Source organism: Acidimicrobiales bacterium, assembly GCA_036378675.1.
Classification (GTDB): Bacteria; Actinomycetota; Acidimicrobiia; order Acidimicrobiales; family Palsa-688; genus DASUWA01.
Map to the genome: position 1 here is coordinate 1 of DASUWA010000055.1, position 56,451 is coordinate 56,451.

The window sequence follows — 56,451 nt, forward strand, 5'->3', positions numbered from 1 at the left end:
GAAAGCTGCCGGTACGCCTCGGCTTGCTTCGACAGGTCGTCATAGACGATAAGGGCGTGCTCGCCGTTGTCCATCCAGTGCTGGCCGATCGCGCACCCGGCGTAGGGGGCGAGGTACTTGAACACGGCCTCGTCGGCGGCGGGCGCGTTCACGACCACCGTGTAGTCCATCGCGCCGTGCTCCTCGAGCGTGGCGACGGTCTGCGCGACGGTGGAGCCCTTCTGGCCGATCGCGACGTAGATGCACTTCACGCCCTGGCCCTTCTGGGCGAGGATCGTGTCGATCGCGACGGTGGTCTTGCCGGTCTTGCGGTCTCCGATGATTAGCTCGCGCTGGCCCCTGCCAATCGGGGTCATGGCGTCGATCGCCTTGATGCCGGTCTGTAGCGGCTCCTTCACCGGTTGGCGGTCGATCACTCCAGGGGCCTGAACCTCCAGGCGGCGGGTGAACTCTGTCGCGATAGGACCAAGACCGTCGAGCGGTTCCGCTAGCGGGTTGATGACTCGACCGAGCATCGCGTCGCCGACGGGAATAGAGAGAATCCGACCAGTTGCGCGTACCGTCTGGCCTTCCTCGAGATCGTCGACCTCGCCGAGAACTACTGCGCCGATCGAATCCTCATCGAGGTTAAGGGCAAGCCCGAGCTCCCCGCCCTCGAACTCGAGAAGCTCGTTCACCGCCGCGTTCGGCAGCCCGGATACCCGTGCGATCCCGTCGTAGACCTCGAGGATCCGGCCCACCTGCTCCGTCGACACGCCGGCGGTAAATCCTTCGACGTTGCGACGGAGTGCGGCGCTGATTTCGGCGGGATCGATTGCGAGTTCAGCCATCAGCTGTCTCCTGTGTTGCCATCAGCTGTCTCCTGTATTGACGGTGGCCTCGGGGGTTAGGAGGCGCTCTTTCAAGATCTCGAGGCGATGCCGTGCGCTGCCATCAACGACGGTGTCGCCAATGGTCGCGACGAACCCGGCCAGTACCGACGGGTCGATCGTCACCCTTATGTCGACGCCGCGGCCGACCACCCGGGACAATGCGTCGGCCAGCTGCTGACGTTGTGATTCGTCTAGGTCGACCGCGGCGCGGACCTCCGCGAGCCGGCGGTTGCTCTCGGCGGCGACCCGGTCGACGAGAAAGCCGAGAAGCGCCTGGTAGTCGCGGGGCCTGCCGACCTGAGTCGCGTAGGCCGCCAAGTGAAGCGTAATCGGTTCCGTCTTCGTACGAAGGAGGTCCTCGACCAGGGACCGGCGGCGCTCGGCAGGTACATCACGGTCGGTGAGCGCCACGGTGAGTTCTGTCGAGCCGTCGACGACGCGCATGAACCGGAACAGCTCGTCGGCGACTCGCGTCAGCTCCGCGTCGCCTCGAAGCTGGCCGAGTACCGCAGTGGCGTATCCGTCGAGACGCTCTTCCGCGGCGTGATGTCCGAGAACGGGCTCCGATACGGGACGCGCGCCTCTTGCGGCGGCCTCCACGCGAGCAACCAGCCAAGTGAGGTTGGAGAGAAATTCGCCGGCGCGGTCCGCGTCCACCGCGAAGTTGACCAGCTCCAACGAGCGATCACTGACCCTGCTTTGAAACAGCTCCGTCACCACGGCGCGCCGGGCCGAGGCGGTCACCCCGGCGTCGGCAAGAACGCGACGCAGATCCTCGGAAGCGTCGACTACCTGCTTGATCGCAGATAGTTCGGTCGCGATTGACGCGAGGCTCGATGTATCGCCGGCAAGCTCGATGACCCCGTCGGTGTAGCCGCGGATGCTTTGCCGCACCTAGCCGGTCACCCCAGCACTGGCACTCGAGTCGACCTCTGCAATTGTTCTGTCGATCAGGGCCTTCTGCGCCGAGGTGTCGAGACCCTCGCCGATGACCTTCTCCACGACGGTCACCGCTAGATCGGCGGCGCTCCGCCGGAGTTCCTCGGTGGCGCGCCTCGTCTGGGCATCGATGTCTTCTCGCGCCCGCGCAAGGATTCGCTCGTACTCCTCCTCGGCCTGCTGGCGTCGATCCGCTCGCACTCGCTCGCCCAGCTTGCTCGCCTCGTCAACAACAGAGCGCGCCTCTGAGCGTGCCTCGGCGATCACCCGCTTGTACTCCTCTTCGGCCTCGGCGGCGCGGCGCTTCGCCTCTTCCGCGTCGGCCAGAGCCTGGCGGATCGTCGCTTGGCGTTCCTCCATCGGCTTGGTGATGTACGGGAGGATGTATCTGCCGATCACGAACACGACGATCAGGAACGCAATCAGCTCGACGATGAACGTCGCGTTCGGTACTAGGAAGTTGGACGAGCCGACCATCGACGATTAGCCCTTGGCGAGTACGAAAACGAACAGCGCGGCGAAAGCCAAGTTGATGAAGTACATGCCTTCGACCAGACCGACGATCAGGAACATCGTCGTGTAGAGACGACCCTGGACCTCAGGCTGGCGTGCGATGCCGGCGATGGTCTGGCTACCGGCGAGACCGTCACCTACTGCCGCGCCGATCGCGCCGCCGCCGAGAGCGAGGCCTCCTCCAGTGAAGGCACCGGCCAGCTCGATGGCCTTCTGCGTGGTTGCTGCCATTTTGTTGGGCTTCTCCTATCTGGGCCTCGGCGACCCATTTGATTGGTCAAGGGTGGTCACTTCAGTGCCCACCCTCTTCGACGGCAAACTGGTAATAGAGGATCGTCAGCAGGGCGAAGATGAACGCCTGGATGACGCCGATGAACATGTCGAAGAGCTTCCAGATCGGCGTGAAGATGATGCTGAAGAAATAGAACTTCGGGATGAAACTGATCAGCAACGCGATCATGATCCCGCCGGAGAAAAGGTTCCCGAAGAGCCGCAGCGCCAGGGTCAGAGGTTTGGTGATCTCCTCCACGATGTGGATCGGGAACATCCACCTCGGGGCGCGGAAGAAGTTCGTGATGTAGCCCCAGAGACCTTTCTTCCTGATCGAAGCCGCAGTGAACAGAACGAAGACCGTGATCCCCATCGCGTAAGTCAGGTTCACATCGGCTGTCGGAGAGGGCGCGTAGTCCGTGTTGTGGAACAAGCCTGGGAGGATCTCGATCCAGTCTGCGATCAGGATCAGCAGGAAGATGGTCACGCCGAGAGGAACGACGTTGCGGTAACGGGGGCCCAGGCTGCTTTCCACCTGGTCCTGCACCGTGCCAACTACCGTCTCCCATACCAACTGGAGCCGACCGGGGACCTCCGCAGTCGCGTTGCGGCGGAGGTAGAAGCCCATGCCCAGCACGATCGCCGCCGCAGCAACGGTCGTCCAGATGGTGTCGAGGTTGAAGCTGAGACCGCCGATCTTTCGGGTGATGTGATCCCCGACCGGGATGTTTACGGCGAGGATGCCGGACAGATCCCTCATGCGGGACCTCCGCCGCGCCGATCACCGGAAAGCTCGTCACTCATCCGCGCCCTCCGGCACCGCCAAGGAGCCGATCTCGCGCCGTTGATAGCGCGCCAGCGAGACCAGGGCGTTGAGGAGCATCATGAACTGGAAGACCGCCAGACCGGCCACGACCCCCCATCCCATCGGCCTTGCGACGATCAACAGACCGATGGCCACCGCGGTGCACGCACCGAGCCGCAGCGCGACGCTCCCGGCGAACGGCTTGCGGCTGAGCATTCCCTCGGGGGTGGTGAAGCGCATGGCCGACGACTGGAACACGCGGTGGTTGGCGATGGCCAGGGCGATGCCGAGAGCCAGCCCGGGGGCCACCAACGGCTGACCGAGCAGGATGGCAAGCGCCGCGCCGGCTATGCCGGCGCCGATGGTCGAGTAAGCCGTCCTTCGGACGATCCGGTCGACTTCGGTAAGGGGAAAGGCGGTGAGCACAGGCTTGAAGGTTAGGTGGGTGATGGGAGTTTTCGTTGGTCCTGGGTCTGTATTTTCGGTCGGGAAAAAATGTAGTCGCGGACGACTAGAAGTATCTCTTAAACTCCGACCTGGTCGCCAATACGCCGACTAGGACACCGGCGACGAGGCCGATCATCAGGAAGAGCGGCAAGGTGCCAGCAGCCTTGTCGGCGAACCAACCGCCGACGAGCCCGGCTCCGACGCACAAGGCGTTCATCAGCCCGAGGCCGGCGAATGCCATGATCCCTGGTCGCTCTTTGTCCATGATTGCCCTGCCGGGAAACTACATGGTTGCCGCTGGCGAAACCTGAAGCCGCTCTCCGGCAGGCGAACAAGCCCCCTGCTACTGGGCGGGACATCAGCACGTGCTGCATCGTCCCATGCCAGGCTTTATAGGGGCAAGTTGACGCGATTTCGCTCTGAGCGTCTCTTTCGGTGTCTTCCAGCGGTTGGCCGCTCAGAGGCGGTGGCGTCGCTACGCGGTGGCGACGGCGAGGATCTGCTCCCAGGGAATCGCGCCCTCCCGCAGAAGTCGCGGGCTCTCACCGGTCGCGTCGACAACGGTCGACGCAGGGCCGTCGCACTTCCCGCCGTCGACGACGATCGCCATGCCGCTCAAGGACTCGGCCAGCTCCGCCGCGGTCGTCAGCGGGGATGCCCCGTGACGGTTGGCGCTGGTCGTGGCCACGGGGCCGATCTCCCGGCATACGGCCAGCGGAACCGGGTGGGCGGGGCAACGAACCCCGATCGTGGCGTCCTCGTCGCCGAGGTCTGCCGTGACGTCGGGGCGGCGCGGCATCACCAGGGTGAGGGCTCCCGGCCAGAACGCCTTCATGAGCCTCAACGCCGCGTCGGGAAGGCCCGTCACCAGGCTCAGCGCCTGTTCGGCATCTGAGACGAGCACCGGCAGCTCGATGCTCCTCGGTCGGCGCTTGACCCGGAACAGCCTGTCGGCGGCGCCCGAATGCCAGGGATCGGCGGCCAGTCCGTAGACAGTGTCGGTCGGCAGCCCGACGATGTCCCCGTCGCGTAGCGCCTCGACCGCCGCCGCGATGGCATCTCGAGGAGGGGGGTCTCCTAGCGCCGGAATGATGCGCACCGGTGAGATCACTGGTCCACTACCCCGGCCCTCATCTTGGGCTCATCCTCGCAACCAGCGCCCGGTCGCGGCCGGCGAGATCCTGGACGATATGTGCGTGCTCGAATCCGAGCCCGCGCGCTGATTCGATCGCACGTTCACATTGATGAGGAGCGATCTCGATCACGGCGGATCCCCGAGGGCTCAGCCAGCCGGCAGCACCTGCGAGTATCGACTCGATCCCTTCCAGACCGGTCGGCCCCGACGCGAGTGCTGTGGTCGGCTCCCAATCGCGGATGACCGGGTCGAGCAGTCCCATCTCGGCGGTGGACACGTACGGCGGGTTCGAGATCACCAGATCGACCCGACCTCTCAGCTCCTCCGGCAACGCGGACCACCACTCTCCATGAGCAAATCGAACGCGCGTTGCCCTGAGGCCCCCTAGCCCAGCCAGGTTCGCCGAGGCGACGTCGAGGGCTTCGCGCGACTGATCTGTCGCCCATACCTCTACTCCGTGCCGCTCCGCCGCGATCGACAGCGCGATAGCGCCCGAACCGGTCCCGAGGTCGACCGCCAACAGGGAGCGTTTCGGGTCGCTGGCTCGGGTCAGATCGAGCTCGACGAGACCCGCCTCGACCACTTGCTCCGTTTCGGGCCTCGGAATCAACACCCTTCGGTCCACCATCAGGTCCAGGGTCCGGAAACTCCAGTGCCCCAATACGTACTGGAGGGGCTCCCCCGCCGCGCGCCGCTCGAGCATCGAGGTGAAGCGCGCCCTTGCCGCGTCCGCAACACTCGGCCCTTCTCTGGACAGCTCCGGCCAGGAGAAGCCCGAGGCCTCCTCGACCAGCCAGCGCGCCTCGACATCGTTGGCCAGTCGCCGGCGCGCCTCCTCGTAGAGGACCCGCCACGTCTCCCGGGGCGGCTCGCTCAGCGGCGTCGTAGGGGTCCGGCCCGCCGGTGCGATCGGGCTCGGAACGCTGGTCATCCTGCGGCGAACGCGGGGTCTTCGCCCGCCCCGGCGAGCTGTGCGGCCCTCTCGTCCGCCATGAGCGCGTCGACGATCTCGTCGAGCTCGCCCATCATGATCTTGTCGAGCTTGTACAAGGTCAGGCCGATGCGGTGATCGGTGACCCGGTTCTCCTTGTAGTTGTAGGTGCGGATCTTCTCGGACCGGCCGCCCCCTCCGATCTGGCTGCGTCTGGCGCTGGACAGCTCGGCGGACTGCCGGTCCTGCTCGGCCTTGAGCAAACGGGCTCGCAGCACCTGCATCGCCTTCGCCCGGTTCTGGATCTGGCTCTTCTCGTCCTGCATCGCCACCACGATCCCGGTCGGAAGGTGGGTGATCCGCACGGCCGAGTCGGTGGTGTTCACCGACTGGCCCCCTGGCCCGGTCGAGCGGTAGACGTCGATCTTCAGGTCCTTCTCTTCGATCTGCACGTCGACTTCCTCTGCCTCGGGCAACACGGTGACCGTCGCCGAAGACGTGTGTACCCGGCCTTGCGACTCGGTCACCGGGACACGCTGCACCCGATGCGGGCCCCCTTCGTATTTCAGATGCGACCAGGCCGTGTCGCCCTTGACCACGAACGTCACCTGATTGAACCCACCCATGTCCGACGGGTCGGTCGAGAGGACCTCCAGTCCGAGCCCTTTCCGCTCGGCGTACCGCGTGTACATCTCGTAGAGATCCCGGGCGAACAGGTTGGCCTCCTCGCCACCCTCGGCCCCCCTGATCTCCACGATCACGTTCTTGCCGTCGTTCGGGTCCTTCGGAAGCAGCAACAACTTGAGCCGCTCCTCCAGGTCCGCGATCCGAGACTCGGACTCGGCGATCTCCGCCCGCAGCATGTCGCGGTCAGCCCCGTCGGCTTCGGCGAGCATCTCCCTCGCCGCGTCGAGATCGCCGGCCGCGGAGCGATAGTCCCTGAGCGCCTCCACGATCGGTTCCAGCTCCTTGTGCCGCCTCGAGACGTCCCTCAGCCGGCGCTGGTCCGAGATGACGGCCGGATCCGAGAGCTGCGCGAGCACGACTTCGTACTCACGTTCCAGGTTCTCGAGACGATCCAGCACGATCCACCAGCGTACCGGTGGGTCGCGCGGCGCCCGTCGTAGGACACCTTGGGATAGGAGGCCATGGAACCGGCCGGAGGTCACGCCGGCCTGACGCAGCTGCGCCCTGCTGATGACACCGCCCTGGCCCGAGGCAACGGTTACCCACTGTTGATGCATTTCATGATATTACAGCCGGACCACCTCCTCCGCATACACTCACCGCAGTGGCCTCGGACAACGCCCAAGACGCCGAGAAGGGGATGGATCTCAACCGCCGGATGTGGGACGAACGGGTGCCAATCCACGTCCGCTCCGAGTTCTACGACGTCGACGGCTTCAAGGCCGGCCGACCAAAACTGGAGCCGTTCGAGATCGAAGAGCTCGGGCCGCTCGGAGGTTTACGGCTGGCGCATCTGCAATGCCACTTCGGTCTCGACACCCTCGATCTGGCGAGGCTCCACCCGACGCTCACCGCTGTGGGGCTCGACTTCTCTCAGCCCGCGATCGAAACCGCCCGCGGCCTCGCCGCCGAGCTCGATCTCGCCGACCGAGCCACGTTCGTCCAGGCCAACGTGTACGACGCGCCCGAGGTTCTCGGCGCCGGCGAGTTCGACGTCATCTACACCGGTAAAGGCGCGCTCAACTGGCTTCCCTACATAGACCGTTGGGCTGCGATCTGCGCCAGGCTCCTGAAGCCGGGTGGATGGCTCTACGTGTGCGAGTACCACCCGGTCGCATGGGTCTTCGACGACAAGGAACCGGTAGTCAAGTACGACTACTTTTCGGTCGCTCCGTTTGTCGACGACAGCCCAGGTACCTACGCGGACAGGAACGCCGCCACCGAACACAACACTTGCTACGAATGGCAGCACCCGATCTCGCAAGTGATCAACGAAGTGCTCAACGCCGGGTTCGACTTGAGGTTCGTAAACGAATGGGACTGGTGCCACTCGGATCTCGGCGGATGGTTGATCAGGGGAAAGGACGGGCGCTACCGGTGGCCGCCCCCCGGGCGGCTGCCCCTGATGTACTCGCTCAAGGCACGCCGTCGGGCAGAGCCTCCCAATCCCGCGGAACGGTGACGACTTCCGCGGGCCGGGCAAGGGCCGCGGCCAGCCGTCGGTTGACCGGCGCATCGTCTCCGTGGGGCACAGCGAGGATCAGACGACCGGCCGGGCGATAGAGGACCCTGCAGTCTGCAGCCGTCGGTACCAGGTCGAGGTCGATCCCGACCGAGCACACAACTACGACGGGGTCCCCGCCGGCCAGAACACCGACGCAGGGAGCCGCACCGGCCTCGGGCAGGTCGAACCACGGCATGGGGGGAGCTACGACCGTCAAAACATCGGCCCCGACGAGCGAGGGGCGGGCACAGACCACTGCCCGCAACCACCGCGATCGGGCGAGCGTGTTGGCAGGGTGTCGTGTGACGCCGGGCCGGCGCCGGGCGCGAACTGCTGCGGCGGCTTCGTCAAGCGCCGCACCGATGTCTTCGCCCGGCCGCATTTCCAGCCGGGCGTTGCGGTCGTGCCTGCCGACCCCAACCACCAGGTCTCCGCCGATCACCCGGGCCACCTCTAGCCCGAGCACCTCACCCCGGAGCACCCCGTGCTCGAATACCGGTTCGATTCCGTGCGCCGCCAGGAGCCCGACGTATTCCGCGTCGCCGCTGTCGCCGGCGACCTCGGAAATGTCGGGCACCCCCGCCGGCGCCGACCGCTCGATCTCACGCCCGGACAACGTCCACACCCCCGGCGGAGAGGCCATCTCCTCCGCACGCCGGGCGATCACGCCTGCAGCGCCGGGCACGGCCTCCTCTACGAGCACATCCAGAGACGCCGCGCCCCGGCTGTCCGCCAACGCCAGCGCCGGTCCGAATCGTGCCACCTCGCCGTCATCGATGAGCACCCACATCGCGCAACGCTCGCCCGGCGAGACCAGCGCGGCGCCCCCTACGAACGCCACGTGTTCACCGAGACGAGCGGTGTCTTTGTCCCAGTGCTGACCGACGAGAGCGCGAAGCTTCGCCGCCCGCAGCTGGCTCAGCTGATCAGCCGCGCCGGCGGTCCCGCCGGCACCCGGAGAAGCTACGACTTCTTGCCCCTCCGGCCGTAACGGCGTTCGAAGCGCTCGACCCGGCCACCGGTATCGACCAGCTTCTGCTTGCCGGTGTAGAACGGGTGGCACTCGTTGCAGAGCTCGGTGTGAAGCTCGCCCTTGGTCGAGCGGGTCGTGAAAGTGTTGCCGCACGAGCAGGTCACCTTGGCGGTCACGTACTCGGGATGGGTTTCGGTCTTCATGAAGACTCCTTCCTAAATCTTCTAAATCTCATGTAACCGGCTCACATCGCCGGTGTCGGGTTCTTCGCCACCTCGGCGAGGAACTCGTCATTGGTCTTGGTGGCCTTGAGCCGGTCCAACAGCAACTCGAGCCCGGCGGCGCTGCTGCCTTCGCTCCCAAGCGCGTTGAGAACACGGCGCAGCTTCCACACCTGCTGGAGCTGCACCCGGTCGAACAGCAACTCCTCGTGACGTGTGGACGAACCGTTCACGTCGATCGCCGGATAGATGCGCCTCTCGGCAAGCCTCCGGTCCAGCCGCAACTCCATGTTTCCTGTTCCCTTGAACTCCTCGAAGATCACCTCGTCCATTCGGCTCCCGGTCTCGACCAGCGCGGTAGCCAGGATCGTCAACGATCCGCCCTCCTCGATATTCCGCGCTGCCCCGAAGAACTTCTTCGGCGGGTACAGGGCGCCGGTGTCGATGCCACCCGACATGATCCGGCCGGTCGCGGGCTGGGCGAGGTTGTAGGCACGCGCTAGGCGGGTGATCCCGTCCAGGACGATGACGACGTCGCGCCCGACCTCGACCATCCGCTTGGCCCGCTCGATGGCGAGCTCAACGACCTGGGTGTGCTCCTCGGCAGGACGGTCGAACGTCGACGCGATGACCTCGCCCTTGACCGACCGCCGCATGTCCGTGACTTCTTCGGGCCGCTCGTCGACGAGGAGCACCATCAGGTGAACGTCGGGATTGTTGGCCTCGATCGAGTGGGCGATCTGCTTGAGGATCGTGGTCTTCCCAGCCTTCGGTGGGGAGACGATCATGCCGCGCTGGCCTTTGCCGATCGGCGATATCAGATCGACGATCCGGGCGGTCACGTTCGCGGGGTCGCCGGGAATCTCGAGGCGCAGCTTCTGATCGGGAAAGAGCGGGGTGAGGTTTTCGAAGCGAGGCCGCTCCCTGGCTTCGTCCGGCGTCAGGCCCGAAACCTTGTCGATCCGGAGCAGCGCCGGATACTTCTCGTTCCCGCCGGCGGGACGGGCGGCGCCTTCGAGGTAGTCACCCTTGCGCAAAGCGAAGCGCCGCACCTGGCTGATCGACACATAAACATCTCCCGGCCCGGACAGAAAGCCGTCCGTCCGGAGAAACCCGTAACCCTCGTCACGGGTGTCGAGGTAGCCGCTCACCGGGATCGGTTCCCCGCTGAACTGCGACTCGGCGTTCTGGCCGGGAAGATCACGCTCCCCTCTGTCGAAACGGTCTCGCCCGCGCCGCCGGCGGTTTCGCCGGTTGCCGGGTTCCGCGTCGAATTGGCGTTGGCCGGGTCCATGGCTCGGGCCGTCCTGGGTTGTCCGGCCGCCCGCCCCGCGCTCGGTGACCGTGTTTTGTGCATCCCCGTGGTCCTGCCCGGCGCCACCGCCGTTCGAAGCGTTGGAAACGTTCGCAGCGGCCGGACCGTCGAGAGCCCCGTTTACCGGCGCGACACCGACCGATTCAGCACCCGATCGACTCCGATCGCGACCTTCCACGTCTGCGCCGGCCTCGATCGCTCGTGATTGCCGGGGCGGCCGGGACGGCCCAACTTCCCCCTCCTCGCCCGACGGCACCCCGGAGTCGGGCACCGGCTGCTGGCCCGTCTCTTGGTTGCCCGCCTGGTCGGAAGCCGCCTCGGTCGACGTTTTGCGAGCGCGCGTCCGCCGCGGCTTGGCGCCTTCGCCGGCGGCGTCGGCCTCAACACCGGTCGCGCGCAGTATTTGGTTGACCAGGTCCGACTTCTTCGCGCGCGCCGTCGGCTTGGTTCCAAGGGCGTCGGCGATGGCGAAGAGCTCCTCGCGCTCCTTGGCCTCGAGGACCGAGCGCTCGAGCTGCGTTCCGCTCATATGTGAAACCTCGTTTGTGGTCTTCTTAGGGTTCGAAAGGGAAAAAGGAGAGGATGTCGGCCACCGGCTCGCTGGATACCACGGCGTCGGTGTGTCAATCGGCTGGTGCACGCCGCGAGTTCAGGCCTGAAAGGGGCGCACCATCGCCCGGCAGGCACTCCGGCGCGGACGACGACCGGTCCATGGTAGTTAGCCGGAGGCCCTAGCGGCAACCACCAAGCCGGCGATCAGAGACCCAGTTCGGCCCGCACCGCACCAATCTCTGGATCGACCGGAGTCGGAACCGCGATCTGCCCGATAGCAATGTCGGGATCCTTCAGCCCGTGGCCGGTCAGGACGCAGACAACCGTCGACCCCGACGGAACCTCCGACTTCAACAGACCGGCCACCGACGCAGCCGACGCCGGTTCACAGAACACCGACTCCTCCTGCGCCAGCAACCTGTACGCCTCGAGGATCTCGTCGTCGGTCACCGCCGCAATCGACCCCCCCGACTCGGTAGCCGCAGCCGTGGCCCCGTACCACGAGGCGGGCTTGCCGATCCGGATTGCTGTGGCGACAGTCTCGGGCTCCTCGATCGGGTGCCCCGCGACCAGCGGTGCGGCACCCGCGGCCTGAAACCCGAGCATTCGAGGCAGCTTGGATAGCCGTCCCGCGTCCTGGTACTCGCGGTATCCCTTCCAGTACGCGGTGATGTTCCCCGCGTTGCCGACGGGGATGCAATGGAAGTCGGGCGCGTCGCCGAGGACGTCGACGATCTCGAAGGCTCCTGTTTTCTGGCCTTCGATCCGGTACGGGTTGATCGAGTTCACAACGGTCACCGGTGCGGTGTCGCCGAGCTGGCGGACAATCTCGAGGGCGGCGTCGAAGTTGGCTCGAATCTGGAGAACTCGGGCTCCGTGGATCAGAGCCTGGGCCAGCTTGCCAAGGGCTATGTATCCCTCCGGGATGAGGACAGCGCACGTCATGCCCGCGCGCGATGCGTATGCCGCCGCGGATGCCGACGTGTTGCCGGTCGAACCGCAAACGACGGCCTTGGCGCCTTCCTCGAGCGCCTTCGATATGGCGACGGTCATTCCGCGGTCCTTGAATGATCCGGTCGGATTCGCCCCTTCAACCTTCAGGAACACCGTCGCCCCCACCCTCTCCGAGATGCGAGGCGCCGGCAGAAGAGGGGTGCCCCCTTCTTGGAGTGTCACCACCGGAGTCGACGCGCCCACCGGCAGGAACTGGCGGTATTCCTCTATAACGCCTTTCCAGCCGGACGCCACTCGAGTCACGATCCAATGACGCGCAGGAGTCCGCCGATGCTGTCGACTACGTCCAGGTGGCGCAGGTCGTGCAGACACGCCTGGACGTCCCGCTCGTATGCAGGGTGGGTGACGAACACCAGCCGGGCGACCGGCTCGCCTCCCGCAACGGCAGAAGGTCCGGCCATGGTTGCCGGCGACGATGGTTCGGCGGTCGATCCGGGCCTGGGAGCCTCGTCGATCGCGGCGATGGCTGGAAGCGCTTCCTGCTCCATCAACCTGATCGATACCTGATGTCGCCCCAGCACCCCGGACACCGCGTGCAGAACCCCGGGCCTGTCGAGCACCTGGAGGGTCAGGTAGTAAGGAGAACGAAGATCATCGATGGGGCAGATCTCGACTTTCCTCAGCGCGACGCTACGGCCCGCCCCGCCGGTGGTGAGGTTGTGCGCAGCGTCGAGCAGGTCGCCGAGCACCGCGCTGGCGGTAGGCATCCCTCCCGCTCCGCGTCCGAGCAGCATGAGCTGGCCGACCGCGTCGCCTTCGACGAACACTGCGTTGTACGAGTCCCTGACCGCGGCCAGAGGGTGGGTAGTCGGGATCATCGCCGGGTGGACCCTTACCGCGACGGATTCAGTGACGGATTCGGCGGCGTCGTTGTGTTCGACCACAGCGAGGAGCTTCACCGCGAAGCCCAACTGTTTGGCCGTGGATATATCCGCCGTGGTGATTGCGCTAATGCCCTCTCGGTAAACGTCGCCGGCAACGACGCGCGCTCCGAACGCAACGTTGGCGAGGATCGCAGCCTTGGCCGCGGCGTCGTATCCCTCGACGTCGGCGGTCGGGTCCCTTTCGGCGTACCCGAGGCTCTGGGCTTCGGCGAGGGCGTCGTGATAGCTGGTTCCGGACTCGCTCATCTTGGTGAGGATGAAGTTCGTCGTTCCGTTGACGATGCCCATGACCCGTCGGATCCGTTCGCCTGCGAGCGACTCCCGGAGCGGCCGGATCAGAGGAATGCCACCGGCAACCGCAGCCTCGAACAGAAGGTCCACGCCCGCGGTCGAGGCCGCCTCGAACAGTTCAGCCCCGCAGTTGGCCAGGAGCTCCTTGTTGGCCGTTACCACTGGCTTCCCAGCCTTGAGAGCGGCCAGGATCAGGGTTCTCGCCGGTTCGATTCCCCCGATTACCTCGACGACAACGTCGACATCGGGATCGAAAACAACTGACTGGGCATCCGCCGTCAACAGACCGGCCGGCACCGGCGCGTCACGCTCTCGCGATTGGCTGCGAACCGCTACACCAGCAAGAGAGACCTGCAAACCGGTACGCGCCGCGATGCGCTCAGAGTCGTCGACCAGAAGGCGGACGAGCGCGCCTCCGACGTTGCCGCATCCGAGCAGCCCGACCTTGAGCGGTGTTGCCATCTCTTCGACAGTAGTTCGCTAGACGTCGAAGGCCACGAGGTCGTCGTACGTCTCGCGCCTGACGACCATCCTGGCTTCGCCGTCTCGGACGAAGACGACAGGCGGGCGGGGAACCTTGTTGTAGGTCGAGGCCATCGAGTGGCCGTACGCTCCGGTTACCGGGGTGGCCAGCACGTCGCCGACGGACAGATCCTCCGGGACCTGCGCATCGCGGACGATCACGTCGCCGGACTCGCAATGTTTCCCGACCACGGTGACGACCCGTGGTCGCGCTGCGGTGACGGCACGAGGCAGGAAGGCTTCGTAGCCGCTTCCGTAGAGAACGGGCCTGGGGTTGTCGCTCATCCCGCCGTCGACGCTCACGTAGGTCCGGATGCCGGGGACCCTCTTGATCGTGCCGACCGTGTAACAGGTCACAGCAGCTGCGGCCACGATCGCCCTCCCCGGTTCGGCGGTCACTCGCACCTCGGGTGGTATCCCCGCCGAAAGGGCGGCTCGCTTCACGGCGTCAGCCCAGCCAGTGATGCTCGGGGCTGCCTCGCCGACGACGTACGGAACGCCAAGCCCTCCACCGAGGCAGAGCTCCGAGAGACCGAGAGGGACAAAGAAGTCCGCCAGCGCGGACACCTCCCTCTCGAAGGATTCGAGCGAGAAGATCTGAGATCCGATGTGGGCGTGGAGGCCAACGAGTTCAACTGGAAAGCCGGGCTTGCGAAGCCTCGCCACCGCCCCGGCCGCGTCGCCTGATGAAAGCCCGAAGCCGAACTTCGAATCCTCTTGCCCGGTCATGACGAACTCGTGGGTGTGAGCCTCGATCCCGGGGGTTACGCGGACGAGCGCCCTGGGCCGCTTTCCGAGATCGCCGGCGATCCGCTCCAGCCGGTCGATTTCGTCGAACGAGTCGACAACGATCCGTCCGACTCCGGCGCGAACGGCAGTGCCAATTTCTGTCTCCGACTTGTTGTTGCCATGAAGAACAAGACGCTCGGCAGGGACTCCCGCATTCAACCCCACGTGCATTTCGCCTCCGGTGGACACGTCGATGCACATGCCCTCCTCGTAAGCGAGGCTCGCCATCGCCCGGCACAGAAACGCCTTCGATGCGTAGGCGACGCCGTCGCCCCACGCCGCGACTGCCTCATTGCACCTCCTTCGGAGGTGGTCCTCGTCGTACAAGAACACCGGGGTCCCGAACTCTCGGGCAAGTTCCACAACTGAGACCCCGCCGATCGAAAGGGCACCGGTGCCGTCGACAGACGCTCCATCCGGAAGGAGCGCGAGCGGGACCGGCGCGTCGGCCGGTGGGCCGTGGGGGTGTTCGATCCCCGGCGCGGCCTCAGTCTCGGGATCGGGGAGCAACGTCAGTCGGCTGGCCGGTCGGCGGCGGAGGATCGCGCGACGAGGCCGCCGACGCGTTCTAGCAACTCCAGGGGCTCGAACGGCTTGGTGACGTACTCATCCGCGACCTGCAGCCCGGCCTGGATATCCGCGGCCTGGGCCTTGGCGGACAGCAAAACGATGGGAATAGATGCCGTGTCGCGATCCTGGCGCAAGCGCCGAGCAACCTCGATCCCGTCGATGCCGGGCATCATCACGTCGAGGACGATCGCGTCCGGCCGGTTCGCCTTCGCCTGGGCCAGACCCGCTTCGCCGCCGAGCGCGGTCAGCACGTCATAGCCCTCGATCTCGAAGTTGACCTGCAGCAGGTTGATTATGACTGGATCGTCGTCGACTACCAGGACGGTGCCCTTCGGCATCCTCTCATGGTAGGACAGCCCCGCCCGAGGGCTATGCTCGTCCCTCCCGGCGCGGATTCCCGCTCGCCGCCAGCGCCCTCGTAGCTCAGGGGATAGAGCACCGGCCTCCGGAGCCGGGTGCGCAGGTTCGAATCCTGCCGAGGGCACCCGGGAGCACCGGGCTCTGACACTTCCGGGGTGCCAGGGAGCACAGCCGGTAAGAACCGGTTTGGATCTACCTTGGCAACGTTCGATTGACGTTTTAGAGGGAAACTGTCAGAGAGGAGGCTCGGTGAGCACCCCGCGTGACGCTCTGGCCTCCTTGATCGGCGGTGCCGAGCCATCCAGCCAGGTGAGGCGATCGATTTCTGAATCCTGGCGGCGCTCTGCAGACGCCGGCCTCGTTCCCCGCCAGTTCGACGTGCCCTACGAAGATGGCGCTGAAGAAGACAGCCAACTCCAAAGAGCAGCCCGGCCGGTGCTCGAACGTGTGGCAGACGACCTGGCAACGGCGAAAGTCAGCGTCTTGATGACCGACGCCAAGGGCCACGTCAGGGATCGGTACGTGTCGGACCGTTCGTTGCGCGACCGTCTCGACCGGATCTACTTGGCCCCTGGCTTCGTGTACGCCGAGGATCAAATCGGCACGAACGCCATCGGCACGGCTCTCGCTGAAGGGGCGACATCGGTCGTGGATGGTGAGGAGCACTTTGCGGAAGCCCTCGTCGGGATGGCATGCGCTGCGGCGCCGATACGCGAGCCGTCGAGCGGGCAGGTGCTCGGGGTCGTCGACTTGACGTCGTTCGCTGAGGACGCCAGCGAACTGATGCTCCCGCTGGCAAGGCAAGCGGCGCGCCAACTCGAGTCGAGGTTGGCGGACGCGATGCCGGCGATCGAGAGACGATGGGCCGAGCTAACCAGCACCGAGCGAAACATCGCCGACTTCGTCGCCCAAGGTTTCACAAATCGCCAGACAGCGGATCAACTGTTCATGTCCCGGTTCACAGTCGACTTCCACTTGAGAGCCATCTTCAGAAAGCTCGGGATCAACTCTCGTGTGGACTTGGCAAGGCTCGTCGGCGAGCGACGAATGAAAACTGTTCGACGAAACTGAAGCTACGCGGCCGCGTAGCCAAAGTCGCCTTCTGAACGAGGCGCGTAGGCGAAATGACCATGTACCCGCGCGGTGACTAGACGATGTGTCTTTTTACGCGGGCGCGGGAAGCATCGACCGGTGACGTAGGTGATAATGCCCCACTCAAACCGAGGACTTGACCGGTCTAGCGGTGGAGTGAGGTATTGGCCGAAGTCGAGGAGAAAACTAGCCCGACGCCCAGCAGTCTTGAAGATCTTGTGGCGCGCATCGACCGCCTCGAGGTGGACGTGGCCCGCATCGCGGCCGAGGTTGAGAGAAGAGGCGCCGAGATCAGTGAAGTTCGCCGGCTGGCGGACATGGCCCATCTGACCCCACGCCAGAGCGAGGTGCTGATTCGGATATTGAGCGGCCAGCGAGTGGGGAGGATAGCGGCCGATCTCTACGTGAGCCGCTCGACCGTACGGAATCACCTTTCCGGGATATATCAAAAGCTCGGTGTTGGTTCTCAGTCTGAGCTGATCGAGTTCGTTCGGTCGAAGGCGTCCTGGAAGTCTTAGGGAGAAGATCACTGGATCCCGACGAGGTCATCTCTCATTCGGACCGATCAGCGGTGGCAAGTGCACTCGTCACCGCGCTTACTGTCAACGACGGCGGGCCGCGGGTGGCTGTGGTTCAAATCGATGTCGGCGGCCTAGATGAACTCAGCGAAGTACTCGGCGAACGTGGCACACGCGAGGTGTTACGGGCGATTGCCGTTCGGATCGTCAGGAGCATCCCCAACTCCGCGGGTCTGTTCCGCGTAGCTCACGCCCGTTTCGTGTTGTTGCTCCACAACGTTCGGGATACCCGAGAGGCGATGACCATAGCCGCCGACATCGGCGCACGGTTCTCACTTCCGATCAAGTTTGGAAGCCGTGAATATGTCATGCGCGTCGCCATCGGTGTTGCCGCCTCCGGGCAGGACGGGACGGTGGAGTTTCCCGAAGACGTGATGCGAAACGCTGAATTGGCTACGGCGGAAGCAAGGGGTGGAGCATCCGGGAGGGTTGCGGCGTTTCAGGAGCGAATGCTTCGTGACGCCGCCCGACGAGAGCAACTCGGCAAAGACCTGGATTCCGCCGTCGCTCGCGGGGAGTTGGTCCTGCACTACCAGCCGATCGTGGATCTCCATCAGCAGCGGATCGTCGGGGCCGAAGCGCTGGCTCGCTGGCAGCATCCTCTTCATGGATTGATCCCGCCGGACGAGTTCATCCCGATTGCTGAGCGCACGGGCCAGATTGCTGGGATCGGGCGATGGGTCCTGGGCGAAGCTGTGACTCAAGTCGCCAAGTGGGGTTGGGGATCGGACGCACCGACGCCGCGCTCGATTTCGGTCAACGTTTCCGGCCAGCAGCTCACGAATCCGGGATTCGTCGATTTCATCGCGTCGCTCCTGACTCGTTCCGCTCTGGTGCCGTTTACTCTCGTGCTCGAGATCACCGAGACGGTTCTGATGGAAGACGGAACTCGGGTGCTCGAGCACCTTCACGCTCTGCGCGACCTCGGGGTGAGGATCGCCCTGGATGATTTTGGAACCGGCTACTCGTCCATGTCACGTCTCGCCACTTTCCCTGTGGACGTGCTCAAAATCGACGGGAGCTTCGTGACGCAGTCCGCGCGTGGTGACCGTACTGCGAGAGCGCTCATGCGGAGCATGGCCTCGTTGTGCTCCGAGCTCGAGATAATTGCGGTAGCAGAGCGGATTGAATCCGAACCGGAACTCGAAGTCGCCACGGAAACCGGATGCCGTTTCGGACAGGGATTCCTGCTCGGTCGTCCGCTTCCGGCTGGACAGTTTGCGCAAGCGCACGCGTTTCGCGCCTGACTATCAGAGAATGCCGGTCCACCTGGGAATATGGCAGCTCGGCAAACCGCTGAACCGTTAGATACGTATTGCAGGACGTGACAAGTGAACGTTCACGGCTCCGAGTTCGGTCTCGGCTAGCGTCCCGCTTCGGAAAAGAACCACTAGGGAGTTCGCTCGATGAAACGATTCCGTCCGCTGCTCGCAACGCTCGTGCTGGCAGTCGGCGTGGCGTTCGCCGGATGCGGCAGCTCGGGTGCGACGAACACGCCTTCTGGTCCGACGACACCCAACGCCACGGTTTCGCCGGGGTCGACTCCTGGGTCGACCACGCCTTGCACCATTCCGCAGCACAACGGCGGGGACCACGACTCGGACAACAACGGTGGGCCGAGCGACGGCGATGGATGCGACACGTGACCAGACGTGTAGAACCGTGACTACCGGTGTCACTTTGAGAGGCAAGCACGACGCAGCCGGATTCGTGGGCCGACTCGTCGACGCCCTCCTCGGTCGAGGGTTTGGCGGGGCAACGCCCAAGTGGGTGAAGTGGCTCGGGACGGCCGCCGTCCTGTCCGGAGCTGCCTTGATCATCACCACAGCAGCCATACATCTGCATCTTTGGCTGTCGGGCTACAGGCATGTTCACCGGCTCGGTCCGCTCTTCTTGGCCCAAGCCATCACCGGCTTCCTGCTCGGTCCGATCCTCGCCCTCGGCAGGCAAACGGCCCTAGTGGTCGTCGGCGCAGGTTTCATGGCGGCGAGCGCCGTCGGACTGCTGCTCAGCGCGACCGTCGGATTCGTGGGAATCCACGACGGTCTGGATGTGCCGTGGGCGACGCCGTCGCTCTCCGTCGAGCTCGCCGGATTCTTGTTGCTGTCGGCTTCCAGCGCGATCGCGCTGGTCCCGACCCTGCGGAGCGCTGACTGACGTCGCTCCGGCTCGCAGCGACGATTTGTTCGGTTGCAATTTCATCTGCTGCTGCTTCATCTGCTGCTGCCGGGTGCGGAGGCAGAATCGGCGGAGCCGGGCGGTCGGCAGGGGTCACCGATGTATCAGGCCTTCCGGTCGACCGTCCCGTGACCCGTTCGGAGCTCATGCGCCTGCCGGAGGCTGCGCTTCGATTTCCACATTCGAAGCTAGAGAAGATCGTAGGCATGGACCAGAGTCCGACCCACCCCGGTGAGGAGCCCAATCCGGCCTTCACCGGGGCGATCCTGACCGCATCGACCACGCCGGCAGCGCTTTACAGCTGGTACGAATCGGCTCTCGACCGACTCGGTTTCGCTCCCACCCTGGATTTTCGGCCGGGTGATCAAACATCGGGTCACGCGTGGCAACTGCACCACCGCTTACAGGTTCAGGTCGGGGTGTTCGACCCCAAGCTTCTTCGCGATGATGCTCGCATCAGCATCACGCTTCCCCCCGGGCAGCTTGCGTACGAAGCCGTCGTGGTCGGCTACCCACCAGGATTACCCAGGTACTGAATAAACAAAACCCCTCGGTTGGCAATGGCAAAGTGCCGGGTATAGCCGTGGTATGACCATCGGGAGCCGAGATGGGTAAGCGCGATGCCTCGGCGATGCGAGAAGTGGCGGCCTCCGCCGACGCCACCGCACGGGAGCAGCGGAGAGTCGCGTCTCTTGCCCGCCGGATAGCCGACCAGCGCGAACGCGACGTTCCGTGGGCGACGATCACCGAAAGGGGAACCGTGAGTTCGGTGATCGAGTTGCTCGGGCGGGGCGCCCAACGCCTCCGGTCCGGGTCGTCGAAGACACGCCGCTTGGCCGCGCGAGGGCTCTTGAACGAGGGGCTTACCACTCGGCAGGTCGGCCGCCGCTTTGGAGTAAGCCACCAGCGGATCTCGGCCCTCGTGTCAACAGATCGTGGGGACGACCGCTAAGGGGGATCAGGCTTGGGCCGGACGCTTCGCACCAACAGTGACCCCAAGTGGGTAGGGGCAAACCGGACGGGTCTAAAGATGTCGCTGTCGCTCGAGCTTCCTCGCGAGCGCGAGAGTGTCCCGCTGGCGCGGCACCTCGCATCTCGATCGCTTTTGGAGTTGGGCGTGTTGGACGAAATCGTCGACGACATGGAGATCGCCCTGTCGGAAGTCTGCACGAACGTGATCGATCACGCCGAGGTGGGGGACTCGTACGACGTCGAGATATTCGTCAAGGGTCACGATTGCGAGATTCGGGTGGTCGACAGCGGGTTAGGGTTCGACGCCATCGCGCTCGCGGACAGCGGTCCCGAGACCGACTTCGAACGCGGGCGTGGTCTGGCGATCGTGCGCGCGGTTATGGATCACGTTGACCTGCAATCACACACCGACCGCGGCACGCTTGTCACCCTCGAAAAGCACCTAGAGTTCAAGTTCGAAATCAGCGCCTGGTAGCCGTTGGAATTAGGAATGGATGGAGCCCAGAAACCGGGTGAGAAGCCGGTTGACATCGTCCGGCTTCTCCATCTGAACCAGATGCCCGGCGCCGGGCACCATGGCGACCTCGCGAAGATCGGGCACGCGCGATTTCATGGTCCCGATCGGATCCGAACCGCTGAAGCCCTCCATATCGCAGTCTCGCTCGCCGTACAGGAAGAACACCGGGACTTCAACGTTCGCGTCGTTGAACGGCTCGGTCAGCTCCCAGTTGAGGTCTAGCGCCCGGTACCAGTTCAAGCCGCCCGTGAAGCCGGTTCTGGTGAACTCCTCGGCGAAGACGTCGAACTCGTCCTGGGCCATCCAGCGCCAGGGAAGGGGAGGCCCCTTGGGGAGGACGTCCAAGTATCCGTTGCCGCTGGTCGGGTGGGACCAGATGTCAAGGTAGTGATAGTCGCCGCTCAACGCGTAGTAAATGCTGGAGAGGAAGTCTCGAGGCCGCTCGTTGAGTTCGGAGTCAGCCGGCCCCAGCTCTTGGAAGTAGTGCAGATGGAGGAAGTGTTTCTCTGCGATACGCGCCCATAGTTCGCTGGGCCGACGCTTGCCGCGCCCGACAAAGGGATTGTTGAAGACGACCGCGGCGCGCACCCGGTCGGGATGGCGAAGGCAGAGTTCCCAGACCAACGCTGCACCGAAATCCAGACCTACGAAGACCGCCTCGCCCTCGTCCATGTCGTCGAGAAGGCCGATCAGATCAAGGGCCGCCTTCTCGTTGGTGTAGGAGGCAACTCCCGTCGGGGCGTCGCTTCGTCCGTATCCTCGCATGTCGGGCGCAACGGCCCTGTATCCCAGCTGGGCGACCACCGGGAGCTGGTGGTGCCACACGTACCAGACGTGCGGGAAACCATGGCAGAACACGACGGGAGGACCTTCCCCTTGCTCCGCGACGTGAAGGGTGATGCCGTTCGTGCGAACCTGCCGGTGGGTTGGGCTTGGCACCCGCGAAACGGTACCAGGAGACACCGAGCGCCGGTTGGTGCAAGTCTTATCCAATGGGAACTATTGATGACCACCCCCTGGCCGACCGTGTCGCGGTTGTGACCGGCGCCAGCAGGGGAATCGGCAAGGGCATCGCCCTCGAGCTCGGTGCGGCCGGTGCGACGGTGTATGTCACCGGGAGGACGTCCGAGGCTGGTCGACTGCCGGGCACAGTGAGCGAAACGGCGGACGAGGTCAACCGGCTCGGTGGAACGGGTGTCGCGGTGGTCTGCGATCACAGCGACGACGCGGCCGTCGCTGCACTGTTCGATCAGGTCTCAACCGAGACCGGCCGGCTCGACGTGCTGGTCAACAACGTCTACAACTCTCCTGCGGCGGCACGGTGGCTGGGGAAACCGTTCTGGGAGGTCCCCGCTCGCGCATGGGACGAAACGTTCATCATCGGGGTGCGCTCCCATTACGTCGCGTCGGTGCTGGCGGCCCCGATGCTTCTTGAAAGCGACGGCGGCCTCATCGCCAACGTGTCATCCCCCGGGTCGGTTCATTACATGCACAACACCGTTTACGGGGTTGGGAAGGCAGCTGTCGACCGGATGACCAAGGACATGTCCCATGAGCTCGATGGTCGACGTGTCGCAGTGGTCTCTATATGGCCCGGAATCGTCAACACCGAGTTGCTGCAGATGGTCCCAGCCGGGCCCGACGGGAGGCGGATCCTCAGCCTCCCCGGTGAGGGCGAATTCGACCTTGCCGGAGCCGAGACGCCTCGATTCGCCGGTCGGGCTGTCGTCGCGCTTGCTGCGGACGCCAAAAGGGAGAGGTGGTCAGGTCAGGCACTTTACGTCGCCGATCTCGCCGATCATTACGGGTTCACCGACCTCGATGGGCGGGTCCCGAGACCGCCGGTCCTTTAGCCGGACGGCACGCCGGCGAGAAGTCCCGGCGCTACGAGGAGGGCCACGACCCGGCGAAGCTCGGACGCCGCGTCCATGTCGCCGAGCACGGCATGCGCTCGCAGGATGACAGCGCCCGACGCAGAGACGGGATCTTCTGGAATCGGTGGCAAAAGTGAAGGGTCCGCTTTGACTTCTGCTTGGATCGCCTTGGCCATGACCAACACCGGCTTTGCGCCCATCTGCGCAGCGACTGCTTCGGCTCGCTCGGCGGGCTGAAGTGCCTCGGAGTGCCGCCCGGTCAGCAAGAGCATCAGCGCCCTGAGGACGCCGGACGTGTCGGCGACCGGCCCCCGCTCGAGCAGGCCGGTGGCGCAGTGGCCGAGGGCTTCCTCGACCCGGCCGCAGAAGGCGAGCTCGGCTTGGATGACCTCCGCCGCCACTGCACCCACCGGGTTGGTGTAATCGGCGGGAGGAAACGGAGCAGCCGCCGAGGCCGCGCCTCTCGCCACGGTCACCGAGAATCCGACTGCCCAGGGGAGCCACGGGTCCCTTCCGCCGAGCCGATCGACGAGCTTGTTGACCGACTCGGCATGTCTCACCGCCTCCTCGAGGCGGCCGCTGGATCTGGCGAGGATCGACAGTAGGGAGTGCCCATGAATCGCCGATTCGTTCTGACCCAACTCCTCGGCGACGGCAGCGAGCCGGGCGGCGAAGTTCTCGGCGTCGGCCGTTTCGGCAGCCGGCCCCCAGATCGCCCTCAGCCCGTGGTGCCATGCCAGAGGAATCAGCGCGCTCATCTGGCGCATCCGATCGCCGGTGACTTCCGCGAAGCTGAGCGCGTTGGCCAGCCACGTCCCGACCCGCGGGTCGGTGGGCCTCACCAGGCTCAGGAACGATGTCGTGGCTGACTCGCCGCCCTGGTCGCCCAGCCCTTCGAATATCTGCAGGGCGCCTTCGAGGTCGCTGGATGCCTCCTCCATCTGGCTGAGGTTGAAAGCGGCGACACCCGCGTTTGCCAGCGCCCACGCTTGTTTGAGGGGATCGCCGGCTTGCCGCCAGCGGTCCGCCACATCATGCAACCGCGGTCGGGCCTCCGCCGAGTTGGTGAACATCTCGACCCGGCCCATCGCGTGGTCGCGTTCAATGCCTACCAACGGATCGGTCGGGTCGTCCCCGATCAGCGCCAGCGTTTGCATTGCAGCGTCGCTGTCACCGTCAAGCGACTGAACGTCGGCCAGGGTCAGTAGAGCGGCGGCCTCGCGCCACCCCAAGGACACGGCGCGTTCGAGCAGCCGGCGGGCCTCGGGGAAGCGGGCTGACTCCCGGAACTCCAACCCGACCCGGACCAACGCCTCGGCGGCTTCGGCGGCAACAGCCTCATCGTCCTCGAGGTAGCGAGCCGCTGCCTCCAGGTGCCTGCCCCTGTCCTCCGGCCGGGAAGCGGTCTCCGCCGCCAGTTTGTGAAGATCACCGCGGGTGGTTCGGGGCAGCGACTCGTAAGCCACTTCGCTCAGCAGAGGATCGGCCGCCGAGTAAGACCCGTCGGGTTCGAGCCTGATCAGACCCAGATCGAGCAAGCCCCGCAGCGCGTTGGTGCATGCAGTACCCCCGAGGGCAGAAAGCTGCGCCTCGGAAGCTCCATGGCCGATGACCGCGAGGTGCTGGAAGGCCTGTTTCTGGGCCTGTCCGGCTGCGTCGAGGCGGGCGGCGAGCAGCGCGTGAAGTGTGACCGGCACCGGGGCCGCGCCAAGGCGATAGTGGTCACCGGCGTCGACTAGCGAACCTGTCTCGCGGGCCACTCGGACCAGCTCTCGCAAGTACAGCGGGTTCCCCCCGGAGCGGCCGATCAGCCAGTCCGCCGCCTCCTCCGACAAGGGCTTCTCGCCGACGAGCTCGGCGGCGAGGCAGGCCGAGTCGCCCCGGCCGAGCGGTGGGACTTGGACCTTGGTCGCCGCCGGAAACCGGGCGAGCCATTCTCCCGGATCAGTCCTCCCCACCAGCACCAGGAAGATCGGCACGCCGGCCAGGCGGTTGGGGATCTCGCCGACGATCTGCAGAGTCGTCTCTGTCGCGTGGTGGAAGTCGTCGACGATCAGGAGCAGCGGACCGGCCGAGCCTTTTTCCTCGAGAAGCCTGCCAAGCGCCCAAAGCTGCTCTTTCTGGAGGCCGGCGGGATCCATCGATCGAAGAGACACGTCCACCGGACCCGCCAGTGAGCGCACCCGGGCGGTCACCTCCGTGTCGTCGGCAGGACCGAGCTGGTTGAGAAGGTCACGGGCCAGCCGGACCCCGCCCACCGGGCCGTAGGCCGGATAGCTGGTTCGAACCACTTGCCCGTCTCGGGCGGCTGCGTTCGCCAACTCGTCGACCAGGCGGCTCTTGCCCAGCCCGGCATCGCCGCAAACAAGAGCCATCTGGTAGCGAGAGTCGCGCACCACGCGCTGCCACTGGGCGAGGAGATATGCGAGCTCGTCGTCGCGCCCGATGAGCGGGACGTCAGGCGTCGTCGTCGCACCGCTCAGCGGCCCGATCGAAACGGCCTCCCAGACGTGCAACGGTTGGCTCTTGCCTTTCAGAAGCAGCGGCTGTTTGGGTCTGAACACTGCTCTTCCGCCTACCAACTCGACGGTCAGAGGCCCGCAGAGCACCTCTCCTGGCCCGGCCGCTTTTTCCAGCCGGGCTGCGACGTTGACGGTGTCGCCTATGACAGTCGTCCCGGCGGACCGGACGAGCGGGGTCACCATCACCTCTCCCGAGTTGACTCCGATCGAGAAGACCAGATCGCCGCCGATATGTCGCATCGCGAGAGCGGCGGCGACGGCTCGCTCGGCATCATCGTCGTGTGCCGTGGGCACGCCGAACACCGCCATGAGGGAGTCGCCCATGTACTTGTCGATCGTGCCGCCGTGCTCGGAGACGACCTGCCCGAGCTCCGTGAACGCCGCGTCCACCATCCGGGCGACGACCTCCGGGTCGGTTCGCTCTGCGAGAGACGTGAACCCGACCACGTCGGCGAACAGGACGGTGGCGAGCTTCCGCTCGGGGACCGGGTCCGTCACCGCAGCACCAGCGTTGACTTCCTGCAGAACGGCCCCGCACTGGCCGCAGAACTTCTGATCAGGCGTGTGAGAGGCGCCGCACACCGGGCAACCGGCGGGCTCCAGCATCGCGCCGCACTGACCGCAGAACCGGAAGCCCTCGGGATTTTCCATCCCGCACTGGTGGCATGGCGGCACGGAGGCCATTGTGCCTCGTCAGACGGAAGATTGGCGATAGATAGGCTGCCGGGACGCATGATCGACACCCGGCTACTGATCGACGACTTCGACGAGACCGCAAGAAGGCTTTCGCGCAAAGGGGTCGACCCGTCCCTGGTCAGCTCCGCACGCAACCTCGCCGAGCGGCGCAGGGAGCAGATCCGCAGGGTCGACGAGGCCAGGGCGGAGAGCAACGCTGCGTCAAAAGAGGTCGGCGCCTTGATGAGAGAGGGCCGGAGCGCGGAGGCCGACGAGCTGCGAAGCCGGCTCGCCGCCTCGAAGACGGACCTCGAGAAACTCGACGCCGAGCTTCGCGCGATCGAAGACGAGCTGGACGACACCGTCTCCCGCATTCCGAACCTGCCGGCCGACGACGTGCCTGACGGGTCGGGCGAGGAGAGCAACAGAATCCTGCGGACACATGGTTACGACCCATCCGACTATGAGGGCAGGGAGTGGCTGCCGCACTGGGAGGTCGGTGAACGGCTTGGGATATTCGACGGGGAGCGTGCGGCGAAGCTGAGCGGGGCGATGTTTTCGCTGCTTCGTCGCGAAGGGGCGAGGCTATTGCGCGGGCTGGTTGACCTCGCCCTGGACCTCCACCGTGACGCCTACGAGGAAATCGTCCCGCCACACCTCGTTCGCACCGAGGTGATCACGAAGACCGGACACCTGACCAAGTTCGATACCCAGGCCTACCGGGTCCGTGACGACGAACTGTGGCTGATTCCCACCGGCGAGGTGTCGTTGATGGGGATGGACCAGGGCGAGATCCTTGCCGAAGCCGAGCTCCCCAAGCGGTACATGGCGTACACCGTGTGCTGGCGCCGGGAGGCCGGCGCCGCAGGCAAGGACACCCGGGGGCTCCAGAGGGTTCATGAGTTCCACAAAGTCGAGCTGGTCAAGCTGTGCAGGCCGGAGGAAGGCAACCGCGAGTTCGAATCACTGGTTGCCGACGCGGAGAAGGCCTTGCAGGTGCTCGGCCTCCCCTATCGGGTCGTCGAACTCTGCGCCGGCGACCTGACCTTCTCGGCCGCCAAGGTCTACGACCTCGAGGTCTACTCGCCGGGCGTCGACAAGTGGCTCGAGGTGTCGTCAGTGAGCCTGGTGACCGATTTTCAAGCCCGGCGTGGCCAGATCCGTTTTCGAAGGGAGGGCGGTTCGGTCGAGTTCGTCCACTCGTTGAACGGTTCGGGCCTGGCGACTCCTCGGGTGTGGGCGGCGATCGTCGAGCATGGCCAGCAGCCGGACGGGACCGTCGTCGTCCCCGAAACGCTTGTGCCCTACGTCGGCACTAACGTCATCCGCTGACCCGTGACATCCTGACGGTGGCGAACTCCGAGAGAGCCCAGGGAGCTGTCCGGGAGGTTCCCGGCGCAGCTGCCCTCGCGGATCGAGCGGCGAGTGACTTCGTCGAGGAATACCACCATCGTCCCGGCGCGCCGATCGCGGTTGTCATCCCCGCGCTCAATGAGGCCGAGACTGTCGCCGACGTCATCGAGTCGGTGCCGGAATCGATCTGCGGCCTCAAGACCGAGACGATCCTCGTCGACGACGGATCCACCGACGGGACCGGCGACATCGCCCGCCGCGCCGGAGCGCTCGTATGCAGCCTTCCCGTCAACCTCGGCCAGGGGCAGGCGTTCCGCCTTGGCTACCGCCTCGCCAGGGAGCGAGGGTCTCGGATCATCTGCACCGCGGACGCCGACGGACAGTTCGATCCGCGCGAGCTTCCGCGTTTGGTCGAGCCGATCGTTTCGGGAGATGCCGACTTCGTGAACGGGTCGCGGCGACTCGGCCGAACAGAGACGACCGACCCCGTCCGAAAGGCCGGGGTCATCCTCTACGGCGCGTTGGTCAGCATGTTGACTGGCGTGCGTATAACCGATCCCGCCAACGGCCTGCGTGCATTCCGTGCCCAGGTAACCGATCGGGTGCCCCTGCGACAGACCCAGTACCAGACATCAGAGCTCTTGATCGGTGCCATAGCCCACGGATTCAAGGTGATCGAGGCGCCGGCGACCATGTACAAACGCAGTGCGGGGACGTCCAAGAAGGGGGGAAACCTTGTCTACGGACTGCGGTTCGGGCGGGTCGTCGTCACGACCTGGTGGGCTCAGAGAGCGAGCGCGCGGGCTTCGACGACCGGTCGGGGATGAACACCAGCCACTCGTAGAGAACGAACTTCAGAACAAAGAACACCCCGGATACGCCGAGAAACGCGAGCCCGGTGAGCAAGACCGTCCAGCCGTGGTCGCCGGTCAGACTTCGCGCTCCTTGCTGTGCCCAGTGAGTGGCCACCGCGGATGCTGCAAAGCTCGACAAAGCGACCGCCATGTAGAGAACGACCTCGGTGGTCCGCTCATGCCCGCGCCGCTCCGACCACACCCAACGCCGGTTCAGTATGTAGTTGGGTACGGCCCCGCCGACGAATCCCGCCGCGGAAGCCCACGTCGTGCCTCCGTGCAGCCAGCCAAGCGTCCCGAGAAACGCAAGCTCACTGGTCACCGTCGCTATCGCGGAGCCGGCGCTGTAGCCGGCAACCCGGCGCACCAGCGGCCACCGGCCCACGATCGCGGTCCATCGGCTTCTCATCCGCCTGCTCCGGCGGACGTTCCCAAAGCGTGCAGGTCCACGACCGCGGCGGGACCCGTGCCGGCTACGACGGCCCGCAGCCCCGTCGCTACCGTCCCGTCCGGCAGGCTGGCCACCAGGATCGGCGCGAAACCTCGACCGTCGCCGACGCCGCTGTTGGCGCGCGCCACCGGGACCCATCCACCGGTGCCCGTTCGGATCTCGAGGGTCACGGATCTGGTGTGCCCCGCGGAGAGAGCGGCCTCACCCACGCTGACCTGACTGACCACCGAAGGAGTCTTCCATTCCAGGGTGACCGCTGTCGTACCGCCCGACGTCGACTGCAACGGAGTTATCGCGGCGCCGAGATCGACGTCGGACGGATGGGCGGTACCGGGGCCGATCAGCTCATACACGGAGGCATCGTCTCGGGATGTATGCAACAAACGCACCGACCACGGCGAGCTGTCGGCAACTCCGAGCAGGCACGGGTTGTCCATGATCCCGGGCTTGTTAACATCACCGAGCAGGAGGAAGCCCGCCTGGTCCTTGGCGACCGCCTGCTGGATCGAAGGGGTGTAACAAATGCTCGACGTGGCATCGAATGCCGAGCGCGCGGTGAGATGGCCGCTGAACAGCGCGGTGGAGTAGAGGTAATCGGTCTCGACAACCGTGGACGCCGGGCGTTCTGCAGAAAGGACCGCCATGTACCTCGACCCGCCGAAATGCGAGCTCGACTGGCCGAGGTTGAACAGGTAGTCACGGGGCAACTGCACAACCAGCGGAACCCCGACCGCGGCAACCGCCAGAGTCACCGAAGCCGCTCGCGCCCTGCCGAGCCACTCCGCCCTGCGAGCCTCGATACGGGTCCGCAGGGCGTGCCAGACAGCAAGAGCTCCCATCACGTACCACACCGCGATCAGCGGCAGGACCAGCATCACCCGCCGCTCATTCACATACGGCCAAAGCAGGGTCTCGGCCAGGTAGATCGGAACGATCGCGATCGCTGCGTCGCGGTGGCGCCGAAACCAGACGACCGCACCCACGATCACGAAGACAATCACGTGCCACGAGAACACCTTCCAAACGTCTGGAATGTGACCGCTCGTGGGCAGCGGGCTCAGATACGGAACCAACGTCACCGCCGCAGCAGTAGAGAAGATCTGCCACACGCCGTGAGGGAGCACATGGAGCAAACGATTCGCCAACCCGCCCTGGTAGTAGCCACCAAGTTCCTGTGAGTAACGGGTACCTGCGATCGGGACGCCAGCCATCACGCGCGCGACGACCACAGGAAGAAGCAGTGCGACCGTCGCCCCGATGATGCCGCCTCCCCGTAGCAGGCTGCTCCAGCCCGGCTTGCGCCGGCGGGACCATAACTCCCAGACGATCAGGCCGGCGAGGATGCCGACCGCCGCCTCTTTCAACCAGACCAGGGCCGCACCGGCGAGGAAAACGGCGACGGCCGTCGGGGTGAAGTCTTTTTCCTGGTGGTCCCACCTGTCCACGAGGAGAAGAAAGACGAGGAACACGATCAGGAACGGCGCTTCGGCCATCACCATGCTCCCGAACGTCGCGAACGGCGGGCTGAGAGCGAGCGCGAGCAGGGCCATACCGATCACCCCGGGCGACACGTCACGGCGGCGCAGGTACGTCCATGTCAGCGGGAAGACCCCCGCGTAAGAAGCGACCGAGAGGAGACGCAGCGGCGCGAAGCTGTGTCCCCAGATCCAAACGAGCGGGGCGAGCAGCGCAGGGTATCCCGGCGGGTAGGCGCCGACCACGACCGACCCGTTGACGAGGTGACCGGTCAGCCCCTGACCGTGCAGCAGCGCTCTCGCAGTGAGGATGTAGCTCGAGTCGTCGTCGAACGATCCGACGAAGTAGTGCGGCGCGACCAGCGCAACGTGTATGAGTCCGAGCAGCATCGGCCCGCCGACGAGCAACCAACGTCGCTTCCACCAGTTCGCAGCAGCGTCGCGGACTTCGTCGCGACCGGTTTGGCGGCGGCCGGCCGCGGTTTCGTCGAGAGTCGTCAGCGCCGCTGGCAGGTGGGCCTCAGGCAGTGCCGGCGAGCTCGCTGGCGGTCGTTCGCCACTTGACGGTCGGCCGGATGGCTTCGATGTTCACCCGATCCTTGTGCCGCTCGACTATCGAAAACATCGAGTCGATGAGTGTCTCACTCAGAAGGTGAGGAACCAGCCCGAGGTCGAGAAGCTTGGTGTGAGCCGCGCGGTAGTAGTGAGACTCCAGCTCGACTCGCGGGTTCTCGACCTCCTCGATCGTGCAGCGTCCCGGATAGGCGCGAGCGACGGTCTCGGCGATATCGCGCACCGATAGCTGCTCGGTGAACTGGTTGAACACACGGAACTCACCGGAATTGGCCGGGTTCTCGGTAGCGAGGCGGATGCACTCGACGGTGTCAACCAGGTTGATAATGCCCCGCGTCTGACCGCCGGAGCCGTAGACGGTCAGCGGATGGCCGAGAACCGCCTGGATGACGAACCGGTTGAGGACCGTTCCGAATACGTGGTCGTAGTCGAATCGCGTCTCGAGTGCAGGGTCAAGCGCCGTCTCTTCGGTCCTCTGGCCGTAGACGACACCCTGGTTGAGATCGGTGGCCCTGAGTCCCCAAACCCGGCAGGCGAACTCGATGTTGTGGCTGTCGTGCACCTTGGACAGGTGGTAGAAGGAACCGGGGCGTTTGGGGAACAGAACGGTGTCAGTCCGTCCCCGGTGGGTCAGGGTCAGCCAACCCTCTTCTATGTCGATGTTCGGGGTGCCGTACTCACCCATCGTGCCGAGCTTGACCAGATGGATGTCGCGGTCGCTCTCGGCGATCGCGTAAAGAACATTCAGGGTGCCGACGACATTGTTGGTCTGGGTGTAGACGGCGTGGCCCTGATCGATCATCGAATACGGCGCAGAACGCTGCTCTGCGAAGTGCACGATCGTGTCGGGTTCGAAGTCGCGAACCATGCGGTGCACGAACTCGGCGTCACAAAGGTCGCCGTCGTACCGATCGATCACCCGACCCGTCAGGTCCGCCCAGCGCTCGACGCGGACGCCGAGGCTCCTGATCGGGACGAGGCTCGCCACGCCGAGTTCGTCGTCGTACTGGCGGCGCACGAAGTTGTCCACCACCCCGACGTCGTGGCCCGCTGCTGAAAGGTGCAATGCAGTGGGCCAGCCGAGGTAACCGTCGCCACCCAGAACCAGTACGCGCACACTTCTCTCCTGTGTAGAAGGTTTGGTAACGGGTAGGTGTTCTACCCCGTTTTCCTGAGAGTTCGCTGAGGCACAGCATAGAGGCGGCGCAAACCGCGCGCGAACACCCGCACAAGTGCGGTGATAAGCACGCATTTAGCTAGTCCTTAGGTTATTTCGATCTCTGTCTCACCTCGCGAGTGTCTACTCGCGAGGTGCCAAAACTCGCCGCAAGCAACTCGAAAAAGATCCTGGCCCCGGTGGCCGTCGGACTTTCGTGCGCCATAGGACTCGCTGCATGCGGTGGAGGCAGCTCGTCCGCCGCGGGATCGTCGTCGACCACCACCGTGCCGGGGGCCGGGGCGGAGACGTTCCCCCGGTACACACAGTGTCTGGAGAGCCACGGGGTTCCCTCCAGCGTCGCCGGCGCATTCGCGCAGCGTCGCGGATTGACGCAGAACCCGACCAGCCCACCGTCGGGTGGCTTCACCCGTCCGACGATTCCTGCCGAGTACCAAGCGGCGTTCCAGGCGTGCCGGACCCTGAGGCCGAACTTCGGCGCTGGTTTGAACAGCGCGGCCTTCGCCGCCTACCGCAACTGCCTTCAGTTACACGGGGTGAGCATCCCGACCCCGACCACCGCACCGGGCCAGACTTCCGGTCAAGAGCCGTCCGGCGGCGGGCCGCGCGGCGCGTTCAGCCAGCTCCAAAACAGCCCGACTTTCAAGGCAGCCCAGCAGGCTTGCGCCGCGTTGCTTCCCAATCGCGGGTCCACGACGACTACTACGACGCCGGCGGCTTCGTGATGATTGGACTAAGGGGTACTCGGCGCCTTCTCGTGGGGAACCTGGTGATCGCGGCGGTGCTCACCGGTCTGGTCGTGGCGGGGGTGACGTCGGTGTTCAGCTCGGCTTCGGCCAACACAGCCCCGCGAACCGTCAGGGCCCAGCTCGGTGACGTTTCCGCGTCGGTGTCGGCGACGGGCAACGTTTCGCCGGCGCAGGCCCAGAACGTCGACTTCTCAACGGGAGGAACCGTCACCGAAATCGACGTGACAGCCGGCCAGTCGGTCACCACCGGCCAGGTGCTCGCCAAGCTCGATCCCGGCCCGGCGCAGGCCTCCCTCACCGCAGCCGAGGACAGCCTTCAAGCGGCGCAGGACAACCTTGCGCTCGTCCAGTCCGGAGGGGAGACACCTCCCCAGAAGGCGCAGGATCAGGCGACTCTCTCGGCGGCCGAAAGCCAGGTCTCTACCGCGCAGTCGAACCTCACCGCGGCCCAGGACCAGCTGGGGTCCGACAGGGCACAGTGCGCCAAATCGGGCGCTTCAGCCGGTACCACAGCCTGCTCGGCCGTCGGCAGCGACCAACAGTCGGTCAACCAAGCACAAAACTCACTGACCCAGGCGCAGAACACGCTGACCCAGGAACAGCTGTCGATTCAGGCAAAGCAGTACGTCAACCCGGCCGCAGTTCTGCAAGACGAAGCGGCGGTCACCCAGGCCCAAGCAGTAGTCGCCCAGGATCAGAAAACACTCTCGGAAACGACCCTGACCGCGCCCTTCTCCGGAACTATCACTGCACTCAACGGAACAGTCGGCGAAACTGTTACCGGAGGCGGCTCATCCAACGCCAACGCGAACTCGGGTTCGTCGGGGACAGGATCGGGAACCGGCTCCGGGTCCGGAGCGGGGTCCTCGAGTGCCGGATCGTCGTCGAGCGGCAGCTCGGGATCGTCCTCGTCTGTGTTCCTCACGCTTACCAACATGTCCCAACTGCAGGTCATTGCCGGTTTCGCCGAAGCCGACGCGACCCGGGTGGCTATAGGGCAGCCCGCGACGGTTACGTTCAGTGCGCTGACCAGCACGACCGTCCCCGGACGGGTCACCGCGGTGAGCGCCACCTCGACGGTCGTGAGCAACGTCGTCACTTACAACGTCACGGTCGCGTTGCAGAACCCGCCCACAACCGTGAAGCCCGGGATGACCACGACCGTCAGCGTCGTAGTCGCGTCCGCGGGCAACGTCCTCGAGCTGCCTACGTCCGCGATAAGCACGGCCGGCCGTGCGTCGACCGTGACAGTTCTTCAGAACGGGAAGCAGACCGTCCAACCGGTGGCCGTCGGGCTGGTCGGCGACACAAGCACGCAGATACTGTCGGGACTTTCGGCCGGCGACGTGGTCGTGATCCCGACTGCGACGGTGAGCTCCGGAGGTTCGGGTACGGGCTCGTCCCGTAACGGAACGGTCGGCGGTTTCGGCGGCCTGGGTGGCGGCCTTGGGGGCGGCGGTCTCGGTGGCGGCGGAGCAGTGAGAATCGGGGGCGGAGGCTGATGCCGGACGAGCCCCAAGTCTCCCTTCCTGCGGTCATCGCACTCCGAAACGTCGAGAAGGTCTACCGAATGGGCGAGACTGAGGTGCGGGCCCTGAACGGCGTCACTCTCGTCGTAGATAGCGGCGAGTTCGTCGCCGTCATGGGAGCATCAGGGTCGGGGAAGTCGACGATGATGAACATCATCGGCTGCCTCGATGTGCCGACCCGGGGGCGTTACTGGCTCGACGGGATCGACATCCGCCGACTTGATGACTCGGCACTGTCCCGTATCCGCAATCGGAAGATCGGGTTCGTCTTCCAGAGCTTCAACCTGATTCCGAGGACATCGGCGCTTGCCAACGTTGAGATGCCCCTGATCTACGCGGGTGTCAGAGCCAAGGAGAGGCGTGACCGCGCGTTGGCCGCGCTTGACATGGTCGGGATGTCGGACCGCGTCGAGCATCTCCCGAGCCAGATGTCGGGCGGTCAGCAACAACGCGTTGCCGTTGCCCGGGCGATCGTCACCAACCCTTCGCTGATCCTTGCGGATGAGCCGACCGGCAACCTCGACACGCATTCGAGCGCCGAAGTGATGGGGATCTTCCAACGCCTGAACCAGCAAGGAAGAACCGTGGTGATCATCACTCACGAAGCCGACATCGGCGCCTACGCCCGTCGGACCGTCCGGGTGCGCGACGGTTTGATAGTCGATGACGAAAGCAGGGGCGAAACAATGTCGAACCCCGTCCTGACAGGCCGCTGAAGTGATCGGGGAGGGCGAGTGAACTGGGCAGACAACTTCCGGGGCGCCTTCCGGGGTCTTTCAGCGAACAAACTCCGATCTGCCCTGACGGTGTTCGGGATCCTCATCGGAGTCGGCGCTGTAATCATCCTGGTCGCGGTCGGCAACGGCTCGTCTCAAGCCGTGCAGAACCGCATCAAGGCGCTCGGCACCAACACCATCACGATCATCAACCGCGGCAGGTTCGGAAGAGGCCCGGCAACGGGAGGAACGCAAACCCGACCGGCGACCATCACGGCCGCGGACGTCTCCAAGCTCCAGGACCCCAACCAAGCCCCCGACGTCGCCTCGGTTTCACCGGTCGTGAGCGCCTCGGAGACGGCGGCTTACAGCGGGGCGTCGACCTCGGTGACGGTCACGGGGACGGTCCCGGCATGGTTCGCAGCGGAGGACTATCAGGTTCAGGCCGGGCGCCAGATCACACCCACCGACATCTCGTCTCACGCGCGAGTGGTCGTCATCGGGCAGGACCTCGTCTCCAACCTCTTCCAACCGGGGTCAAACCCGCTCGGAGCACAGATCAGTTTCGGCTCTGCCCGGTTCGTCGTCGTCGGCGTTCTGGCGAACAAGGGGTCGAGCGCCGGGCAGGACTTGAACAATGTCGCAGTCGTTCCCTACACGTCGGCCGAGGATCAGCTGACCGGCTACACCAACAACTTCACAGAACTGATCGTCCAGGCCAAAAGCGCCAGCAGCGTCAACAACGCCGAGCAGGAAGCCGCAGAGATTCTCGCTTCGGCGAACCGGACGAGTGTCGCCAACCTTCCCTTCCTGATCGTCAACGAGGGCTCGCTTCTAGCAACGAGCCAATCGACGAACCAGACCTTCACCGTCCTGCTCGGAGCGGTGGCAGCCATCAGCCTTCTAGTCGGAGGAATCGGGATCATGAACATCATGCTCGTCAACGTCACCGAGCGGACCCGGGAGATCGGCATCCGCAAGGCGATCGGAGCCCCCAGGTCGGCGATACTCGGCCAGTTCCTCACCGAGGCAGTCCTCCTGTCGCTCTTAGGCGGTTTGGTGGGCATCGGCGTCGGTCTGATCGGGACTCGATTCCGGATCGTCGGGGTGCATCCGGTGGTCTCTGCATCTTCAATCGCGCTCGCCTTCGCGGTGGCAGTGATGGTCGGGGTGTTCTTCGGGTTCTATCCGGCGAACCGGGCCGCTGCGCTCCGGCCGATCGAGGCGCTCCGACATGAGTGATGGGGACATAAGTGATAGGGCCACGAGTTACCTCGCGGTGCACCCCGAGGACACCGACGACGAGTGGCAGACCGGCCCGCCGCCGAGGGGATTGAGACTTCATGCTGTTACGGCCGGGCTACTGGCCCTCGCTCTTCTCGCGGGCGGGTTCTGGGCGGGCTCGGTCGCGGAGCGTCACCACAACGGGACGTCGTCGTCGAACCCGTTGAGCGCGCTGGCAAGCAGGTTCGCGGCAGCGAGGTCCGCCAGCGGGCCCGGTGGCTCGGGCGGGTTGGGAACCGGGAGCGGCGGCGGAGCTGCCGGTGCCACCTCCGGCGTCGTGACCGGCGTCCAAGGCAACACGCTCTATGTGACGGACTCGAGCGGCAGCCTGATCAAAGTGCAAGTCGGCTCCTCGACGAGCGTGACCCGAACGGCGGAGTCGGCGTTATCCGGGCTGCAGGTGGGCGACACGGTCGTCGTGTTGGGGTCGAAGGCCTCTGACGGGACGGTAACTGCTACGTCGGTTCGAGCGAATTCCGCAGGCGCCGGCCCCGCATCAGGTGGAGCTGCATTCGGAGGTGGAAGCGGCCCGTTCGGCGGTTCCTTCGCCGGGGGCGGTGGTTAGCCTCCGCCCCAACGCCGCTCTGCAGCGGCGACCAGTGACCACAAACCGGCTGCCGCGAGGCAGGCCCCAACAACCCCGACCACCAAGCCGACGCTCAAGCCCACCACGGTGAGAACGAGTCCCACCACGACGGCCGGCGCCGCAAGCCAGAGGCTGTGTATCCATCCGGGTATGGCGGGCAGGCGGAGGAGCGGGATCCAGTGGTTGGGACCCCGGAGGCGAGCCGCCAGTTGAGGGTCGTCCGCGGCCGCCAGGGCTTCGAGGTTTGACAGGGCGGCGCGCTCTTGAGCCGTGAGGCGAGCGTCGTCCCTCGTGCTCATCGCACCTCCCTCCGTCCGAACGTGCCGTTACCTGACGGCAGTCTCACTGTGCCGTTACTCGACGGCAGTCTCATTCTGTACCCCATCGGGCGCAAACGTCGAACGCGTGAGCCAATTCCCCGTTTCGAAAAGGCCAGGGCGCCGCGTTGTCGTGGGACTACATAGTCTCTCGACATGACGAACACAGCCCCAGCCCCGAAGACGGCCACCCCGGCCAAGACGGCTGCGGCCCGGAAGAGGGCCGCCGCTCCGGGGCTCGACACCCTGGCGATCGACATAGGCGGAACGGGACTCAAGGCCTCCGTCCTCTCGGCCTCGGGGGAAATGGAGCATACGAGGGTCCGCGCGCAGACGCCCTATCCGCTGTCGCCGACCCGGCTCGTCGAGGAGTTGATGAAGCTGGTCACCGGGCTTCCGCCCTACAACCGGATATCGGTGGGCTTCCCCGGAATGGTGCGTGACGGGCATGTCCTGTCGGCGCCGCATTTCATCTCGCCCGACGGCCCGGGAGGGAAACCTGCGGCGAAACTCGTCAAGGCCTGGGACGCGTTCGACCTCGAGGGGTCCCTCGAGGAAGCCACGGGCAAGCCCACCAAGGTCGCCAACGATGCGGACGTCCAGGGTGCGGCGGTAGTGGCCGGGAAAGGCTTCGAGGCGGTGATGACCCTCGGGACCGGGGTCGGCACAGCGTTCTTCTTCGAAGGCAAGCTCCTGCCGCACCTCGAGTTCGCCCACCACCCGTTGCGGAAGTCGGGCACCTACAACGATGTCCTCGGAAACGCGACCCTCAAGAAGATCGGGGTCAAGCGGTGGAAGAAGCGGGTGGTCGAGACAATTGCGACTGTCAAAGCGCTGACCTTCTACGACCACCTGTTCATCGGAGGCGGCAACTCCGTGCACCTGACGTCTGTGAAGCTGCCGGCAGACGTGAGCCTGGTGGACAACGCCGCGGGAATCCTCGGGGGCATCAAGCTCTGGGAACGGACTTAGACCGGCGCGACGCCGACCAGAGGCCGGCCGGCCGGCAGCTCATCGAGAGCACGCCGGCGGTGCTCGCGCACCTCGGCCAGTCCCGGCATCGGCTGCGGAACACCCCCGACCATCACAAGGTGCTGGAGCGGGCGGCTCCCGTCGGGCACTGGCTCGGGCCGGAGGCTGACCACTTCCTCGCCTCGACCGGGGACTCTCCAGGCCCACTTGCGGCCGCCGACCGTGGACTTGCCAGGTGAATGCTTGGCGACCGGACGGTTGCCGACGGCTACGAGCTTGTAGATGAAACCGGCGGTCGGGCTGCCGAGTCCGGTGACCACACCGGTCCCTACCCCGTATGCGTCCGCCGGCGCGTCCCGCAGCTCCTCGATCCGTTCGTCGTCGAGGTCCCCGGTCACGACGATCCGCGTTTCGGTGGCACCGAGCGAGTCGAGAAGCTCACGCGCCCTTCGCGTTTCTTCGACCAGGTCGCCGGAGTCGATGCGGATCGCCGCCAGCTCGGTTCCGGCCGCTTCGACTGCGCGCCGTATCCCTTCGTGGGTGTCGTTCGTGTCGACTAGAAGAGTCGTTTCGCTGCCGAACGCCTTCACTTGCGCGGCGAAGGCCGCCTTCTCATCGGGGAACAGCTGCACGAACGCGTGCGCCGTCGTCCCGGCCGTCGGAACTCCATACCGTCGTCCTGCTTCGAGGTTCGAGGTCGACGCGAATCCTCCTATGTAGGCCGCGCGTGCAGCCTCGACGGCTGCTTCATTGTCGGTTCGCCGGCTTCCCATCTCGATCACCGGACGATCGCCGGCAGCCCTGCAGATCAACGACGCCGCCGCCGCGACCGCCGAATCATGATTCAGCACTGACAGGACAAGAGTTTCGAGCAGCACGCTCTCGCCGAAAGTTCCCTCCACGGTCAGCACCGGGGACCCAGCGCAGTAAAGGTCACCTTCTCCATACGCGTGAATGTCACCGCTGAACCGGTACCCGGCGAGCCACTCGAGCGTCGATTCGTTCACGACGCGCTCGCGTCGCAACCAATCGATCTCCGGCTTACCGAACCTGAAGTTCTCGAGCGCGGGAATCAATCTTCCCGAGCCGCAGAACACGCCGTACGGACGCCCACTTGGCAATGACCGGGTGAACACCTCGAAGGTCACCCGCTGATCGGCGACGCCGGCGAGGAGCGCGGCTTCGAGCATCGTCAGCTCGTAGTGGTCGGTGAACAAGGCGGTCGAGCTCAAACGCTTCCTCCGACACTCCTTGTGAGCCGGGAGCGAAGGCGCTCGAACCCGCCTAGGTCGGGCTTCCGTCTCTCCGTGCGAGAGGCGGCCAGTCGCTCTGCTCGCAGATCGTCACATTCCCCGTCATCCAGCGGCGCGAGGTCGCCGGTCACCCAACCGAGGATCAGATCGGCCAGGGCGGGGTTGCGCGCGAGGACGGGGCCGTGAAGGTAGGTGCCGAACACACGGCCCGACCTGCACCCGTCGACTTTGGTTTCTCCGCCGTTCCCGACTCCGTGAACAACCCGTCCGACCGGCCGGGCCGAGGGACCGAGAAGCGTGGTGCTGGCGTGGTTCTCGTAGCCGGTGAGCGATGGCAATCCCAGGTCCGGTTCCGGATCGACGACGATCTCGCCGACGGATCGGCGCCCGTTCGCCCGCACTGATTCGCAGTCGAGCAGCCCCAGCCCGTCCGAGCGGTTTCCGTCTGGACCGACGAAGCTGTTGCCGAGGATCTGGAGCCCGGCGCAGACTGCCAGTACGGCTGCTCCCCCGCCGACCGCTCGATGGAGCGGCCCGCCGGAGGTCCCGAGCTGCCGAGCGGCCAGAGCTTGGGGGAGGTCCTCCCCGCCCCCGACGACGTAAAGGTCACACGACTCGGGAACCGGGTCCCCCGACCGCACGGTCAGGACTTCAGCCGGGACTCCTCGCCACCTGAGCCTCTGAGCCAGTATGACCGCGTTGCCCGAATCGCCGTAGGTGCCCAGGAGATCAGGAAAAAGGAGTGCGACGGTGACCTTCGAGCCTGCTACGCCGCTCATGCGAGCAAGGCCCGCATCTGCTGGAACGACGTGTAGTTGGCCACGACGTCAACATCGGAGCAACCGGCTTCCGCAGCCAGGACAACGGCCTTGAGCAGATCGTCCTCGCGACGGTGCTCGACTCCCGCGTACCGAAGGCGGACAGCGAGGTCACGGCTTCTCTCGCCCGTCGCGATCACCAACCGCCCCGCGAACCGCTCGAATGGAACGTCCCACAGCCAGGACGGATCGCGCCCGTCGGCTATCCGCGCGTTTATCGCGACCACCGCGGGAACGGGTGGTGGACGGAGAATGTCGAATACCTCGAGCCAGCCGGCAGGGTTCTTGGCGAGCAACAGGCGCGCGGCGATCGATCCAACCGAGACACTCGCGTAACGGCCCACCACCTCTTTCACTTCCGATAGCCCCGCGGCAGCGCTGGACTCGTCGCACCCCAAGACCTCTGCAACCGACAGCGCCATCGCCGCGTTGGCCAGGTTGGCTCTTCCGGGCAGCGACACGCGAAGGTCGGTACGAGACCCGTCTGCCCGGACGATCGCGCCCGACTCGAGCCACGCGTCGAGAGGCGGCCTGCGGAAGTCGCAATTTCCGCACGCCCAGTCGCCGCCTTCCGAGAACTGGATCCTCCCGCCGCAAGCGGGACAGCCTGCGGCATCGTCGGTCCACGGAAGACCGGCGCCTATCCACCGGACGTCCTCAGCCAGGCCGGCTCCCCACACCACCATCGGGTCGTCGGCATTGGCGACAACGGTAACGGCCTCCTGCCGTGAAGTCCGATCGAATGTTCGCCGCCAGGCCGAGGCGAGCATGCGAACCTCGTTGTTGCGGTCCAGTTGGTCGCGGCTCAGGTTGAGGAGCGCGACCGCCCTGGGTGACGTGGCATCGACGACTTTTCCCAACCAGGCCTCGTCGACCTCCAGCGCCGCGAACGGGGCGTCAGGCATCTCGGCCAGCGCTGCTGCAAGGCCCGGGGGAAGGTTCGCCCCGAGAAGGTTGGTAGCGACGGGACCGGAGCCGGAAAGCGCCGCCCGTAGGAGGCTCGTGGTCGTCGTCTTGCCATTGGTTCCGGAAACCAGCGCAATCGCCCGGCCGGCTGCCAGCCTCGAGAGACCTAGCGGATCGACGGCGAGGATTGCCCTCCCTCCCACGACGGACCCGCCACCGCGTCCCAAACGCCTCGACGTCTCGGATACTGCGGACCCGACTGCCGCAGCGACGCGGGTCCTCAACGGCAGCTTGTGAGAAATAGATGACACCTTCCGACCGAGGGTACCGTGGCGGCGATGGCCGCCGAGGAGACAGTCGTCATTGAGTCGTGCGGACACGAGGTGTCGATTTCCAGTCCCGGAAAGGTCTTCTTTCCGGGATCGGGCCACACCAAGCTCGACCTTGTCGATTACTACCGCACGGTAGAAGACCCACTGATGCGTGCAATGGGCGGCCGGCCCGTACTGCTTCAGCGGTTCCCGCATGGCGCGGGCGGTCAGTCTTTTTTCCAGAAACGGGTACCCGAGAAGCACCCCGACTGGCTGCAGACGACGATCGTGGCCACACCGAACGGCACCACCTCGGAAGCTCTCGTGGCCGCCGACATCGCCCACGTGCTGTGGGCCGTGAATCTGGCGTGTCTCGGCTTCCACGTGTGGCCGTACAAGGCCTCGGATCCGGACCACGCGGACGAGCTACGCATAGACCTTGATCCCTCGCCGGGCGTGACGTTCCCGATGATCCGGGAGGCGGCTTTCGAAACCCGTCGACTCCTGGACGGCCTTGGGTTGACCGGGCTGCCCAAGACGACCGGCAACCGCGGCGTTCACATCTACGTACGCCTCGAGCCGCGATGGTCGTCGCTCGACGTGCGAGCTGCAGCTGTTGCCGTAGCGCGCGAGTTGGAACGCCGGCGCCCGGACCTCATCACCGCTGCTTGGTGGAAGGAGGAACGCGGCGCTCGGGTGTTCGTCGATTTCAACCAGAACGCGCCGCACAAGACCGTATTCGGGGCTTGGTCGGTCAGGGCCCGACCCGGTGCGCAGGTTTCGACTCCATTCGCGTGGGAGGAGCTCGGCTCGATCGAACCGGACGAGCTCACCATCGACTCGGTGCCTCTTCGAGTCGCCGCGAACGACGACCCGTGGAATCCAGCGCCCCCTCAATCGTTGGAGCCGCTACTCGACTTGGTTCGGCGTGATGCGGAAGAGCGTGCCCTACCTGATGCTCCGTGGCCGCCCGTCTATCCGAAGATGCCGGGAGAGCCCCCTCGGGTCGCTCCGAGCCGGGCGAAGAAACCGAAAGAGGCATAGCCCGGGCGAGGGATCCCACGTACCACGTCAGCGATCCTCCGTCGCCTGCGGCTCCGGCGTTCGGACATCAGCCGGCTGCGTTCGGCGGCACGCAGAAGATCGTTACGCCTTTCGGCCGCGGCAAGTTCGTTCAGGTAGGGATGCACGACGGTCGCATTTCTATGGCGAGGACGCGGTGCTGCAACGTGCTGTCGGTGAGCGCCCGTTGGTCTGCTGCCAGGCGGCCCAGGTCAGACAGAGACGCCCAGTGGGTGTCAGCGACCCGGTTGCGGTCGATGTCGAAGCACCACCCGCGAGCGGTCGCTCGGGCGCGAGCCGGACCCTTCCGAAGCAGTCCAATTATCAGTCCACTTGCTACCTTTCGACCCATGCTGGCATGATTGGACACAATGACAGTGCAGTCCAATATCCAATCGATAAGAAGTGGACTGATCAGGTGAGCAAGCTTGTATCTGACCTCGGGGACTGGTCTTCGGGCCGAGGGGCGCTCCACGAAAAGCTATCCACGCGTCTTGTCGCGCTTATCGAAGAAGGGATCCTGGCGCCGGGAACCCGGCTCCCGAGCGAGCGGTCCTTCGCACGGGATCTCGCCGTGAGCCGCACGACGGTCGTGACCGCGTACGAGTCACTGCGCACGACGGGAATGGTCGAGAGCAGGCACGGCAGCGGCACGACCGTGTTGGCACGACAGCAACTGGTGACGCTGCCCGACGAGCAACCGACTCTGGGAGCACCTATCTTCCGGCCGCTGCTGGCTCGCGGAGTCGAGAGCGGACCGCCGATCTCTTTCGCGTGCGCCGAGGTCCCGGGGTTGCCTGTCGTGGCTGAAGCGGTGCGCTCGTTTTCGGACGAGGACCTCAGCGAGTTGCTTTGCAGCAGCGGCTATTTCCCGTGGGGGCTTCCGAAGCTCCGAGAGGAGCTCGCCGACATGATGAGTTCCGAGGGGCTGACAACCACCCCCGACGAGATCCTCGTGACGACCGGCGCGCACCAGGCGATTGGGTTGTGTGCGTCGCTGTTCGTCCGCCCCGGGGATCTTGTGCTCGTCGAGAATCCGACGTATCCGGGGTGCGCGGACGCGTTCGCGTCTGCGGGTGGACGTTTGGTTTCGTTGCCGACCGATGAGGATGGGATAGTCCTCGACGGGTTGGAGCGGATGCTCAGCGCGTCGGTGATCGCCGCCGCGTTCGTGATCCCGACCTTCCAGAACCCAACCGGCTCGTTGATGGGCGAACATCGGCGCAGGCGCCTGGCGGAGATCGCCGGCAGGCTCAGAGTCCCGGTGATCGAGGACCAGGCGCTGGCTCGTTTGCGTTACGACTCGCGCGAGGTTCCTCCCCCGATCGCGTCATACCCCGGAGCGGAGAGGGGCCCTGTCATAACCGTCGGGTCGCTCAGCAAGGCGTTGTGGGCCGGACTGCGGGTCGGTTGGATCAGGGCGCCGCATCCATGGATCGATCGGCTCGCTCGCCGGAAAGTTGCAAGCGACCTCGGAAGCGGAGTGCTCGACCAGGCTGTCGCGGCCCGTCTGGTCAGCCGGCTGGACGAGTTGCAGCCCGATACGAGCAAGCTGCTCGCCGGCCGTCTCGAGAACACGGAAATGCTCTTGCGATCGCATCTCCCGCGATGGAGATGGAACCCACCGGCGGGTGGCCCGTCCCTGTGGGTGCAGCTTCCCTTCGAGGCATTGCCGTTCTGCCAGCTGGCTCTTCGAAACGGCGTGGAGTTGGTACCGGGGAGTTTGTTCAGCACCGATGGTTCGTTCGAGGATCACATCCGGATCCCCTTCACCGCCGATCCGACGGTTATGGCTGAAGCGGTCGAACGGATGCGGGCGGCTTCGGATGCGATGACCGGAGACGCCTCGCGATCCGAGCAGCCACGCCTCGCCGAGCTGGTGGTCTGATCGGGCGACGCCGCCACCAAACGGCGTCGCGCCTACTCTCGCCGGGTGCCCCGTCGGATTCCGGTGTTCCCGCTCGGAACGGTGCTCGTCCCGCACGGCATCCTGCCGTTGCACATCTTCGAGCAGCGGTACCGGGCTTTGATGAACGACCTTCTTTGGGACGAAGCGAGCGGATCGCCGCGGAACGTGGAAGACGGAGTCGAACCCGAGATCGGCGTCGTGCTGATCGAACGTGGGAACGAGGTGGGCGGAGGGGAGCAGCGATCGATGTTCGGGACGGTCGCCCGTTTTCTCGATGTCGACCGCACCGCCGACGGCCGGTTCCTTGTGGTCATCGGGGGAACCCGAAGGTTCTCCGTGGTTAGCTGGCTACCAGACGACCCATATCCGATGGCGGACGTCGAGGAACAGCCGGACGAGACGTGGGACCCAATATGGACCGACGCACTCGACGTCGCCGAACGCGAAGTGCGCCGGGCGCTTGCGCTCGCCGGAGAGCTGGCGGACGTCCCGGTGTTGCCGCCGCTGACGCCCGATCCTCTCGAGGCCATGTGGCAGCTTTGCGCTGCGATACCCGTCGGGCCTTTCGATCGTCAGCGGCTGCTCGCCGCCGATGGGGTGGCCGTCAGGCTTACTTTGCTCGCCGAGTTGGCGGGCGACGCGGCGTCGTTGATTGCATTCAGGCTGGGCCAGATCTGACGTCGGGTCCGACGTGGGCCGCTGGCAGTGCGCGCCGTCGCAGCATGGGGTCAGCGAACCAGGGACGGAGCCGGAGCCGGACGGGTGCCAGATGTCCGTATATGAGGATGGCTTCCCCCGGCGGTACTCGGCGTAGGCGGTCGGATGGAAGCAACCGCCGAAACGCCACCGCCGACGAGCGTGTACGCCGCCCGTCGGTTTGGTCGAGGGTGTAGCTCTCCTCACGAATCGCCTGCTCCCCCGCAAGGCCGGACAGCAGATCGAGAGTCGGGAGATCGGAGACGCCGGAGAGCAGCAGCTTGGCCCGGTGGTTGTTGACGATCGTCCGCGCCCTCTCGTTCCCGTAACGGCTCGACAGCTGCCCGAGGTCCTGGCAAACGGTCACCAACTGAACGCCGAGTCCGGCACAGGTCGATGCGAGAGTGTCGAGATCGCGTACCGGCGCGATGTTCGCCGCCTCGTCGAGCACCACTAGCAGCGGCGGATCTAGGGGGCGGCCCGTTCGGGCGACCCGGTCCACGGCAACGGCGATCACCGACGAGACCAGCGCGGCAAAGACGCCCTGGACCCGCGCCTGCTCGTGGCTCGGGCCGCACAGGTACAGACTCCCTCGCGCATTGATGAGGTCGTCGAGGTCGAAGTCGGTCGAGGACGTCCAGGCGGCGACTGTCGGATCCTCGAAGGGGGCGAGAACGGTCTCCAGCGTGGTCGCCACCGAACTGCGGATCCGCTCGTCCCGTCGTTCGCACGCCGACAACGCCAACGCCGCGTCGTCCTCGCCGGCGATTTGGAGCGCTTGTCCCGGCTCATTGAACTCGGACGTGTTGGTCCAGCGGACCACTTCTGCCATGCTCCATCCCCCCGAGTTGGCCGCCAGAAGTAAGGGAGCGAGTTGCTTCGAAGCGGCCGCGTACCAGAACGCCGCGTCTGCCATGCCGGCGCGAGCCGGGGTCGCATCTACCATCCAGGAGGCGGTGCGCTGGGCCCCGGTCCAGTCCCGACAGAGCGCGAGCGGTGACCAACTGGCCAGCGGTGCCAACCCCGATCCACCCGTCGGATCGAAGATCCACACCGGGCCCTGAGTCGAACGCCAAGGTGTCGTGTGCCGAGCGAGGTCGTCCTTGACAGACGTCGCCACCGCTGGGCCGTCCCATTCCAGGAGAGCCGGGATAGCGAGCCCCGAGGTCTTTCCTGATTGCGTAGGACCGAGGACGAGGACGGAGTGGCGCGCTTCGGTAGCCACGAGCGGCTTCAAGTACAGACCCCCGAGACGACCCAGTGCTAGTCGGGGCCGGCCACGCCGTGACCGGGTTCTCAGCACGCGAGTATCGGTGCGTGTCGCCCACCGCGCTCCGTCCTTGCGGGCTGCAGACATAACGCCGTTCAGGTTGGCGATCCGCCGGACGAAGATGCGCGCCGAGAGGGTCGCGAAGACGGACCCGAGCATGACGATGGCCGCAAATAGGTAATAGACGAGCGCCCCGGGACCCCGGTCAGTTGTCGTCGTGGTTGACAGTGTCCACGCTCTTGCGGGTTCCCGGGCGTGTCGCCAAAGCGCGGCGAGGGCGCGGAGGGAATCAGTGATTGGCCGCGGTAACGAGTGCCCGGTAACGGCTATCCAGGCAGCCTGCGCGGACAGCCAGTTCAGCAACGCAACAGCCCCAACGATGGCCACGCCGGCAAACAGCAATGACGCAACTGGATCGCTGCGGAACTCGCGGGGCGGTGGTCCCCTCAAGATTGCGGCGTTCCGGCGTCTACCGTCATACCCGTGTCGCGCATGGCGAAGTCGGTGTCGACGAAAGGAGCTTCGATTCCGCCGACGACATGCTCAACAAGGAAGGATCGCCCGCCGACCCTCCACAACGCGATCCCGCGGGGCAGGTGGACAATGACGTCGCGTTCTGTACGTGACAACGACAGAAGCTCCGAAGTCAAGTCCGCTTCGGAAGCCGGTTGCCCGAAAGCGACCCTGGTCTCCGAGTCGGCGAGCAACCCTTGTGCGAGCCTTTGCTGAACCGACCCCTGGGCTCCGGCAGCCTTCAAGTCGGACAGTCTGTGCACGACGGCCAGGGTTGAAACCCCAAAGGAGCGGGAGAGCTTGAACACCGACCGCAGCCAGCGAGCAGCGGCCAGATCATGCAGAATCGCCCAGGCCTCGTCGATCACGACCAGCCTCTTCACACGATCCCGCCTAGACAGCGCGGATTGCATCCACCCGGTGGCGCAGCTCATCAGGAGTGCCAATGCCGGGGACATGTACACGCTCGAAAGATCAAGCACCACCAATCGACCCGAAAGGTCGACGTGGGACGAGGTAGGACCGTCGAACATGCCCGCGAGATCACCTTCGACCAGACGCCTCAACTCGAGCGCGACCAGCCTTCCGTCCTCGGCAAGCGAAACCCGGTCCGTATACACGGCGGCCGCGGCTTCCTCCCGGGGATCCAGCAACAGCCGAACAACGTCGCTGAGTGTCGGCTTGCGAGATGTCGTCGACGCCGAACGAACCGCGAGCTCGACAGCGGTGCGCTCGGCCGGCGTCAATACCCGACCGAGCGTCGATTCGCCAAGTGAGCAGACCAGGTCGGCCTGACGGCGGGTGACCATTAGCAAGTCATCCCGCGATGGTGAGGCCGGCGCTCCAAGGTCGAGAGGGTTGAGGCGCACCTGGCCGCCCGGACGCAAGACAACCGGCTCCACACCCACCGCCGCCGCGAGCGGGCCGTACTCTCCCTTCGGATCGAGGATCCAGGCTTGTCGGCCAAAAATCATCTGCCGCCAGACGAATGTCTTGACGAAGGTCGACTTCCCGCGGCCGACCTGACCGAGGACGATCAAGTTCGGGTTGGTGAGAACCTCGGCCCCGTACAGAACCCACGGATCGAAGCAAAACGGCCCGCCGCCCAGCAGATCCCTTCCGATGAAGGGGCCTTGCTCACCCAGGCCGATGTCACTGATGAAGGGATAGACAGCCTGCAGATTCGCTGTGGTCGCCCGGTGGGCCGGGGGCTCCGGCGCCCTGGCTCTGGTGATCATCGGCCTTCAGCGCAGACCGCGCGCCAATGGAAGCGTCCATGTGAACGCCTCCCGCTGGCGCCCGTACAGCCTGCGAATCTCGAGGTGGGCCGCCTGAGCAGCATGCTCCGTCTCGGCGCAAGCGAGACCGAGACCTTCGCGGTCCGGCGCGCTCACAGTTATGTACCCGGAGAATCGGTACTCCACGTGCCCGCGGGCAAGCTCTTCCTCGCGGCGGACCGGTCCCTCCGCCTCTTTATCCCTCCGTGCGCTCGGCGTGAATCCCGCGTTGGTCCGAATGTGTTCCTCCGCGACATCGGCAGTGCGCGCGGATCGCGCTTCGCGTGCGGCCCGTACCGCCGGGACCGGAGCCATTATCAGTGAAGTCGCCCGCCGTTCCCCTCCCATGAGCAAAGGACCCATGAAGTCTGGGCCCACTTGGATTCGAGGCCATTCGGCAATCCAGTAGGTGGCATGGCAGGCGTGATCCGCTTGAACGAACGACCAGCCTTCCGCTTCGGCCATCGGGCTGAAAGGACGAGTCAGCTTGGAGCGCCGAGATGTCGCTGGACGATTGGTGTGCGCGGCTTCGAGGACCGTGGCCAGCGCGACCGCATCGAGCGGGCCTGCTGTCCACATGCCGGCGTTGCGGAGTTGCCCTTCCAATAGGCGGAGTTCCCTGCGGACGGTCTCGCTGGCACGCCGCCCGCTAGGGCCTCCTGCCCAGGCGGGTCCCGGGACTGCCAGCACAAGCCATACCTCGCGCGTTTGCCACGAGGTTGCGGCGGTTCTCACGACTTCGAGGTATCCGTCAACCTCGCCGCGCGCGCACGAAAGAGCCTCGGCCCTTTCTATCAACGGAGCCGCTCCCGCCGGCGACGTCCGTTCTACCCACTGAAGCCGGCGCACTGGCGTCCCCGGCCTGCCGATCGAATTCAAAACGACGCGCCAGGACTCCAGGCTGCGGGCCTGCTCCTCGGGATCGAGCAACGAGAAGGAACCACCCCTGACCGGGACGACGGCAGCCCAGCTGCCCGCGCTCCTGTCGAGCAAAACGCCGACCGGTGGCTGACCAGCTTCGGCGGTCAGCTCGACAAGATCGATCCCTGTCGGGCCGGCGAAGGCGCGACCGCACGAACCTCGCGGTGTCGACTGGCGAGGCGTGCGCAACCCGTCAGTCGGTTCTGGTGACAGCACCGGGCCGTTCATGTTGCGGACCAGCCACGTAAGGCCCCACCTCAACCATGAAGCCGCTGATTGGCCGTCCTTAGACCAGAAAGCAGCGCCAGATGATGCAACGAAGGCGAGGAACGCGAGCGGTGGTCCTGCAAGCGATCGAAGAACCCGGGCAGTGACCCATGCGACAAGCAATCCGCCGGATGCGATGCCGATCTGAACCGGTTGCAGGCCTAGCAGCAGTCCTCGTCGCTCGAGCGGGTCGAACGAGTACCGGGCTACGCGTTCATCCATCGCTTCCTCCCGCTGGTATTCGGTAATCGGGTGCCCGAACCGCCAAGGGTTGAGCAGTCACCGGAGACGTCTGAGGCCGAGCACTCTCGCTGGTCGTCCGCGCAGCGAGCAGCCGCATCACCAGTGGATTGGTAGGCGCGGCGACCGCCGATGCCGCCCGGGTCGCCGCGCGAAACGGCCGCCGCGCTACCCCCTCGAGGTGGGCGATGACGTCTACATCGGCAATCGGGACGAACCTGAGCAGAACGAACGGTGCGAAGGAAGCGATGAGCAGAATGCCCGCGCCTTCCAGTGCTCCGTCGATCGACCGATCGCCCGCCACCGTCGACATTCCCAGCCAGAGCGTTGCAAAGATGACGAACTTCGATAGGACGAGCGCGATCAGAATCTGTACCGATCGCTTGGCTATCGCGGCCGTGGCCGGCCATATGTATGTCACCAGGCAAAGTGGCATGAAGAAGACGGCGACATAGATCGCCGCAGACCTGAGCACGAGTTCCAGCCAGACGAGGACCGCCCCGGCGAGCGCCAACAGGCCGATGCCGATCGTTACCAGCGCCGGCGAGCCGGTGGCGAACGCATCGCTCGCCAGGTTCTGAAGTGCCCCGTGGACGTTGAGATGAGTGCCGACCACCGTCGAGGTCAGCGAGTCCGTCGCTCTGATCGCAAGATCGGTGAGAACCGTGGCTGCAGCGGCCGCCAGAACCGCCACCGGAAGCCCAACGGCCCAGACCCGGCCCAAACGTCTCAAGTCCTGGCGGACGATCGAACCGATCGTCGCCACCAGCAAGATGGGCGTGACTACCGCCTCGAAGGCCTTTGCTGTCGCTCGATAGGCGGTACGGAACCAATCTGCCCCGACGTTCGGGGTTACGCCGAACAGGCCAGCCACGTGACCGATGAGCCACGTGTCCGCGGCAGAAAGGTATGAGATGAAGGCACCCATCAGCCCGTCTGCGATGGCACCGGCAGTGGACCCCGCCAGGTCGCTGCCGAGCGGGCTGACCGTGCAGCCGGACAACCCGACGATCGGCAGGCAGGGAAACCCTCCGTCCGGCGAAACCTGGATCATCAGAGCCTGGCGCCTTTATCCACGAAGAAGGTGATGATCTGCGGTGCACCGCCTATCAGGACGGCGGCGAGGGCGGAGACCATCACGCCGCGACGTCCGTTGACCGCCTGCTGGTAGTTGTGCGAGTAGTGGCCGAACGCCCAGATCACTGCTCCGACAATCAGGCCGAGCAGGGCGGCCATCAGCGCCCATCCGTCGATTCCGTTGGCGAGCGACTGAAGAACGTGCGACCCCGGAAGCTGGGCCGAATCGGGTTGGACGGTGGGACCGTCGCTCGGCAGCGATAGGAGCATTTGCATCCGGCACCTCCGTGGTTGGGTTGGGAGGAGTATTTCATAGTTTTTAATGCTTCGCTAGTGTGTTTCATATGTTGGTTCTGAAGCCCGTTGGCGACCGGGTCGCCGGCTACTACCTGAAGCAAGGGCCCGGCGAATGGCTGGGCCGAGGTTCGGACCGTCTCGGCCTGCACGGCGGAATCGAGGCGGCGGCAATGACAGCCGTCCTGCGAGGCTGCGATCCGTCGCGGGGCGTCTACCTGCCTCGGGTCAAGTCGCCTCGCCGGCGAGCGGGATGGGACCTGGTGTTCGCGGCTCCCAAGTCCTTGTCTCTTGTGTCCGCGACATCTTCTGGAACCGCTTCGGATCTCGAGCCGTCTATCGGGTTCGCCCATCGATGCGCGGTAAGAGGGGCTGTCGAGCACTTGGAACGGGAGTCCGGCAAGGAAATCGTCGGAGCTGCCTTCGACCACCTGCACAACGCCGGCGGTGAGCCCCACCTGCACACCCACGTGCTGGTCGCAAACCTCGCGCCCACAGCTGCCGGCTGGGCTGCCCTTGGAACTTGGCTGCACAGGGAGGAACTGGCGGCCGTGTACCACCTGGGACTTCGATACCATCTCGACCGAACCGGATTGCAACTCGACTGGCGGATCCGTTCAAACGGGTTGCCGGACTTGGCAGTAGTGCCCCGCGCGGCAGTTCGCGCCGCTAGCACCCGCAGCCACGAATCAAGGGGCGGAGCAGGTTGGGCCGGTCGCAACGGACCGCCCAGAGCGTGGGGGGCAGCGGTGCTCCATGCCGGGTGGGGTTCCTCCCATGCGTCTCGCGCCGCCCACGAGTCGATGGGCCCTCGCTCGTCCGTTACGCCAGGCGCCGCGTCCCTTGAAGCTCGAGTGAGCGCGCGACTGCTCACCAGGGGTTCGACCTTCACCAAGCGCGATGTCATCGCGGCTCTCGCCGCTGCGTCGCAAGCTGGCTTCGACGCAGAGGCCGCCACTTCGTGGGCGGACGCATTCTTCAACGCATCGAGCCCGATCGGCTCGGATGTGGGAGCTGACCGGCGGACCACTACACGAGCCGTGGACGCTGATCGCCGACTAGCCGCGCTGATCGAACGGCGTGCGGAGCGACGAGCTCAGGGAGTTGCCGCCGGAGATTTGGAAACGGCTGCCCAGCTTGACCCAACGCTGTCGTCGCGTTCGCGCGAGACAGTCCGATCCCTCGTTGGTAACGAAGGAGTTGTCCTGCTCGCCGCGGGTCCCGGGCGCTCGAACTTCGTTGCCGACGCGGCTATCGGAGCAGCATGCGCGTCAGTGTGGGAATCCCACGGAACGACCGTCGGAGTCGCGGCCCGTAGCGCGGCCGAAAGCGCGAGATGGGCCGCGCTTTCGGGCATCGAGGCCTTTCACCCTTCGGTGCGTCCGGACGTACTGATCGTCGACCAGGCCGACCGGCGGCCGCCTGGGGAGCTCATGGCTCTGCTGTCAGCCGCACCGGAAGCCAAGGTCGTCTTCGTTGAAGGAGGAACCCTTCCGCGAACTCGCGTTGACGGCTCACTCGGTTACAGCCAAACGACTACCGCCCTCACTCGACTCGATCCGGGACCGGCGCCTGAGTGGCGCGCTCTCCCAGACGTGCCGCTTGCCGGTGCATTGACTGGTGTCGCCGCCGGCAAGCTGCTCGACCACTGGGCTCAGTCGTTCGGAGTTGCCCGCACGGAGAATCCCACGATGGTTGGGCTCGGGGTGCCCGAAACCCTGGCGCTGAACGACGCCGCCCGGCGACACCTCCTCGACACCGGCCGCCTCGACGGTCCGTCGATCCAGTCCCGCGGCCGTGCCTTTCAGACCGGTGATCGAGTCGTTGCCATCCGCGGCGCCGGCGCTGGGCTGCCGGCCGGCACGGTCGGCACGATCGTCGAAGTCGACCCAAAGCGGCGAAGCGCAATGATCAGCTGGACCGACCGCGCTACCGAGATGAAACGCGATCAGCTTGGGACGATCGGGCACGCGTACGCGGCCACTCCCCGGTTGGCGTCTCGTATGGAAGGACCGGTATTCGTTCTCGGGCGGGCAGAAGGCCTCGGTATCGAACGCTCTAGAGTTGCCGCTCAGATCTCGGTGGAGCGACGGGGGCCGGCGCTCGAACGCGAGAGACACCGTGTCATAGTCGGCCGTGAGCTTTGATAGGACACCTACGGACCAGAGACGTGATCGGTCCAGGCGTAGCCGTCCCACCATCGCCAGTAATGGATACCTGAGGGGTCCGGGTACCACCCCGGTGAAACCCATGACGAGGACGGCCGCGGGCCAGAGGACGGCCACTCGCTGGACGACGCCCACTCGCTTGAGGGAGGCCAATAGCCTCCCCCGCCCGCACTCCCCCCCGGCGACCAACCGACGCGAGCCGCACGATCCCGGTCGCCCCGCTCGACAGCCCAGGTGATCGGGGCGGCGATCCATATCGCGACGGTGATCAGCAGAGCGACGCCGGCGACCGCCGCCCACCGCTGAGACAGAAAACCGACCGTGTCCCACGCGGCATGCGTAACGATCAACGGGATCAACGCCTGGGTGCGAAGGTATATCCAAAGGAAGATCGCCGCCCACACCACGATCCCGACAACGCCGGGCCCGTAATAGATGTGATACGACCCGCGCAGCACCAGAGCGACCACGACGATCTCCCAAAGTGGGCGGCGAGCCTGGCGCAAAGTGACGACGAGGAACGCCAGGACCACGAGCTCCTCGACTATGCCTGCCTGCACCGAATCGGCGACTCCGAACAGCAGCTCTGGCGCCGACGGCTTTGTCGTCGGCAAGTGCCCCGTCTGCAGGACTGCGTTGACGATCCCTCCGACGATCTGGGCGAAGATCGCCCAGGCGAAGATTCGGGTGGTCGCACCGGCCGCGAACCGACCGTCGGGTTTGCGCTGCCAGCGCAAACCCAACGTGGCAGGCGAAACACCGCGGCGAGAAGACAGCAGCAACACCAGGACAACAGCAACCGCCGACTGCATCAGCACTTCGATCGCTTGGGGCACGTAGAGCGCCCAGCTCGCGTTGGAAAGGACGTCCTTGTAGCGGTTGGCCAGCAGGAGACCGGCGGCGATCACTCCGGTGAGGAAGAACGCCGAGAACGTGAACAGGACCTCCAGGTACGCCCGCTTTGCGGTGATCGGCGCCAGTTCGGGAGCCGGGGCCGGAGACCACCAGTGTCTTTTCTTCTCCGGAGGGAACGACCCGGGTGGAGGAGGCGGAAGGGCCCCCGTCGCCGCCACGGTCCGCTCGTGCATCACCGTAGGGTGCCACAGGGCTCACAGACGGCGCGCGTATCTTCAGTGTTTACAGCGCGAATATGCGAAGAACGTGACCACCCCACCCGATCCGCCGATCGTCGCGCCCTCAGCCGGCCGGTGGTATCAGGTCTGGCGAGTGGCCCGGTACCTTCTCGGGCTGGCCGCTGTTGGCTTCGCGGCGTGGATCGTGAGCGGCAAAACCGACGAGCTCTCCGGCGCCACCACCTACCTCCGTCACCTCCGCTGGTGGTGGGTCGCGGTTGCAGTCGGCGCCGAAGCGGTCTCCTACCTCGCGCTCGCCTCTCTGCAACGCCGACTCCTTCGCTCCGGCGGGGTTCGGGTCCCCATGGCTCCGATGACGGGCATTGCCCTGGCAGGGAACGCGATCGCGAACTCGCTCCCGGGCGGCCTGGTCTTCTACTCGGCGTACAACTACAGGCAGTACCGTCGCTTCGGCGCGGACGAGGTGCTCGCGGGCTGGACCTTGGTCGCCTTCAATGCGGTCACTTTTGTCAGCCTGTCGGTGATCTCCTTGGTCGGCTTGACGATGGCCTTGACCGCGGGCAACGCATACGACCTCGTGGAGGCGATTCTCGGAATCGCGATCTTCGCCGGCCTGATCGTCATCCTCTGGGCGGAAAGGGTGTGGTTGCTGAGCCACATCACCCGCGTTGTGGCGTTGAGCCAGCGAGTGCTCCGGCACCCTTCACCCAGTCGCTCGGCCGGGGACGTCGTGCACGGATGGGTCGACCGGATGAGCGCGATCACTCCAAGCCGGCGCAACTGGGCCAGGGCGATGGTCATGGGATTCGGCAACTGGATCGCCGACTGCGCTTGCCTTGTACTCGCGTTCATGGCAGTGGGCGCCGGCGTCCCCTGGCGTGGGCTGCTCCTCGCGTACGGCGCCGGCCAACTCGCGGCCATCCTGCCGATCACCCCGGGCGGTCTCGGGGTGGTCGAAGGCAGCATCACGGTCGCATTGGTCACCTTCGGAGGGGGTCAGGCCTCTACCGTGGCGGCCGTGCTCCTCTACCGGCTGATCTCCTTCTGGCTGCTTCTGCCTGTGGGATGGGCATCGTGGCTGGCGTTGCTGATTGCCGGGCGGAACCATGACCGCAGCACCGTGGTCCCAGAACCCGAACGGTTGGCTGCGACATGAGCCGGGGGCACGCGGGCGTCGTGCGTATTCACGCGAAACTGGCGGCCGCCATCGTCGCCGGCCTGCTCCTGGGCCCCACCGCTGCCGCCTGTAGCTCGACTCCGACTCCCGGCCTGTCCAACGGGTCGGTCAGCGCCTGCTACCGGGCGATACCAACAGCCCGGAAGGCCATCCACGACACGCACGCGACGCTGATCGGCGTTCACCGAATTCCCGCCGACAAGGTCAGGTCCCACCTGCCGCCCGCCGAGCAGCATCAGCTCGATGAACTCGCCGGCGACAACGACACGACCGTCTGCTCGGTCGCCTTCCACGGCAGGTTCACCCCCGGGCAGGTGGAGCTCGCCCCTCCCGGGGAGTCGGGCAGCTACGCGATCGTCCTGGTCAGCAGCAAGAGGCTCAAGCTGATCGACACCGCGGTCCTGAACCGCCTCCCCCGCTCGCTCGGCAGGAGGCTCGTCTGAGCCGGTGATCAAATACATCGGATCCAAACGCCGCCTGGTTCCCGTCCTCGGCGAGCTGCTCGTCCGGGCCGGCGCGCGCACCGCACTCGACATGTTCACCGGCACCACTCGGGTTGCTCAGGAGTGGAAGAGACGCGGCGCTCACGTGACCGCTGTCGACGTCGCCCGCTACTCGGCTGTCCTCGCCGAGTGCTTCATCGCAACCGACGCCCGCGAGATCGATGTCCAATCGCTCAACGAGGCAATTTTTCATCTGCAGCGCCTGCCCGGAAGCGACGGCTACGTCACCGAGACGTTCAGCCGCCAGGCCAGGTTCTTCCAGGAGGACAACGCCCGACGCATCGACGCAATACGCGACGCGATCGAGCTCGAGTGGTGTGGGCATCCGTTTCGGCCGCTGCTACTGACCAGCCTTCTGCTGGCCGCCGACCGGGTCGACTCGACGACCGGAGTCCAGATGGCCTACCTCAAGCAGTGGGCCCCCCGCTCGTACCAGCCCCTCGAGCTGAGGGTGCCGGAGCTGATTGCCGGCGAGGGACGGGCGCTTCAGGGAGACGCCGTCGACGTCTCTTCACAGCTTCCCGAGGTCGACCTCGCCTACCTCGACCCTCCATACAACCAGCACCGCTACTCGGGCAACTACCACGTGTGGGAGACACTGATGGCCTGGGACAATCCCGACCATTACGGGGTGGCGTGCAAGCGGGTGGGGTTGAG

Annotated in this window: 58 protein-coding genes and 1 tRNA gene (1 of these 59 only partly in view); 26 read left to right on the forward strand and 33 right to left on the reverse strand. The window is 65.6% G+C overall.

The window, feature by feature from the left end:
- The 10 genes from VFZ97_17305 to prfA form a co-directional block, all read right to left on the reverse strand.
- Window positions 1-830 (reverse strand): F0F1 ATP synthase subunit alpha (locus tag VFZ97_17305; protein ID HEX6395194.1); only part of this gene is annotated, 830 nt, incomplete at its 3' end.
- Window positions 831-851: 21 nt separating this feature from the next.
- On the reverse strand, window positions 852-1,766 hold the full coding sequence (locus VFZ97_17310; GenBank protein HEX6395195.1) for a F0F1 ATP synthase subunit delta: 915 nt from the start codon (window positions 1,764-1,766) through the stop codon (window positions 852-854).
- A complete protein-coding gene (atpF, locus tag VFZ97_17315) occupies window positions 1,767-2,288 on the reverse strand; it encodes a F0F1 ATP synthase subunit B (GenBank protein HEX6395196.1) in 522 nt (173 codons plus the stop codon).
- 6 nt (window positions 2,289-2,294) lie between these two features.
- Window positions 2,295-2,555 (reverse strand): ATP synthase F0 subunit C, encoded by a 261-nt coding sequence (gene atpE / locus VFZ97_17320; GenBank protein ID HEX6395197.1) that lies wholly within the window; start codon window positions 2,553-2,555, stop codon window positions 2,295-2,297.
- Between the two features lie 61 nt (window positions 2,556-2,616).
- Entirely contained in the window at window positions 2,617-3,354 is a 738-nt protein-coding gene (gene atpB, locus VFZ97_17325; GenBank protein HEX6395198.1) for a F0F1 ATP synthase subunit A, read from the reverse strand.
- A 36-nt stretch (window positions 3,355-3,390) separates the two neighbouring features.
- Complete coding sequence (locus VFZ97_17330) at window positions 3,391-3,825, reverse strand: hypothetical protein (protein HEX6395199.1); 435 nt, start codon at window positions 3,823-3,825, stop codon at window positions 3,391-3,393.
- An 85-nt stretch (window positions 3,826-3,910) separates the two neighbouring features.
- A complete protein-coding gene (locus tag VFZ97_17335) occupies window positions 3,911-4,087 on the reverse strand; it encodes a hypothetical protein (GenBank protein ID HEX6395200.1) in 177 nt (58 codons plus the stop codon).
- 234 nt (window positions 4,088-4,321) lie between these two features.
- A complete protein-coding gene (locus tag VFZ97_17340) occupies window positions 4,322-4,945 on the reverse strand; it encodes an L-threonylcarbamoyladenylate synthase (GenBank protein HEX6395201.1) in 624 nt (207 codons plus the stop codon).
- 31 nt (window positions 4,946-4,976) lie between these two features.
- Window positions 4,977-5,912 (reverse strand): peptide chain release factor N(5)-glutamine methyltransferase, encoded by a 936-nt coding sequence (prmC, locus tag VFZ97_17345; protein HEX6395202.1) that lies wholly within the window; start codon window positions 5,910-5,912, stop codon window positions 4,977-4,979.
- Window positions 5,909-7,156, reverse strand: a complete 1,248-nt coding sequence (gene prfA / locus VFZ97_17350) for a peptide chain release factor 1 (protein HEX6395203.1) — start codon at window positions 7,154-7,156, stop codon at window positions 5,909-5,911. Before prfA ends, prmC begins: the two co-directional genes overlap by 4 nt.
- 47 nt (window positions 7,157-7,203) lie before the next feature.
- Between prfA and VFZ97_17355 the strand changes: the two genes are divergently transcribed.
- Window positions 7,204-8,061 carry a class I SAM-dependent methyltransferase gene (locus VFZ97_17355; GenBank protein ID HEX6395204.1) on the forward strand — a complete coding sequence of 286 codons (858 nt, stop codon included), beginning with the start codon at window positions 7,204-7,206 and terminating at the stop codon, window positions 8,059-8,061.
- Here VFZ97_17355 and VFZ97_17360 read toward each other — a convergent pair.
- The 7 genes from VFZ97_17360 to VFZ97_17390 form a co-directional block, all read right to left on the reverse strand.
- Entirely contained in the window at window positions 8,015-8,944 is a 930-nt protein-coding gene (locus VFZ97_17360; protein ID HEX6395205.1) for a hypothetical protein, read from the reverse strand. The genes VFZ97_17355 and VFZ97_17360 overlap by 47 nt on opposite strands.
- A gap of 122 nt (window positions 8,945-9,066) precedes the next feature.
- Complete coding sequence (rpmE, locus tag VFZ97_17365; GenBank protein HEX6395206.1) at window positions 9,067-9,279, reverse strand: 50S ribosomal protein L31; 213 nt, start codon at window positions 9,277-9,279, stop codon at window positions 9,067-9,069.
- 41 nt (window positions 9,280-9,320) lie between these two features.
- Window positions 9,321-11,141, reverse strand: a complete 1,821-nt coding sequence (gene rho / locus VFZ97_17370; GenBank protein HEX6395207.1) for a transcription termination factor Rho — start codon at window positions 11,139-11,141, stop codon at window positions 9,321-9,323.
- A 227-nt stretch (window positions 11,142-11,368) separates the two neighbouring features.
- Window positions 11,369-12,412, reverse strand: a complete 1,044-nt coding sequence (gene thrC / locus VFZ97_17375; protein ID HEX6395208.1) for a threonine synthase — start codon at window positions 12,410-12,412, stop codon at window positions 11,369-11,371.
- Between the two features lie 5 nt (window positions 12,413-12,417).
- Entirely contained in the window at window positions 12,418-13,815 is a 1,398-nt protein-coding gene (locus VFZ97_17380; protein HEX6395209.1) for a homoserine dehydrogenase, read from the reverse strand.
- Between the two features lie 18 nt (window positions 13,816-13,833).
- On the reverse strand, window positions 13,834-15,174 hold the full coding sequence (gene lysA / locus VFZ97_17385; GenBank protein HEX6395210.1) for a diaminopimelate decarboxylase: 1,341 nt from the start codon (window positions 15,172-15,174) through the stop codon (window positions 13,834-13,836).
- A gap of 2 nt (window positions 15,175-15,176) precedes the next feature.
- A complete protein-coding gene (locus VFZ97_17390) occupies window positions 15,177-15,572 on the reverse strand; it encodes a response regulator (GenBank protein ID HEX6395211.1) in 396 nt (131 codons plus the stop codon).
- Window positions 15,573-15,646: 74 nt separating this feature from the next.
- Here VFZ97_17390 and VFZ97_17395 point away from each other — a divergent pair.
- The 9 genes from VFZ97_17395 (at window position 15,647) to VFZ97_17435 (ending at window position 20,889) form a co-directional block, all read left to right on the forward strand.
- A tRNA-Arg gene (locus VFZ97_17395) sits at window positions 15,647-15,718 on the forward strand.
- A 125-nt stretch (window positions 15,719-15,843) separates the two neighbouring features.
- Window positions 15,844-16,665 (forward strand): LuxR C-terminal-related transcriptional regulator, encoded by an 822-nt coding sequence (locus VFZ97_17400; protein ID HEX6395212.1) that lies wholly within the window; start codon window positions 15,844-15,846, stop codon window positions 16,663-16,665.
- Window positions 16,666-16,850: 185 nt separating this feature from the next.
- Complete coding sequence (locus tag VFZ97_17405) at window positions 16,851-17,204, forward strand: LuxR C-terminal-related transcriptional regulator (protein HEX6395213.1); 354 nt, start codon at window positions 16,851-16,853, stop codon at window positions 17,202-17,204.
- A 53-nt stretch (window positions 17,205-17,257) separates the two neighbouring features.
- Complete coding sequence (locus tag VFZ97_17410; protein HEX6395214.1) at window positions 17,258-18,511, forward strand: bifunctional diguanylate cyclase/phosphodiesterase; 1,254 nt, start codon at window positions 17,258-17,260, stop codon at window positions 18,509-18,511.
- Between the two features lie 159 nt (window positions 18,512-18,670).
- Entirely contained in the window at window positions 18,671-18,910 is a 240-nt protein-coding gene (locus tag VFZ97_17415) for a hypothetical protein (GenBank protein HEX6395215.1), read from the forward strand.
- Between the two features lie 16 nt (window positions 18,911-18,926).
- The gene (locus tag VFZ97_17420; GenBank protein ID HEX6395216.1) at window positions 18,927-19,421 is read left to right on the forward strand and encodes a hypothetical protein; all 495 of its coding nucleotides are present in this window, start codon (window positions 18,927-18,929) and stop codon (window positions 19,419-19,421) included.
- A gap of 227 nt (window positions 19,422-19,648) precedes the next feature.
- Window positions 19,649-19,978 (forward strand): hypothetical protein, encoded by a 330-nt coding sequence (locus VFZ97_17425; GenBank protein HEX6395217.1) that lies wholly within the window; start codon window positions 19,649-19,651, stop codon window positions 19,976-19,978.
- A 71-nt stretch (window positions 19,979-20,049) separates the two neighbouring features.
- Window positions 20,050-20,394, forward strand: a complete 345-nt coding sequence (locus VFZ97_17430) for a hypothetical protein (GenBank protein HEX6395218.1) — start codon at window positions 20,050-20,052, stop codon at window positions 20,392-20,394.
- A 78-nt stretch (window positions 20,395-20,472) separates the two neighbouring features.
- Window positions 20,473-20,889 (forward strand): ATP-binding protein, encoded by a 417-nt coding sequence (locus tag VFZ97_17435; protein HEX6395219.1) that lies wholly within the window; start codon window positions 20,473-20,475, stop codon window positions 20,887-20,889.
- 9 nt (window positions 20,890-20,898) lie between these two features.
- On the opposite strand, the gene VFZ97_17440 is transcribed toward VFZ97_17435, so the two are convergent.
- Window positions 20,899-21,870: an alpha/beta hydrolase gene (locus VFZ97_17440; protein ID HEX6395220.1), complete on the reverse strand. Its 972-nt coding sequence runs from the start codon at window positions 21,868-21,870 to the stop codon at window positions 20,899-20,901.
- A gap of 53 nt (window positions 21,871-21,923) precedes the next feature.
- On the opposite strand from VFZ97_17440, the gene VFZ97_17445 reads away from it, so the two are divergent.
- Window positions 21,924-22,784: an SDR family NAD(P)-dependent oxidoreductase gene (locus VFZ97_17445; protein ID HEX6395221.1), complete on the forward strand. Its 861-nt coding sequence runs from the start codon at window positions 21,924-21,926 to the stop codon at window positions 22,782-22,784.
- On the opposite strand, the gene VFZ97_17450 is transcribed toward VFZ97_17445, so the two are convergent.
- Window positions 22,781-26,011, reverse strand: coding sequence for an adenylate/guanylate cyclase domain-containing protein (locus tag VFZ97_17450; GenBank protein HEX6395222.1), 3,231 nt, complete (start codon window positions 26,009-26,011; stop codon window positions 22,781-22,783). The genes VFZ97_17445 and VFZ97_17450 overlap by 4 nt on opposite strands.
- Window positions 26,012-26,059: 48 nt before the next feature.
- Here VFZ97_17450 and serS point away from each other — a divergent pair, with 48 nt between their 5' ends.
- Window positions 26,060-27,334, forward strand: coding sequence for a serine--tRNA ligase (gene serS / locus VFZ97_17455; protein ID HEX6395223.1), 1,275 nt, complete (start codon window positions 26,060-26,062; stop codon window positions 27,332-27,334).
- Between the two features lie 17 nt (window positions 27,335-27,351).
- A complete protein-coding gene (locus tag VFZ97_17460; GenBank protein ID HEX6395224.1) occupies window positions 27,352-28,182 on the forward strand; it encodes a glycosyltransferase family 2 protein in 831 nt (276 codons plus the stop codon).
- Here VFZ97_17460 and VFZ97_17465 read toward each other — a convergent pair.
- The 3 genes from VFZ97_17465 to VFZ97_17475 form a co-directional block, all read right to left on the reverse strand.
- Window positions 28,124-28,618, reverse strand: a complete 495-nt coding sequence (locus tag VFZ97_17465) for a GtrA family protein (protein ID HEX6395225.1) — start codon at window positions 28,616-28,618, stop codon at window positions 28,124-28,126. The two genes, VFZ97_17460 and VFZ97_17465, sit on opposite strands and share 59 nt — an antisense overlap.
- On the reverse strand, window positions 28,615-30,543 hold the full coding sequence (locus VFZ97_17470; protein ID HEX6395226.1) for a hypothetical protein: 1,929 nt from the start codon (window positions 30,541-30,543) through the stop codon (window positions 28,615-28,617). Before VFZ97_17470 ends, VFZ97_17465 begins: the two co-directional genes overlap by 4 nt.
- A 112-nt stretch (window positions 30,544-30,655) precedes the next feature.
- A complete protein-coding gene (locus tag VFZ97_17475; protein HEX6395227.1) occupies window positions 30,656-31,825 on the reverse strand; it encodes an NAD-dependent epimerase/dehydratase family protein in 1,170 nt (389 codons plus the stop codon).
- 194 nt (window positions 31,826-32,019) lie between these two features.
- Here VFZ97_17475 and VFZ97_17480 point away from each other — a divergent pair, with 194 nt between their 5' ends.
- The 5 genes from VFZ97_17480 to VFZ97_17500 are packed head-to-tail and all read left to right on the forward strand — an operon-like array spanning window position 32,020 to window position 36,728.
- The gene (locus VFZ97_17480; protein ID HEX6395228.1) at window positions 32,020-32,610 is read left to right on the forward strand and encodes a hypothetical protein; all 591 of its coding nucleotides are present in this window, start codon (window positions 32,020-32,022) and stop codon (window positions 32,608-32,610) included.
- Window positions 32,547-34,136: an efflux RND transporter periplasmic adaptor subunit gene (locus tag VFZ97_17485; protein HEX6395229.1), complete on the forward strand. Its 1,590-nt coding sequence runs from the start codon at window positions 32,547-32,549 to the stop codon at window positions 34,134-34,136. Before VFZ97_17480 ends, VFZ97_17485 begins: the two co-directional genes overlap by 64 nt.
- A complete protein-coding gene (locus VFZ97_17490; GenBank protein HEX6395230.1) occupies window positions 34,136-34,879 on the forward strand; it encodes an ABC transporter ATP-binding protein in 744 nt (247 codons plus the stop codon). Before VFZ97_17485 ends, VFZ97_17490 begins: the two co-directional genes overlap by 1 nt.
- An 18-nt stretch (window positions 34,880-34,897) precedes the next feature.
- Window positions 34,898-36,121, forward strand: a complete 1,224-nt coding sequence (locus VFZ97_17495; protein HEX6395231.1) for an ABC transporter permease — start codon at window positions 34,898-34,900, stop codon at window positions 36,119-36,121.
- Window positions 36,114-36,728 (forward strand): DUF5666 domain-containing protein, encoded by a 615-nt coding sequence (locus tag VFZ97_17500; GenBank protein ID HEX6395232.1) that lies wholly within the window; start codon window positions 36,114-36,116, stop codon window positions 36,726-36,728. Before VFZ97_17495 ends, VFZ97_17500 begins: the two co-directional genes overlap by 8 nt.
- Here VFZ97_17500 and VFZ97_17505 read toward each other — a convergent pair.
- The gene (locus tag VFZ97_17505) at window positions 36,725-37,048 is read right to left on the reverse strand and encodes a DUF3040 domain-containing protein (protein ID HEX6395233.1); all 324 of its coding nucleotides are present in this window, start codon (window positions 37,046-37,048) and stop codon (window positions 36,725-36,727) included. The genes VFZ97_17500 and VFZ97_17505 overlap by 4 nt on opposite strands.
- Window positions 37,049-37,222: 174 nt before the next feature.
- Between VFZ97_17505 and VFZ97_17510 the strand changes: the two genes are divergently transcribed.
- Window positions 37,223-38,038: an ROK family protein gene (locus VFZ97_17510; GenBank protein ID HEX6395234.1), complete on the forward strand. Its 816-nt coding sequence runs from the start codon at window positions 37,223-37,225 to the stop codon at window positions 38,036-38,038.
- Here the strand turns inward: VFZ97_17510 and VFZ97_17515 are convergent.
- From VFZ97_17515 to VFZ97_17525, 3 genes are read right to left on the reverse strand one after another with little or no spacing between them, the layout of a single operon-like run.
- Window positions 38,035-39,270, reverse strand: coding sequence for a nicotinate phosphoribosyltransferase (locus VFZ97_17515; protein HEX6395235.1), 1,236 nt, complete (start codon window positions 39,268-39,270; stop codon window positions 38,035-38,037). The genes VFZ97_17510 and VFZ97_17515 overlap by 4 nt on opposite strands.
- Window positions 39,267-40,070: a hypothetical protein gene (locus tag VFZ97_17520; GenBank protein ID HEX6395236.1), complete on the reverse strand. Its 804-nt coding sequence runs from the start codon at window positions 40,068-40,070 to the stop codon at window positions 39,267-39,269. Before VFZ97_17520 ends, VFZ97_17515 begins: the two co-directional genes overlap by 4 nt.
- Complete coding sequence (locus VFZ97_17525; protein ID HEX6395237.1) at window positions 40,067-41,326, reverse strand: MurT ligase domain-containing protein; 1,260 nt, start codon at window positions 41,324-41,326, stop codon at window positions 40,067-40,069. The genes VFZ97_17520 and VFZ97_17525 overlap by 4 nt, the downstream gene beginning before the upstream one ends.
- Before the next feature lie 27 nt (window positions 41,327-41,353).
- Here VFZ97_17525 and ligD point away from each other — a divergent pair, with 27 nt between their 5' ends.
- The gene (gene ligD, locus VFZ97_17530; protein ID HEX6395238.1) at window positions 41,354-42,370 is read left to right on the forward strand and encodes a non-homologous end-joining DNA ligase; all 1,017 of its coding nucleotides are present in this window, start codon (window positions 41,354-41,356) and stop codon (window positions 42,368-42,370) included.
- A 130-nt stretch (window positions 42,371-42,500) separates the two neighbouring features.
- On the opposite strand, the gene VFZ97_17535 is transcribed toward ligD, so the two are convergent.
- Complete coding sequence (locus VFZ97_17535) at window positions 42,501-42,740, reverse strand: hypothetical protein (GenBank protein ID HEX6395239.1); 240 nt, start codon at window positions 42,738-42,740, stop codon at window positions 42,501-42,503.
- A gap of 66 nt (window positions 42,741-42,806) precedes the next feature.
- Here VFZ97_17535 and VFZ97_17540 point away from each other — a divergent pair, with 66 nt between their 5' ends.
- On the forward strand, window positions 42,807-44,276 hold the full coding sequence (locus VFZ97_17540; protein ID HEX6395240.1) for a PLP-dependent aminotransferase family protein: 1,470 nt from the start codon (window positions 42,807-42,809) through the stop codon (window positions 44,274-44,276).
- 45 nt (window positions 44,277-44,321) lie between these two features.
- Window positions 44,322-44,975, forward strand: coding sequence for an LON peptidase substrate-binding domain-containing protein (locus VFZ97_17545; protein HEX6395241.1), 654 nt, complete (start codon window positions 44,322-44,324; stop codon window positions 44,973-44,975).
- On the opposite strand, the gene VFZ97_17550 is transcribed toward VFZ97_17545, so the two are convergent.
- Genes VFZ97_17550 through VFZ97_17570 form a run of 5 tightly spaced genes read right to left on the reverse strand, consistent with a single transcriptional unit; the run spans window position 44,956 to window position 50,834 of the window.
- Window positions 44,956-46,650, reverse strand: a complete 1,695-nt coding sequence (locus VFZ97_17550) for a type IV secretory system conjugative DNA transfer family protein (GenBank protein HEX6395242.1) — start codon at window positions 46,648-46,650, stop codon at window positions 44,956-44,958. The genes VFZ97_17545 and VFZ97_17550 overlap by 20 nt on opposite strands.
- A 59-nt stretch (window positions 46,651-46,709) precedes the next feature.
- A complete protein-coding gene (locus VFZ97_17555) occupies window positions 46,710-48,014 on the reverse strand; it encodes a hypothetical protein (GenBank protein HEX6395243.1) in 1,305 nt (434 codons plus the stop codon).
- Between the two features lie 6 nt (window positions 48,015-48,020).
- Window positions 48,021-49,463, reverse strand: a complete 1,443-nt coding sequence (locus tag VFZ97_17560) for an SCO6880 family protein (protein HEX6395244.1) — start codon at window positions 49,461-49,463, stop codon at window positions 48,021-48,023.
- The gene (locus VFZ97_17565) at window positions 49,456-50,535 is read right to left on the reverse strand and encodes a hypothetical protein (protein ID HEX6395245.1); all 1,080 of its coding nucleotides are present in this window, start codon (window positions 50,533-50,535) and stop codon (window positions 49,456-49,458) included. Before VFZ97_17565 ends, VFZ97_17560 begins: the two co-directional genes overlap by 8 nt.
- Window positions 50,535-50,834, reverse strand: coding sequence for a DUF6112 family protein (locus VFZ97_17570; protein HEX6395246.1), 300 nt, complete (start codon window positions 50,832-50,834; stop codon window positions 50,535-50,537). The genes VFZ97_17565 and VFZ97_17570 overlap by 1 nt, the downstream gene beginning before the upstream one ends.
- Before the next feature lie 68 nt (window positions 50,835-50,902).
- Here VFZ97_17570 and mobF point away from each other — a divergent pair, with 68 nt between their 5' ends.
- Complete coding sequence (mobF, locus tag VFZ97_17575; GenBank protein HEX6395247.1) at window positions 50,903-52,999, forward strand: MobF family relaxase; 2,097 nt, start codon at window positions 50,903-50,905, stop codon at window positions 52,997-52,999.
- Between the two features lie 8 nt (window positions 53,000-53,007).
- Here mobF and VFZ97_17580 read toward each other — a convergent pair whose 3' ends face one another.
- A complete protein-coding gene (locus tag VFZ97_17580; GenBank protein ID HEX6395248.1) occupies window positions 53,008-54,108 on the reverse strand; it encodes a CPBP family glutamic-type intramembrane protease in 1,101 nt (366 codons plus the stop codon).
- A 73-nt stretch (window positions 54,109-54,181) separates the two neighbouring features.
- Between VFZ97_17580 and VFZ97_17585 the strand changes: the two genes are divergently transcribed.
- The 3 genes in view from VFZ97_17585 to VFZ97_17595 are tightly spaced (at most 4 nt apart) and all read left to right on the forward strand, a layout consistent with a single transcriptional unit that may run on beyond the window.
- Window positions 54,182-55,270: a YbhN family protein gene (locus VFZ97_17585; GenBank protein ID HEX6395249.1), complete on the forward strand. Its 1,089-nt coding sequence runs from the start codon at window positions 54,182-54,184 to the stop codon at window positions 55,268-55,270.
- Window positions 55,267-55,734: a hypothetical protein gene (locus VFZ97_17590; protein HEX6395250.1), complete on the forward strand. Its 468-nt coding sequence runs from the start codon at window positions 55,267-55,269 to the stop codon at window positions 55,732-55,734. The genes VFZ97_17585 and VFZ97_17590 overlap by 4 nt, the downstream gene beginning before the upstream one ends.
- Before the next feature lie 4 nt (window positions 55,735-55,738).
- On the forward strand, window positions 55,739-56,451 hold the 5' portion of the coding sequence (locus tag VFZ97_17595; GenBank protein HEX6395251.1) for a DNA adenine methylase. 358 nt of this gene lie beyond the right edge of the window; 713 of the gene's 1,071 nt are visible here — the first part of the coding sequence; it begins with the start codon at window positions 55,739-55,741; its stop codon lies off the right edge, out of view.

Excerpts from the sequence above, each read along its gene's own strand:
- atpF (HEX6395196.1), bottom strand. The coding sequence starts at position 2,288 with ATGGTCGGCTCGTCCAACTTCCTAGTACCGAACGCGACGTTCATCGTC.
- atpE (HEX6395197.1), bottom strand. The coding sequence starts at position 2,555 with ATGGCAGCAACCACGCAGAAGGCCATCGAGCTGGCCGGTGCCTTCACT.
- atpB (HEX6395198.1), bottom strand. The coding sequence starts at position 3,354 with ATGAGGGATCTGTCCGGCATCCTCGCCGTAAACATCCCGGTCGGGGAT.
- VFZ97_17335 (HEX6395200.1), bottom strand. The coding sequence starts at position 4,087 with ATGGCATTCGCCGGCCTCGGGCTGATGAACGCCTTGTGCGTCGGAGCC.
- prmC (HEX6395202.1), bottom strand. The coding sequence starts at position 5,912 with ATGACCAGCGTTCCGAGCCCGATCGCACCGGCGGGCCGGACCCCTACG.
- prfA (HEX6395203.1), bottom strand. The coding sequence starts at position 7,156 with ATGCATCAACAGTGGGTAACCGTTGCCTCGGGCCAGGGCGGTGTCATC.
- rpmE (HEX6395206.1), bottom strand. The coding sequence starts at position 9,279 with ATGAAGACCGAAACCCATCCCGAGTACGTGACCGCCAAGGTGACCTGC.
- rho (HEX6395207.1), bottom strand. The coding sequence starts at position 11,141 with ATGAGCGGAACGCAGCTCGAGCGCTCGGTCCTCGAGGCCAAGGAGCGC.
- VFZ97_17380 (HEX6395209.1), bottom strand. The coding sequence starts at position 13,815 with ATGGCAACACCGCTCAAGGTCGGGCTGCTCGGATGCGGCAACGTCGGA.
- VFZ97_17390 (HEX6395211.1), bottom strand. The coding sequence starts at position 15,572 with ATGCCGAAGGGCACCGTCCTGGTAGTCGACGACGATCCAGTCATAATC.
- VFZ97_17415 (HEX6395215.1), top strand. The coding sequence starts at position 18,671 with ATGAAACGATTCCGTCCGCTGCTCGCAACGCTCGTGCTGGCAGTCGGC.
- VFZ97_17425 (HEX6395217.1), top strand. The coding sequence starts at position 19,649 with ATGGACCAGAGTCCGACCCACCCCGGTGAGGAGCCCAATCCGGCCTTC.
- VFZ97_17430 (HEX6395218.1), top strand. The coding sequence starts at position 20,050 with ATGGGTAAGCGCGATGCCTCGGCGATGCGAGAAGTGGCGGCCTCCGCC.
- VFZ97_17435 (HEX6395219.1), top strand. The coding sequence starts at position 20,473 with ATGTCGCTGTCGCTCGAGCTTCCTCGCGAGCGCGAGAGTGTCCCGCTG.
- VFZ97_17445 (HEX6395221.1), top strand. The coding sequence starts at position 21,924 with ATGGGAACTATTGATGACCACCCCCTGGCCGACCGTGTCGCGGTTGTG.
- VFZ97_17450 (HEX6395222.1), bottom strand. The coding sequence starts at position 26,011 with ATGGCCTCCGTGCCGCCATGCCACCAGTGCGGGATGGAAAATCCCGAG.
- serS (HEX6395223.1), top strand. The coding sequence starts at position 26,060 with ATGATCGACACCCGGCTACTGATCGACGACTTCGACGAGACCGCAAGA.
- VFZ97_17465 (HEX6395225.1), bottom strand. The coding sequence starts at position 28,618 with ATGAGAAGCCGATGGACCGCGATCGTGGGCCGGTGGCCGCTGGTGCGC.
- VFZ97_17490 (HEX6395230.1), top strand. The coding sequence starts at position 34,136 with ATGCCGGACGAGCCCCAAGTCTCCCTTCCTGCGGTCATCGCACTCCGA.
- VFZ97_17500 (HEX6395232.1), top strand. The coding sequence starts at position 36,114 with ATGAGTGATGGGGACATAAGTGATAGGGCCACGAGTTACCTCGCGGTG.
- VFZ97_17505 (HEX6395233.1), bottom strand. The coding sequence starts at position 37,048 with ATGAGCACGAGGGACGACGCTCGCCTCACGGCTCAAGAGCGCGCCGCC.
- VFZ97_17510 (HEX6395234.1), top strand. The coding sequence starts at position 37,223 with ATGACGAACACAGCCCCAGCCCCGAAGACGGCCACCCCGGCCAAGACG.
- VFZ97_17520 (HEX6395236.1), bottom strand. The coding sequence starts at position 40,070 with ATGAGCGGCGTAGCAGGCTCGAAGGTCACCGTCGCACTCCTTTTTCCT.
- ligD (HEX6395238.1), top strand. The coding sequence starts at position 41,354 with ATGGCCGCCGAGGAGACAGTCGTCATTGAGTCGTGCGGACACGAGGTG.
- VFZ97_17535 (HEX6395239.1), bottom strand. The coding sequence starts at position 42,740 with ATGGGTCGAAAGGTAGCAAGTGGACTGATAATTGGACTGCTTCGGAAG.
- VFZ97_17555 (HEX6395243.1), bottom strand. The coding sequence starts at position 48,014 with ATGATCACCAGAGCCAGGGCGCCGGAGCCCCCGGCCCACCGGGCGACC.
- VFZ97_17560 (HEX6395244.1), bottom strand. The coding sequence starts at position 49,463 with ATGGATGAACGCGTAGCCCGGTACTCGTTCGACCCGCTCGAGCGACGA.
- VFZ97_17565 (HEX6395245.1), bottom strand. The coding sequence starts at position 50,535 with ATGATCCAGGTTTCGCCGGACGGAGGGTTTCCCTGCCTGCCGATCGTC.
- VFZ97_17570 (HEX6395246.1), bottom strand. The coding sequence starts at position 50,834 with ATGCAAATGCTCCTATCGCTGCCGAGCGACGGTCCCACCGTCCAACCC.
- mobF (HEX6395247.1), top strand. The coding sequence starts at position 50,903 with ATGTTGGTTCTGAAGCCCGTTGGCGACCGGGTCGCCGGCTACTACCTG.
- VFZ97_17580 (HEX6395248.1), bottom strand. The coding sequence starts at position 54,108 with ATGCACGAGCGGACCGTGGCGGCGACGGGGGCCCTTCCGCCTCCTCCA.
- VFZ97_17590 (HEX6395250.1), top strand. The coding sequence starts at position 55,267 with ATGAGCCGGGGGCACGCGGGCGTCGTGCGTATTCACGCGAAACTGGCG.